At 60.6% G+C, this 56850-nt stretch carries 50 protein-coding genes, 2 tRNA genes, 1 rRNA gene and 5 pseudogenes (1 of these 58 only partly in view); 24 read left to right on the forward strand and 34 right to left on the reverse strand.

The window, feature by feature from the left end; translation table 11 throughout:
* Positions 1-6 precede the first annotated feature (6 nt).
* The 4 genes from rrf (at position 7) to BW33_RS11680 (ending at position 3838) form a co-directional block, all read left to right on the forward strand.
* Positions 7-122: ribosomal RNA gene (rrf, locus tag BW33_RS11665) — 5S ribosomal RNA — on the forward strand.
* 150 nt (positions 123-272) lie between these two features.
* Positions 273-932, forward strand: coding sequence for a paraquat-inducible protein A (locus BW33_RS11670; protein ID WP_047599123.1), 660 nt, complete (start codon positions 273-275; stop codon positions 930-932).
* Positions 919-1542, forward strand: coding sequence for a paraquat-inducible protein A (locus BW33_RS11675; RefSeq protein WP_047599125.1), 624 nt, complete (start codon positions 919-921; stop codon positions 1540-1542). The genes BW33_RS11670 and BW33_RS11675 overlap by 14 nt, the downstream gene beginning before the upstream one ends.
* Positions 1535-3838, forward strand: coding sequence for a PqiB family protein (locus BW33_RS11680; protein WP_047599127.1), 2304 nt, complete (start codon positions 1535-1537; stop codon positions 3836-3838). The genes BW33_RS11675 and BW33_RS11680 overlap by 8 nt, the downstream gene beginning before the upstream one ends.
* Before the next feature lie 184 nt (positions 3839-4022).
* On the opposite strand, the gene mksF is transcribed toward BW33_RS11680, so the two are convergent.
* The 3 genes from mksF to mksB are packed head-to-tail and all read right to left on the reverse strand — an operon-like array spanning position 4023 to position 8831.
* A complete protein-coding gene (gene mksF, locus BW33_RS11685) occupies positions 4023-6863 on the reverse strand; it encodes an Mks condensin complex protein MksF (protein ID WP_047599129.1) in 2841 nt (946 codons plus the stop codon).
* On the reverse strand, positions 6860-7561 hold the full coding sequence (mksE, locus tag BW33_RS11690; protein WP_047599132.1) for an Mks condensin complex protein MksE: 702 nt from the start codon (positions 7559-7561) through the stop codon (positions 6860-6862). Before mksE ends, mksF begins: the two co-directional genes overlap by 4 nt.
* Entirely contained in the window at positions 7551-8831 is a 1281-nt protein-coding gene (gene mksB, locus BW33_RS11695; protein WP_047599135.1) for an Mks condensin complex protein MksB, read from the reverse strand. The genes mksE and mksB overlap by 11 nt, the downstream gene beginning before the upstream one ends.
* A 246-nt stretch (positions 8832-9077) precedes the next feature.
* Here mksB and BW33_RS11700 point away from each other — a divergent pair, with 246 nt between their 5' ends.
* Positions 9078-9824, forward strand: coding sequence for a hypothetical protein (locus tag BW33_RS11700; RefSeq protein ID WP_047599137.1), 747 nt, complete (start codon positions 9078-9080; stop codon positions 9822-9824).
* The gene (rimI, locus tag BW33_RS11705) at positions 9817-10269 is read left to right on the forward strand and encodes a ribosomal protein S18-alanine N-acetyltransferase (RefSeq protein WP_007961522.1); all 453 of its coding nucleotides are present in this window, start codon (positions 9817-9819) and stop codon (positions 10267-10269) included. Before BW33_RS11700 ends, rimI begins: the two co-directional genes overlap by 8 nt.
* A 112-nt stretch (positions 10270-10381) precedes the next feature.
* On the opposite strand, the gene BW33_RS11710 is transcribed toward rimI, so the two are convergent.
* Positions 10382-10786 (reverse strand): hypothetical protein, encoded by a 405-nt coding sequence (locus BW33_RS11710; RefSeq protein ID WP_047599139.1) that lies wholly within the window; start codon positions 10784-10786, stop codon positions 10382-10384.
* Between the two features lie 140 nt (positions 10787-10926).
* Between BW33_RS11710 and can the strand changes: the two genes are divergently transcribed.
* Positions 10927-11571 (forward strand): carbonate dehydratase, encoded by a 645-nt coding sequence (gene can, locus BW33_RS11715; protein ID WP_003228196.1) that lies wholly within the window; start codon positions 10927-10929, stop codon positions 11569-11571.
* A gap of 6 nt (positions 11572-11577) precedes the next feature.
* Here can and BW33_RS11720 read toward each other — a convergent pair whose 3' ends face one another.
* From BW33_RS11720 to acpA, 3 genes are all read right to left on the reverse strand, one after another.
* The gene (locus BW33_RS11720; RefSeq protein WP_047599140.1) at positions 11578-12093 is read right to left on the reverse strand and encodes an SET domain-containing protein-lysine N-methyltransferase; all 516 of its coding nucleotides are present in this window, start codon (positions 12091-12093) and stop codon (positions 11578-11580) included.
* A gap of 177 nt (positions 12094-12270) precedes the next feature.
* Complete coding sequence (locus BW33_RS11725) at positions 12271-13452, reverse strand: hypothetical protein (protein WP_047599142.1); 1182 nt, start codon at positions 13450-13452, stop codon at positions 12271-12273.
* A gap of 120 nt (positions 13453-13572) precedes the next feature.
* On the reverse strand, positions 13573-15267 hold the full coding sequence (acpA, locus tag BW33_RS11730) for an acid phosphatase (protein ID WP_047599144.1): 1695 nt from the start codon (positions 15265-15267) through the stop codon (positions 13573-13575).
* 139 nt (positions 15268-15406) lie between these two features.
* Here acpA and BW33_RS11735 point away from each other — a divergent pair, with 139 nt between their 5' ends.
* Together BW33_RS11735 and BW33_RS11740 are read left to right on the forward strand one after the other, a co-directional pair.
* Complete coding sequence (locus tag BW33_RS11735; protein ID WP_047599145.1) at positions 15407-15697, forward strand: nucleotidyltransferase family protein; 291 nt, start codon at positions 15407-15409, stop codon at positions 15695-15697.
* A 32-nt stretch (positions 15698-15729) separates the two neighbouring features.
* A pseudogene (locus BW33_RS11740) lies at positions 15730-16031 on the forward strand (HepT-like ribonuclease domain-containing protein).
* A 36-nt stretch (positions 16032-16067) separates the two neighbouring features.
* Here BW33_RS11740 and BW33_RS11745 read toward each other — a convergent pair.
* On the reverse strand, positions 16068-17486 hold the full coding sequence (locus tag BW33_RS11745) for a short-chain fatty acid transporter (protein WP_047599146.1): 1419 nt from the start codon (positions 17484-17486) through the stop codon (positions 16068-16070).
* Between the two features lie 349 nt (positions 17487-17835).
* Here BW33_RS11745 and BW33_RS11750 point away from each other — a divergent pair, with 349 nt between their 5' ends.
* Complete coding sequence (locus BW33_RS11750; protein ID WP_047599716.1) at positions 17836-19149, forward strand: MFS transporter; 1314 nt, start codon at positions 17836-17838, stop codon at positions 19147-19149.
* Positions 19150-19155: 6 nt separating this feature from the next.
* Here the strand turns inward: BW33_RS11750 and BW33_RS11755 are convergent, their stop codons facing one another.
* Positions 19156-20526 carry a GntT/GntP/DsdX family permease gene (locus BW33_RS11755; RefSeq protein ID WP_047599148.1) on the reverse strand — a complete coding sequence of 457 codons (1371 nt, stop codon included), beginning with the start codon at positions 20524-20526 and terminating at the stop codon, positions 19156-19158.
* 328 nt (positions 20527-20854) lie between these two features.
* Here BW33_RS11755 and BW33_RS30425 point away from each other — a divergent pair.
* From BW33_RS30425 to BW33_RS11770, 4 genes and pseudogenes are all read left to right on the forward strand, one after another.
* A pseudogene (locus tag BW33_RS30425) lies at positions 20855-21541 on the forward strand (PAS domain-containing protein); the annotation flags it as partial.
* Between the two features lie 102 nt (positions 21542-21643).
* A pseudogene (locus BW33_RS30430) lies at positions 21644-22081 on the forward strand (methyl-accepting chemotaxis protein); the annotation flags it as partial.
* A gap of 177 nt (positions 22082-22258) precedes the next feature.
* Entirely contained in the window at positions 22259-22858 is a 600-nt protein-coding gene (locus tag BW33_RS11765; protein ID WP_047599151.1) for a flavin reductase family protein, read from the forward strand.
* Positions 22859-22932: 74 nt separating this feature from the next.
* Positions 22933-23565: a LysE family translocator gene (locus BW33_RS11770; RefSeq protein ID WP_047599153.1), complete on the forward strand. Its 633-nt coding sequence runs from the start codon at positions 22933-22935 to the stop codon at positions 23563-23565.
* A gap of 17 nt (positions 23566-23582) precedes the next feature.
* Here the strand turns inward: BW33_RS11770 and BW33_RS30185 are convergent.
* The 3 genes and pseudogenes from BW33_RS30185 to ggt form a co-directional block, all read right to left on the reverse strand.
* A pseudogene (locus tag BW33_RS30185) lies at positions 23583-23741 on the reverse strand (transcriptional regulator); the annotation flags it as partial.
* A gap of 126 nt (positions 23742-23867) precedes the next feature.
* Positions 23868-24251, reverse strand: coding sequence for a DUF6124 family protein (locus BW33_RS11780; protein ID WP_047599717.1), 384 nt, complete (start codon positions 24249-24251; stop codon positions 23868-23870).
* A 382-nt stretch (positions 24252-24633) separates the two neighbouring features.
* Positions 24634-26466, reverse strand: coding sequence for a gamma-glutamyltransferase (ggt, locus tag BW33_RS11785; protein ID WP_047599718.1), 1833 nt, complete (start codon positions 26464-26466; stop codon positions 24634-24636).
* A 270-nt stretch (positions 26467-26736) separates the two neighbouring features.
* Between ggt and BW33_RS11790 the strand changes: the two are divergent.
* Positions 26737-27844: pseudogene (locus BW33_RS11790) on the forward strand (DUF2817 domain-containing protein).
* A 164-nt stretch (positions 27845-28008) separates the two neighbouring features.
* Here BW33_RS11790 and BW33_RS11795 read toward each other — a convergent pair.
* Positions 28009-28085: transfer RNA gene (locus BW33_RS11795), tRNA-Met, on the reverse strand.
* A gap of 115 nt (positions 28086-28200) precedes the next feature.
* The gene (locus tag BW33_RS11800) at positions 28201-30258 is read right to left on the reverse strand and encodes a methyl-accepting chemotaxis protein (protein WP_047599156.1); all 2058 of its coding nucleotides are present in this window, start codon (positions 30256-30258) and stop codon (positions 28201-28203) included.
* A 425-nt stretch (positions 30259-30683) separates the two neighbouring features.
* Between BW33_RS11800 and BW33_RS11805 the strand changes: the two genes are divergently transcribed.
* The gene (locus BW33_RS11805) at positions 30684-31901 is read left to right on the forward strand and encodes an MFS transporter (RefSeq protein WP_047599158.1); all 1218 of its coding nucleotides are present in this window, start codon (positions 30684-30686) and stop codon (positions 31899-31901) included.
* Between the two features lie 95 nt (positions 31902-31996).
* On the opposite strand, the gene ychF is transcribed toward BW33_RS11805, so the two are convergent.
* The 8 genes from ychF to BW33_RS11845 all read right to left on the reverse strand — a co-directional run bounded on the left by ychF (position 31997) and on the right by BW33_RS11845 (position 38917).
* Positions 31997-33097: a redox-regulated ATPase YchF gene (gene ychF / locus BW33_RS11810; protein ID WP_047599160.1), complete on the reverse strand. Its 1101-nt coding sequence runs from the start codon at positions 33095-33097 to the stop codon at positions 31997-31999.
* A 22-nt stretch (positions 33098-33119) separates the two neighbouring features.
* Positions 33120-33704, reverse strand: coding sequence for an aminoacyl-tRNA hydrolase (gene pth / locus BW33_RS11815; protein ID WP_003228164.1), 585 nt, complete (start codon positions 33702-33704; stop codon positions 33120-33122).
* Positions 33705-33873: 169 nt separating this feature from the next.
* Complete coding sequence (locus BW33_RS11820; protein ID WP_007967646.1) at positions 33874-34476, reverse strand: 50S ribosomal protein L25/general stress protein Ctc; 603 nt, start codon at positions 34474-34476, stop codon at positions 33874-33876.
* A 141-nt stretch (positions 34477-34617) separates the two neighbouring features.
* Positions 34618-35559 (reverse strand): ribose-phosphate pyrophosphokinase, encoded by a 942-nt coding sequence (locus BW33_RS11825; protein WP_003171603.1) that lies wholly within the window; start codon positions 35557-35559, stop codon positions 34618-34620.
* 45 nt (positions 35560-35604) lie between these two features.
* A tRNA-Gln gene (locus tag BW33_RS11830) sits at positions 35605-35679 on the reverse strand.
* 37 nt (positions 35680-35716) lie between these two features.
* Complete coding sequence (gene ispE, locus BW33_RS11835) at positions 35717-36568, reverse strand: 4-(cytidine 5'-diphospho)-2-C-methyl-D-erythritol kinase (RefSeq protein WP_047599162.1); 852 nt, start codon at positions 36566-36568, stop codon at positions 35717-35719.
* 3 nt (positions 36569-36571) lie between these two features.
* Positions 36572-37189: a lipoprotein insertase outer membrane protein LolB gene (lolB, locus tag BW33_RS11840; protein ID WP_047599164.1), complete on the reverse strand. Its 618-nt coding sequence runs from the start codon at positions 37187-37189 to the stop codon at positions 36572-36574.
* A 3-nt stretch (positions 37190-37192) separates the two neighbouring features.
* Positions 37193-38917: a tetratricopeptide repeat protein gene (locus BW33_RS11845; RefSeq protein WP_047599166.1), complete on the reverse strand. Its 1725-nt coding sequence runs from the start codon at positions 38915-38917 to the stop codon at positions 37193-37195.
* Positions 38918-39233: 316 nt separating this feature from the next.
* On the opposite strand from BW33_RS11845, the gene hemA reads away from it, so the two are divergent.
* The 6 genes from hemA to BW33_RS11875 all read left to right on the forward strand — a co-directional run bounded on the left by hemA (position 39234) and on the right by BW33_RS11875 (position 44593).
* Positions 39234-40520: a glutamyl-tRNA reductase gene (gene hemA / locus BW33_RS11850; RefSeq protein WP_047599168.1), complete on the forward strand. Its 1287-nt coding sequence runs from the start codon at positions 39234-39236 to the stop codon at positions 40518-40520.
* Entirely contained in the window at positions 40517-41599 is a 1083-nt protein-coding gene (prfA, locus tag BW33_RS11855; RefSeq protein WP_027612234.1) for a peptide chain release factor 1, read from the forward strand. The genes hemA and prfA overlap by 4 nt, the downstream gene beginning before the upstream one ends.
* Positions 41600-42430, forward strand: coding sequence for a peptide chain release factor N(5)-glutamine methyltransferase (gene prmC / locus BW33_RS11860; RefSeq protein ID WP_047599169.1), 831 nt, complete (start codon positions 41600-41602; stop codon positions 42428-42430).
* Positions 42424-43179 (forward strand): molybdopterin-synthase adenylyltransferase MoeB, encoded by a 756-nt coding sequence (locus BW33_RS11865; RefSeq protein WP_047599171.1) that lies wholly within the window; start codon positions 42424-42426, stop codon positions 43177-43179. The genes prmC and BW33_RS11865 overlap by 7 nt, the downstream gene beginning before the upstream one ends.
* Entirely contained in the window at positions 43172-43963 is a 792-nt protein-coding gene (gene murI / locus BW33_RS11870; protein WP_047599173.1) for a glutamate racemase, read from the forward strand. Before BW33_RS11865 ends, murI begins: the two co-directional genes overlap by 8 nt.
* Before the next feature lie 111 nt (positions 43964-44074).
* Positions 44075-44593: an acyloxyacyl hydrolase gene (locus BW33_RS11875; RefSeq protein WP_047599175.1), complete on the forward strand. Its 519-nt coding sequence runs from the start codon at positions 44075-44077 to the stop codon at positions 44591-44593.
* Positions 44594-44688: 95 nt separating this feature from the next.
* Here the strand turns inward: BW33_RS11875 and BW33_RS11880 are convergent, their stop codons facing one another.
* The 12 genes from BW33_RS11880 to BW33_RS11935 form a co-directional block, all read right to left on the reverse strand.
* Positions 44689-44994: a YkgJ family cysteine cluster protein gene (locus BW33_RS11880; RefSeq protein WP_047599176.1), complete on the reverse strand. Its 306-nt coding sequence runs from the start codon at positions 44992-44994 to the stop codon at positions 44689-44691.
* Between the two features lie 53 nt (positions 44995-45047).
* A complete protein-coding gene (locus BW33_RS11885) occupies positions 45048-45539 on the reverse strand; it encodes a DUF2878 domain-containing protein (RefSeq protein ID WP_047599178.1) in 492 nt (163 codons plus the stop codon).
* Positions 45532-46797, reverse strand: coding sequence for an SAM-dependent methyltransferase (locus tag BW33_RS11890; RefSeq protein WP_047599180.1), 1266 nt, complete (start codon positions 46795-46797; stop codon positions 45532-45534). The genes BW33_RS11885 and BW33_RS11890 overlap by 8 nt, the downstream gene beginning before the upstream one ends.
* Entirely contained in the window at positions 46784-47599 is an 816-nt protein-coding gene (locus BW33_RS11895; RefSeq protein WP_047599182.1) for a DUF1365 domain-containing protein, read from the reverse strand. The genes BW33_RS11890 and BW33_RS11895 overlap by 14 nt, the downstream gene beginning before the upstream one ends.
* The gene (locus tag BW33_RS11900; RefSeq protein WP_047599183.1) at positions 47596-48843 is read right to left on the reverse strand and encodes an NAD(P)/FAD-dependent oxidoreductase; all 1248 of its coding nucleotides are present in this window, start codon (positions 48841-48843) and stop codon (positions 47596-47598) included. Before BW33_RS11900 ends, BW33_RS11895 begins: the two co-directional genes overlap by 4 nt.
* Positions 48840-49622, reverse strand: a complete 783-nt coding sequence (locus tag BW33_RS11905; RefSeq protein WP_047599185.1) for an SDR family NAD(P)-dependent oxidoreductase — start codon at positions 49620-49622, stop codon at positions 48840-48842. Before BW33_RS11905 ends, BW33_RS11900 begins: the two co-directional genes overlap by 4 nt.
* Complete coding sequence (locus BW33_RS11910) at positions 49619-50041, reverse strand: nuclear transport factor 2 family protein (RefSeq protein ID WP_047599187.1); 423 nt, start codon at positions 50039-50041, stop codon at positions 49619-49621. The genes BW33_RS11905 and BW33_RS11910 overlap by 4 nt, the downstream gene beginning before the upstream one ends.
* Entirely contained in the window at positions 50034-51479 is a 1446-nt protein-coding gene (gene phrB / locus BW33_RS11915) for a deoxyribodipyrimidine photo-lyase (RefSeq protein WP_047599719.1), read from the reverse strand. The genes BW33_RS11910 and phrB overlap by 8 nt, the downstream gene beginning before the upstream one ends.
* An 11-nt stretch (positions 51480-51490) precedes the next feature.
* The gene (locus tag BW33_RS11920) at positions 51491-52432 is read right to left on the reverse strand and encodes a MerR family transcriptional regulator (protein WP_047599189.1); all 942 of its coding nucleotides are present in this window, start codon (positions 52430-52432) and stop codon (positions 51491-51493) included.
* Positions 52432-53394, reverse strand: coding sequence for a YbgA family protein (locus BW33_RS11925; RefSeq protein ID WP_047599190.1), 963 nt, complete (start codon positions 53392-53394; stop codon positions 52432-52434). The genes BW33_RS11920 and BW33_RS11925 overlap by 1 nt, the downstream gene beginning before the upstream one ends.
* A gap of 213 nt (positions 53395-53607) precedes the next feature.
* Positions 53608-53823 (reverse strand): TIGR02450 family Trp-rich protein, encoded by a 216-nt coding sequence (locus BW33_RS11930; protein WP_047599191.1) that lies wholly within the window; start codon positions 53821-53823, stop codon positions 53608-53610.
* The gene (locus tag BW33_RS11935; RefSeq protein ID WP_047599193.1) at positions 53820-54806 is read right to left on the reverse strand and encodes an NAD(P)/FAD-dependent oxidoreductase; all 987 of its coding nucleotides are present in this window, start codon (positions 54804-54806) and stop codon (positions 53820-53822) included. Before BW33_RS11935 ends, BW33_RS11930 begins: the two co-directional genes overlap by 4 nt.
* 197 nt (positions 54807-55003) lie before the next feature.
* Here BW33_RS11935 and BW33_RS11940 point away from each other — a divergent pair, with 197 nt between their 5' ends.
* Both BW33_RS11940 and hemH read left to right on the forward strand, forming a co-directional pair.
* Positions 55004-55906: a TIGR01777 family oxidoreductase gene (locus BW33_RS11940; protein ID WP_047599194.1), complete on the forward strand. Its 903-nt coding sequence runs from the start codon at positions 55004-55006 to the stop codon at positions 55904-55906.
* A 13-nt stretch (positions 55907-55919) separates the two neighbouring features.
* Positions 55920-56850 carry the 5' portion of a ferrochelatase gene (hemH, locus tag BW33_RS11945; RefSeq protein WP_047599195.1) on the forward strand. It continues 95 nt past the right edge of the window, so only the first 931 of its 1026 coding nucleotides appear in the window; the start codon lies at positions 55920-55922; the stop codon falls past the right edge of the window.

Consider the following 56850-nt stretch of genomic DNA (forward strand, 5'->3'; position numbering starts at 1 on the left):
GAATTTCTTGACGACCATAGAGCGTTGGAACCACCTGATCCCATCCCGAACTCAGAAGTGAAACGATGCATCGCCGATGGTAGTGTGGGGTTTCCCCATGTGAGAGTAGGTCATCGTCAAGATTAAATTCCGAAACCCCAATTGCGAAAGCAGTTGGGGTTTTGTTTTGCCCGCAGGAAAGTATATTTGCTTAGCCAGCGAACAATTTTGCACAGTTATTTTCGAATCAGAACACTAGAATAACCCCCATCTTTTTCGGAGCCAGAGCCTTTATGTCAGATCCGGTTGACGCCCAAGGGCTGTCAGATTTACCGCTGGAAGACTTGGTGGCCTGTCATGAGTGCGACCTGCTGATGCGCAAGCCCAAGCTTGCCCATGGCGAGAAAGCACTCTGCCCGCGCTGCGGTTACGAGTTGTACGCCCATCGCCATAATGTGGTGCAGCGCAGCCTTGCCTTGGTGATCGCAGCATTATTGCTGTATATCCCGGCAAACTTTTTACCCATCATGCAACTCGATATCCTCGGACAATCTTCGCAGGATACGGTCTGGAGCGGCGTGCTCGGCTTGTTCAATACGGACATGCAGGGCGTTTCGATCGTTGTATTCCTGTGCAGTATGGCTATTCCGTTGCTGAAGTTGCTGTGCCAGTTATTCGTTTTGCTGACGATTCGATTCAACGTCGGACGCAGTTACGGCTTGCTGCTCTACCGCATTTATCATCACCTCAAAGACTGGGGAATGCTCGAGGTCTACCTCATGGGCGTCCTCGTGGCGATCGTAAAACTGGCGGACATGGCGGCCATCACCGCCGGCCTCGGTCTGGCGTGTTTTATCGGTTTGTTGTTGGTTCAGGTCTGGCTGGAAGTGGTGATGTCACCCCATCAGATCTGGCAGGCGTTATCAGGAGAGGATGCCCATGCGGGCGATTGATGCGGGCATTCTGATCTGTACCGAATGCCATGAATTGAACAGACAGGATACGGACACCGACGTGCAAACCTGCACCCGCTGCGGTGCGCTGGTTCACGCTCGTCGTCCGAACAGCCTGGCCCGAACTTGGGCCCTGCTGATCACGGCTGCGATTATCTACATCCCGGCCAATGTGTTGCCGATCATGACGGTCAGTTCGCTGGGGCAGGGCGACCCCAGCACCATCATGTCCGGCGTGATCCAGTTGGTGCAGCACGGCATGATCCCGATTGCTGCCGTGGTGTTCATCGCCAGTATTCTGGTGCCGACCTTCAAACTGGTCGGCATCGCGCTGCTGCTGTTTTCGGTGCAGCGGCGTCAACCGTTGTCCGCGCGGCAGCGGATCTGGATGTACCGCTTCATCGAGTTCATCGGTCGCTGGTCGATGCTCGACATCTTTGTGATCGCCATTCTGGTGGCGGTCGTCAACTTCGGCCGGCTTGCCAGTGTCGAAGCCAACCTTGGCGCCATCGCCTTCGCCAGTGTGGTGATTCTGACGATGCTTGCCGCAGTAACTTTCGATCCCCGACTTATTTGGGATAACACGGAGTCGGACGACGACCATGACTGATTTGCCTGTAGCGAAAACCCGACCGGCCTCCAACTGGTCTGCCATTTGGGTACTGCCTCTGATTGCCCTGATCATTGGCGGCTGGCTCGGCTGGCGTGCCTATAACGAAACCGGCATCGAGATTCAGGTGCGTTTCGAAAGCGGTGAAGGCATCCAGGCCAACAAGACCGAAGTGGTCTACAAGGGCATGCCGGTGGGTAAAGTGAAGACGCTCAAGCTTGATGATGAGGGCAACTCCAAAGGGGTGATTGCCACCGTCGAAATGAACAAGGACGTCGAGCAATACCTCAAGACCAGCACGCGTTTCTGGCTGGTGAAACCGAGCGTGACGTTGGCCGGCATCACCGGTCTGGAAACCCTGGTTTCAGGTAACTACGTGGCCATCAGTCCCGGTGAAGGTGAGCCGACCCGCAAGTTCAAGGCGCTGGCCGAGGAGCCGCCGCTGTCGGACTCCAAGCCTGGCCTGCACCTGACCATCAAGGCCGATCGTCTCGGTTCGCTGAACCGTGGCAGTCCGGTGTTCTACAAGCAGATCAAAGTCGGTCAGATCAAAAGCTACGTGCTGTCTGAAGACCAGAGCACCGTTGAACTGAAAGTGTTCATCGAGCCGACCTACGCCAAACTGGTGCGCAAACACACACGTTTCTGGAATGCCAGCGGCATCAGCATCGACGCCAACCTGTCCGGGGTGAAAGTACGCAGCGAGTCTCTGGCGAGCATCGTCGCCGGCGGTATTGCCTTCGCCACTCCGGAGAATCGCAAGGACAGTCCGCCTACTGATCCAAGCCTGCCGTTCCGTCTGTATGAGGACTTCGACGCCGCCGCTGCCGGCATCCGGGTCAAAGTCAAACTCAGTGACTTCGAAGGCCTGCAGGCCGGTCGTACGCCGGTGATGTACAAAGGCATTCAAGTCGGCAACATGAAAGCGTTGAAAATCGATCCGGATCTGAACAGCGCCACGGCCGAGCTGACGCTGGATCCTCTGGCGGAAGACTATCTGGTCGAAGGCACGCAGTTCTGGGTGGTCAAACCGTCGATTTCCCTGGCCGGTATCACCGGGCTCGAAGCGTTGGTGAAAGGTAACTACATCGCCGTGCGTCCGGGCGACAAAGGTGCCGCGCCGAAACGCGAATTCGAGGCACGGCCAAAAGCGCCGCCGCTGGATCTGCGTTCGCCGGGGCTGCACCTGGTGCTGTTCACCGACGTTCTCGGTTCGATCGAAGTCGGCAGTCCGATTCTGTACAAACAGGTCAAGGTCGGTTCGGTACAGAGCTATCAGTTCTCCAAGACCAAAAAGCAAATCGTCATCGGCGTGCATATCGAGAAGGAATACGAAAACCTGGTCAACGCGTCGACACGTTTCTGGAATGTCAGCGGCATCACCCTCACCGGTGGTCTGACGGGGGGTATTCAAGTCAAGAGCGAGTCATTGCAGACGTTGATGGCCGGCGGCATTGCCTTCGAAACACCGCAAGCCAAGGCGCCGTTGCAGAAGCGTATTCCGCGCTTCCGTCTGTTCGCCAACCATGATGAGGCCAATCAGAAAGGCACGCTGGTGACGATCAAGGTCGACCGCGCTGATGGTTTGCGCCCGGGGACCCCGATTCGTTTCAAAGGCCTGGATGTCGGCAAGATTGAAGACGTCGATCTGACCGACGATCTGCAAGCCGTCATGATTACCGCGCGGATCACCGAGGTGCCGGAGCGCATTGCGCGGGTCGGCAGTCAGTTCTGGGTGGTCAAGCCGGAGTTGGGGTTGATCAAGACCCAGAATCTGGAAACCCTGGTCACCGGGCAATATGTGGAAGTGCAGCCGGCGGCGAAAAATCTTGGCCCGCAGAAGAACTTCGTTGCGCTGGCCAATCCGCCGGAAGCGAGCAAGCAAGAGGCCGGCTTGAGTCTGGTGTTGAGTGCCGCGCGTCGTGGCTCGCTGAAACCGGGTGTACCCGTGACCTACCGCGAAATCACCGTGGGCAAGGTCACCGGTTACGAACTGGGCCAGACGGCTGACCGGGTGCTGGTGCACATTTTGATCGAGCCGAAATACGCGCCGTTGGTGCGTAGCGGCAGCCGATTCTGGAACACCAGCGGTGTCGGTTTCGACATCGGTTTGTTCAATGGCCTGACGGTGCGCACGGAGTCGCTGGAAACCGCGATTCAGGGTGGCATCGCCTTCGCTACGCCGGACGGTGAGCGCATGGGCAACCCGGCACGGCCTGAGCAGACGTTCCCGCTGTTCGACAAGTACGAGGATGAGTGGCTGACCTGGGCGCCGAAGATTTCGCTCGGTAAGTAATTCTGTGGTGCCTGAAGTGGCGCCATCGCGAGCAGGCTCACTCCTACAAGGGGAACGCGTTCCAAATTGTAGGAGTGAGCCTGCTCGCGATAGAGCACTAAAAGTCAGCACAAATCCAAAGCCATAAAAAAGGGCCGCGATCCCAACAGATCGCGGCCCTTTTTTTGCCTTCAGCTAACGCCGGTCAAACCTCATCCAGCTCCGGCTCATCGGCTTGCACATTGATGGTCGCCTTCACTGCATCGTGCCGACGGATGTACTTCCAGTCCGCCTCATCGATGTAGATCCCCGCCGGGCCGCTGCCGCCTTCCAGGTCGATCGCGACACTGGCGCAGACCTGCGGCTTCACACTCGCCAGAATCGGCACGAAGCCCAGTTGCAGGCTGGTTTCCAGCAGCGCGGCCTGGTTCTTCTCGTCGATGTCCGCCGCCTCGTCGAGGTAGTACGGCAGGCGCACGCGACCAGCGAGGTCGCGATCCATCAAGTGCAGCAACAAGTACATGTTGGTCAGCGCCTTGATGGTCATGGTGGTGCCGTTGGAGGCCGCGCCGTCGATGTCGGTGTGAATCACCGGCTGACCGTTGACCTTGGTGATCTCGAACGCCAGTTCGAACAAGTCCTTGAGGCCGAGCTGGTTGTGGTTCGCCGCCACCAGCCGCGCCAGGTATTCCTTGGCCTCTTCGTTCTTGTTGTCCTGTTCGGCACTCTGGCTCAGATCGAACACCGACAGGGTTTCGCCTTCTTCGTACTGACCGGCGCTGTGGATGATCTGGTCGATGTGCTTGAGCGCTTCCTTGTTCGGCGCCAGGACGATGCGGAAGCTCTGCAGGTTGGACACCTGCCGCTTGTTGATCTCGCGGTTGAACAGCGCCAGTTGGTGCTCGAGGCTGTCGTAGTCGCTGCGGATGTTGCGCAGGGTCCGGGCGATGTCGGTGACCGCCGCACGCCGTGCCTTGCCCAGCGTCAGGGCTTCATCGGTGCGGTGCGCGTAAGCGTTGATCAGCAGTGACAGACGACGCTCCATGTCGTCTTCGCTGTCGAACTTGGCCACGCCTTTGAGGCGCACCTGCGCGTACAGTGCTTCGATCTGCCCGTCGGCGCGCAGCAGGCCCTGCCAGCTGTCCTGATAGTCGTTGAGCAGCGGCAGCAGGTTGTCCATCGAATCGTCGACCGGATCCATGAACGGCGTACCGAACGGCAGGTCCGCCGGCAGCAGCTGACGGCGGCGCAGGGCGTCGTCGAGGGTGCGCTGTTTGGCTTCCATGTCGGCGATCTGCCGGCCAACCAGTTGCAGCTTGGCCGACAGTTGCTGGACGCGTTCGGTGAACGCATCGCTGGAGCGCTTGAGTTCGTCCTGCGCGGCTTCCATCTGTGCCAGTTGCTCGAGCTTGTCGCCTTCTTCGGCGCTCAGGGTCTGGGTGCGACGGAAATCTTCCAGGGCTTTCTGCGCATCCAGCACTTGCTGGTACAGCGCTTCGGTCTGGGTCTTGCTCGCGGCGCGGTCGGCGGCCACGGCTTGCTGGGTCTTGAGCTGCTTGAGCTCTTTTTCCAGACGTTCTTTCTGGTCACGCAGCGCGGCGCGGTCGGCCAGCGCTTGCAGAGCCGGCGGCTCGATGTGCGAGATGTCGATCGACAGCCCCGGCACTTCGAAGCGCTCGCCCTTGAAGCCATCCAGGATCAGCTCGACCGATTTGACCCACTCGCCATCCTCGTCGAGGGTGATGCCGTGCTCGCCCAGCGGCAGGCTGAACAGCGCGCTGTTGAACAGGCGCATCAGGCGCTCGACGTCCTGCTGCGAGAACTCCTCACGCAGACGCGCATAGCTGTTGTTGTCGGCGTGATCGAGTTGCTGCTTCACCGACTTCAGGCGTTTTTCCAGATCGCGCAGACGCTCTTCCAGATCCTCGGCGCTGAACTGCCGGGACTGTGCCAGCGCACCGGCCAGTTCGTCGTGGGCGTCCTTGGCCGCGAGCAGTTGCTGCTCCAGCACTTTGACGTCATCGACCAGCGCGAAGCGGTTCTTCAGCACCGACAACTCACCGAGCCAGCGCTGGATGCCGGAAATTTCCCGCTCCAGACGCATCAGCTCCTGCGTGCCGCCGCGCTGATCGTTTTGCAGATCATCCTGCTCGCGACGGTAGTGTTCGGCCTGAATCGTCAGCTCTTCCTTGCGCGCCGTGGCGTAGTCCGACCAGGTGCCGAGCAACGAGTCGAGCAGCGGCGACAGGCGATGCAGCTTGCCGCGCAGCACGTCGCGCTGTTTCACGCCATTGGCCAAGGCCTCGACCAGCGGGCCGGCGGCGACCAGCGAGTTGTAGTCCTGCTCCATCCGGCGCACATCGCGGAAGGCTTCTTCGCACGCGGCGATGTAGTCGACACTGCCGGAACGCAGGCTGTGCTCGAAGGCATCGAGGAACAGTTGCTTCAACTTGGCCGCAGTGATTTCGCGCATGTGCAGCAGATTGATGAACAGCGCGCGGAAAGTCTTCAGGCTCTGCTCGCTGGTGGAGCGCAGCGGGATCAGGGTCAGGTCCAGCGGGATCGAGGTGTGCCCGCCCACCAGCAAGCGACGCAGTTCGTCCGGCTTGAGTTCGTAGGCCTTCAGGCCTTCTTTCTCAAGGTTGCTGAACAGTTCTTTTTGACGCAGGCAGGTGTCGTTCTTCTGGTAATGCGCCAGGTCAAGCTTGCCGGCGTAGGCGAAGAACTGGTGACCGAAACCACCGCCCGGGCCACGACCGACCACGCCGATCACGTGCGGGCCGTGGGGCAGATTGACTTCGACGAGGATGTAGCTGGTGTCGGAGGCGAAGTAGAAACGCCGCGATTGTTCCAGGCTGTACTTGCCGAAACTCATGTCCGACATGCGCGCCAGGATCGGGAACTGCAAGGCGTTGATCGAGGCGGATTTACCGAGGTTGTTCGCGCCGTAGACCGACAGCGGTTCTTCCAGCGGGAACAGGCCGAGGCTGTAACCGGCGGTGTTCAAAAGGGCAAAGCGGCGGATGCCGTAGCGTTCCTGGCTCATGCGTCGGACTCCTGTTCTTCGGCAATGGCTCTAGCCAGTGCGTCTTCTTCGCTCTCTTCTTCAAATTCGCTCAAGTCGAGCGGATCGTCGGTCTCGAGGAATTTGGCTTCGGCTTCTTCGTCGATCAGCACCGGTGCCGGCAGCGGCAGCACGCTGTGCACGCTGGCCGCCAGATCGCGGTCCTGCTGAACCGACAGGCACACGTCGAGGAAACGGTGCATCGGCGGCAGGAAACGGTACACGCCGTTTTCCTCGCTGGCGAAACCGAGCTGAGTCATGCGGCGCATGATCTTTTCTTCGAGCTCTTCAACGGTCTGCACTTCGGCCTGGATGAACAGGTCGCGGTACTTTTCCAGCAGCGATGGCAGTTCTTCACGGCCGAGGCTGCCGCCGTCGAGCACGGCGATCGGGTCGCGCCCCTGATCGGCCAGGTGCTCGACGAGGATGAAGGTGAACAGCGCCAGGCGCTGAGCGGTCTTGTTCACCGCCGCAGCGGCCATGTCCGGCACGAAGTAGTAGAAACCACGGGTGTCGCAGACCAGTTCGAAGCCCAGTGCCTTGAACAGCGTGCGGTACTGGTCCTGGAAGTTCGACAGTTGCGCGTACAGCTCTGGATCGCGGCGGCTGACGTGGTAGCCCTTGAACAGCTCGCGAAAGATCGGCGCCAGCTGAGACAGTTCGGATAGATCAAGATGCATTGGGGATGCTCGCAGAATCCTCGGCGGCGGTGTCGCCGGCCGAGAGCAGGGCGAAGGAGCGCAGGCTGACCTGGTGCTCGTGAGTGTGGTATTCGCGGCGTTCCAGACGCTCGCGCTTGAAGCGTTTTTCTCGCGACAGGCGCGAGAACCAGTAAAGCAATTCGTCGGTCGCGCCGTCCGGCTCCTGTTCCAGCAACCAGGTCATCAGATCCGGCATCGGCAGGGACTCTTCGCAACGCTCGACCATTTCGCGCACGGTGCGCGGTGCACGCGGGGCATCACCTGACTTCTGGGTCTTGTGTGCCTTGGGGAAACGCGCCGGTTTCGGTTCGAAACGCGCCAGGGCATAAACGTAGGCTTCGACCTGACTCGCGCTGCCGAGGAAGGTGCTTTGCGGCCGGGTGAACAGCGGCATCGCGGCTTGCGGCACGGCATCGATACCTTTGCGGCGAATCGCCGCCAGCGCCAGCGCAGCACCACGGGTCACGGCGTTGTGGCGACGCGCTTCTTCACGCAGCGGCAGCAGCAGTTCGCGGGCGTGACGCAGGGTCAACTGGGCGCTGGTCTGCATTTCGAGGATGCGCGCGTGGGTGCGCAGCAGCATGTCGTCATCGACCAGATGGCCGAGGCGCTGCTGTTCGCTGAGCATTTTCAGCAACACGGTTTCGACCTTGCGCACGCCTTGTTCGAAGGCGCCGTCGGCGTTCACCAGATCGATCATCGGCTCGACGTATTCGTCCCAGGTCGCCAACACTTCGGCGTAACGCTGACGCAGCGGAATCTGTCGGTCGCTGGTCTTGGCACGCTCGGCGACGGCCACCAGGGCCTGTTCGTCGTTGTCGAGTTTCTTCAGCACGTCGCGTACGCGCATGTCGAGCAAACGCAGCTGACGGGCGAGGTCGTTGCCGTCGCGAATGTCGAACGCGTCCTGAATGTAGCCGGCCAGCCGTTCGAGGTGGCGCAGATAGGCTTCGATTTCCAGGCACAGGCCCAGACGGTGTTCACGGCGCAGGTAGGCGAGGAAGTCGTGGATCTGCGCGTTGAGCTCGAAACGGTTCGGGCTTTTCGCCACGGGCACCAGAATGTCGAGGCGAATCCACACGTCGAGCAGGCTGGTGATGTCCTGCGGCGTGCTGTCCAGTTGTTGGGCGGCCAATTGCGTGCGCAGTTCGTTGAGGCTCAGTGTGCCCTGGTCGAAGTGCTCGCACAGTGGCTCCAGAAGTGCCCAGTGTTCAGCGAGGGCGCGCAAGACGCGCTTGGGTTCGATCATCGGAATGGCCGGCTGGTTGGCGATTAAAAGCGGCGATTGTACTGCATCAGGAGGGATGCGATTCACTCTCGGGACGGGCTGTCGCTTTTTCTGCAATAAAGAGCTGCGATAAAGAGCAGGGTTCAAGACTATCGATCAACAACGGGCGATCTTGAGCGAAGGGCGGTAGAATCAGCACACTTTCAGTTATCCACAAGTGGCCGACCTTTGCTTATCGAGTCCCGCCGCCGCGCCTATTTGAACGCCATGCAGGTGGTCAACTGGCTGCCGCGCACCGAATTGCCTTTCGCCGCCCCGTCGCGGCCCGAGCTGCTGGACATGCCCGAGCCTGAGCCAGAGGTGGCGCTGATGCCGGTTGTTCAGGCCGAAGCCCCGGTGCAGAGTGCTCCGCGCCCGGCCGAACGGCCGAAGATCGAAGTGCCACGCCCGTCGCTTGCCAGCACCCGCACCGGTGCCAAACCGGTGGCAGAGGTCGAGGAGGCGCCGGTGGTGGTCAAACCCGCGCCTGTGCCGCCACCGCGTTTCGCCCTGCAATTGCTGCGCGCCGGGGCTTGCCTGCTGCTGGTCGAGTTACCCACAGGCGAAGCGTTCCAGAGCCGCGATCCGGCTTATCTGCTGCTTAAAGACATGCTGCGCGCCGCCGGTCTGCCGGATGCGCCACAGATCGTCGGCGAGCCGGTGCGCTGGCCGTGGCTTAACCGTGGCACCCTGGATCAGGGCCCGGAAGCAGCGCGCGACTTCGTTCAGGGCTTCCTCTCGGTACAAATGGAAGCGGCACCCTGCTCCTGCCTCTGGCTGATCGGCCTGCCGGCAGTACGGTTTGCCGGTGAAGCGGACGCCGAAGCGTTCAATAGTGAATTGCAGATCGAAGGCCTGGGCCTGGCCTGGGCCATCCCCGGTCTGGAATTGTTAATGGAAGAGCCACAGCGCAAAGCCGCTGTGTGGCAAGCCATGCGTCGGCTGATGGCGCGCTGGAAACCATCGAATGAGTGAAGCTGTATCGTTCCGCCCGATGACCGAGGCGGACCTGGACGCGGTATTGAAGATCGAATACGCGGCGTACAGCCATCCCTGGACCCGCGGGATTTTTCTCGACGGACTGGGCAAATACCAGATCTGGCTGATGTTCGAAGGCCAGCAGCAAGTCGGCCACGGGGTGGTGCAGATCATTCTCGACGAGGCGCATCTGCTGAATATCACGGTCAAACCGGAGAATCAGGGGCGTGGGCTGGGGCTGACGCTGCTCGAGCATCTGATGTCGCGGGCGTATGCAGCTGAAGCGCGTGAGTGTTTTCTGGAAGTGCGGGACAGCAATACCGCAGCGTTCAAGCTGTATGAGCGCTATGGCTTCAACGAGATTGGCCGGCGGCGCGATTATTATCCGGCGGTGGGCGGGCGTGAAGATGCGGTGGTGATGGCCTGCACTTTGGTCGACTGAATACCTGTAGGAGCTGTCGAAGGCTGCGATCTTTTGATTTTGCTTTTAAAAACAACATCAAAAGATCGCAGCCTGCGGCAGCTCCTACAGTGAGTCGCTTCACATCAGGAGATCAGCGGTTACCATCCAGCGGATCGCGCCGCGCCAGCTCCGCCTCATCCAGCCCGTTACCCCCGCCAATGTCGTCCTCGTCGACAATGCTCAGATCCCAATCTGCCTGATTGCCTTCGCCAGCCTCTTCGGCATCGCGCGCGCCATCTTCATGAATCAGTGTTTCCGGGCTCATATCGTCGTCGGTCGGCTCATGATCCGCCGTCGATGCGCCGGTAAACCCGGCCTCACGCACTCTTTCGTCGGGCATCAGTTGCTCGCGTTCACGTTGCGGAATCTCGTCGCCGATCTTGGTGCTGGGTTCGTCTTCATCGAAATCCAGCTCGTGCACCGAGCCCATGCGGTCTTCGTTGTCATCGATGGGTTCCGGTTGCACCGCATCGAACGGACGTCGTGAATCAGTCATGGCAAATCCTCATACTGTGGGCCTTACTGAGTGGACTCACCGGGCACCCGAGAATTCCAAAGAAAAACACCTGCGGTTCTTGCGTGACCCCGACGGGCGGTCGTCTGTCATACCAGCGCATCTTTCTTGAGGCCTTAACCATGCACGACTTACAAGACCTGATTGATAACAACGAGCGTTGGGCTGACGCGATCACCAAGGAAGACCCGGATTTCTTCGCCAAGCTGGCGCGCCAACAGACCCCGGAATATCTGTGGATCGGCTGCTCCGACGCACGGGTGCCGGCCAACGAGATCGTCGGCATGCTGCCGGGCGATCTGTTCGTACACCGCAACGTCGCCAACGTGGTGCTGCACACCGACCTCAATTGCCTGTCGGTGATCCAGTACGCGGTTGATGTGCTCAAGGTCAAACACATCCTCGTTACCGGCCACTATGGCTGCGGCGGTGTACGCGCCTCGATGCAGGATCGCCAGTTCGGCCTGATCGATGGCTGGCTGCGCTCGATCCGCGATCTGTACTACGAAAAACGTGAAGAACTGGCCAAGCTGCCGACCGAGGAAGAGCAGGTGGATCGGCTGTGCGAGCTCAACGTCGTCCAGCAAGTGGCCAACGTTGCCCACACCAGCATCATCCAGAACGCCTGGCATCGTGGCCAGAGCCTGTCGATTCACGGCTGCATCTACGGCATCAAGGACGGTCGCTGGAAAAGCCTGAACACCACGATCAGCGGTTTCGAGCAACTGCCGCCGCAATACCGTCTGCGTCCGGTCGGAGCGTTGTAATCCCGATCAGTGCGCGGGTCGCCAGTGCTGCAAAAAGTGCTGGCCCTCGATACTGGGTGGCTCGTCGTAACCGGTGATCCACCCCCGACAGCGCGGCGAGCCACAGGTGCAGGCGAATTGCTGCAACAAACGGTCTTCGGTGGCGGCGAAGTCGATGGTCAGGCGTTCACCCGGTTGAATGTCGCGCAGCGCCCACAGCCACAGTTCACTCATGTCCAGAAACACATTCGGATCGCAGGCATGTTCGAGCAACCCGCAAAAACGCGGGTCGTAGAGATGGATGCCGGCCAGTAGCTGGCGGGTCTGTCGACAGCGATAGGGCAGCAGTTGCCCGGACACCCGACACATCCGGGTGATGCGCAAGAACGCCCGGCGGGCCACCACTGCCGCACGGCCATGGCTGTCCTGAAGGATTTGGAAATCCTCAGTCGAGGGGAAACCCAACCGTACCGGCAACCCGGCAAACGGGTAGATACCCGGTGTGTCGGGGGGGATGGGGTGTTGATGTGCCTGGTTGTTCATAACGATCCCTGTCGGCAAATGCTGCGACTTCCCCGGTCTGACGTCCTGTCAGCGCTGCAACATGTTTGAATCGAATGTTCCGGTGTATCCCTCAAACCGTCTACTGTCAGATTTGACAGGCGTAATCCGCTGCTTCCCGCGTCAGCATTGACTGACACGGGAAGCGTTTTCAGCGGATCAGAGGTGTGGTGCGGGAACGGCGGCGTCCGGCAATTCGCCCTGAAGCTGTTGCAACTGCGCCTTGATCGGCGTGGTCGAGCACTTGGCGGCAGCCTGGGCCGGGGTCAGATTACGGATCGAGGTGTAGAACAACTCGCAGGTTTTGCCCTTTTGCGTCACCTGCCAGGTCTGGGTGCAGCTATCAAGCAGGGTTTTCGCATCGGTGCCCGGTTTACGGCCCATCCCGGCCTGCCAGCAAGCGGCGCTCAAGTCCTGGCCCATGACCTTCAAACCGGCGGCATCGGCTTTTGCTTCATCGCCGTCGTAACTCGCCGGATCGGCGGCGTACCAGATGTAGCTCGGGTGGTTCGAACCCAGTACTGGCACGTTCACCCCCGCACTCGGGCTGATAGTCGCCAGACCCAGTACGGCAACGGTCGGGCCGTATTGCTGCTTGATCCAGTTACGCACCGGCGCACCGAAGGCGACCATCGGCAGCGTGGTGCCGGCGCTGGTCTGGCTGAACTGCTTGACCAGCGTGGTCTGGTAATCCTTGAAGTAGTCGTACACGCCCTCCAGATCACTGCCGGCGTTGGACGGCGCCGCGATTGGCGCGATGTCGATGATGGTCTGATAGGCCGGCGTCTGGTCAGCCGGGATGCCGTTGGCGGTCAGCAGCGTGGCCCAGCGGTCGGTGGTGTTCGAACGCAGATAATCCTGGGCCTGGGTCAGCGAGTAATCCGGCGGAAAGTGCAGCAGTTCGACGCTCTTGCGGTTTTCCAGGGCCATGCCCAATGGCAGGAACAGATACCAGCTGTACGCCCATTTGCCATCGGCATTGAGCTTGCTGGCGCCGGTATAGGCCAGATCACCGGCGTCCAGCAGCGCCGACAGCGGCTTGTCGTAGCCTTCGGGAACGCCGCTGATCTCGGCGTAAATCTGCCCGTTATCATTCTTCACCAACACCTTGGCATTGCTGTAGCCATCGCGCTGCACACTCTGGCTCAGGTAATGGGCGACGGTCTGCTCCAGCGACCAGTTGCGATAGCAGATCACGCTGCAGTTGTTGGGGTAGGCGAAGAGGCGGGTGACGCGCTCGGTGCTGCCCAGCTTCAAATCGACATCGGCGTGGGCGGCCGCGCTCAGTGTGAGCGCGGCGAGGGCCAGTGCGGTGGGGGTAAATCCTGCGAGTTTGAACATGCTCAGATCCTTTTCAGCGTGGGTTCCCCGGGGGTTCGGGGCGCTTCATATTGGATCAGCCGTGTTGCACAGAGAAGCGGTCATTCACGGATTTTTGCGTCAGCTCGCAGGACGGGGTTTTCAGGCCTGAAAATGCAGGCCGTTGGTCAGATCGCCCATCGGTTTCTGGCCACGGGCGATCATTGCCTCATCGCGCTGCTTGAGGCCGTCGAGGGTTTCCAGCTGGAACACTCGGGTGATCAGGCGCAGGATCGACGCCGTGTCGTAGACCGTGTGATCCACCGTGCCTTTACGGGCGAATGGCGACACCACCAGCGCTGGCACCCGCGACCCCGGGCCCCAGCGATCACCCTTGGGCGGCGCCACGTGATCCCACCAGCCGCCGTTTTCATCGACCGTCACGACCACCACCATGTTTTTCCACTGCGGACTTTCGCGCAGCACCTTCAGGGCGCGGACGATGTGCCGGTCGCCGGAAGCCACGTCGGCATATCCGGCGTGCATGTTCAGGTTGCCCTGCGGTTTGTAGAAACTCACTGCCGGCAGCTTGCCGGCTTCAGCATCGGCGAAGAATTTGTTGCTGCTCGACTCGTCACCCAAACCGGCATCGCGCAGGCGTTTGCTGCGCTCTTGCGGGTTTTCCGGGCCTTGCTGCTTGAAGTAGTTGAACGGCTGGTGGTGGTACTGGAAGTTGGGGATTTTCGGAATGCCACCCGAATCCTTGTATTGATCCAGCGTCGCCTGCCAGGCGCCGGCGTACCAGGCCCAGTCGACGTTCTTTTTCGACAGCTTGTCCCCGATGTGTTCGTGGGTCTGCGGCACCAGCACGTTGGGCAGATCCGGCTTGGAGTAGGCCGGACGCTCCGGGTCGCGGATCCACGTCGGCCAGTACGGTGGGGCGAGGGTGTTGACGCCGAAACCATCCGGGGTCAGCGCACTCGGGCCGAACTGCGGCGGACCGGTCATGGCGCTGGCCGGTGACTGCTCCAGCGGCTTGAGGCGCGGATCGGTCGGGTCATTGCTTTGCAGGGCGGCGATCTGTGATTTGGCCACTGAATTGGCCGCGTCCGGGTAGAACGGCGCGGTGGCGCTGATCAGGTACTGGTGATTGAGGAACGAGCCACCGAAAGCGCCCTGGAAGAAGTTGTCGCACAGCACGAATTCCCGGGCCACGTCCCACAGCCGCAGGGAATAACGGCTCTGGGCGTAATGACCCATGGTCAGCCCACCGGAATCGGCCCAAGCGACGAAACCATCGTTCTTGCCGCCGTTGATCTGCATCTGGTTCTGATAGAACACGTGCCACAAATCACGGGTCACCAGACCGAACGGCAAGTCTTCACCATTCGGGCCCTTGAGGGCGAACGGTGCGTTGGGCAGGTTTTCCTGAAACTGCGTGGCGGCGGGGTAGGTCACGCCATCGAGGGTTTGCGGGCCGATCTGCAACACGCCGCCCCAGACGGGCGGCAGCGTCTGCAACAGACTGCCATCGCGATCACGTTGCTGGTAATCGGCAGGCTTGAGCGCCGATAGCGGCTGTTCGACACCGGGGAAGTCACCGAACAGGTTGTTGAAGCTGCGGTTCTCGGCGTAGATCACCACCACGGTTTTCACCTGCTCGCGCAAGGCCTTGTCCAGCTCGGTCGGGCTCAGCGGGCGCTCGGCCGGTTTGCCCGGCTGGTCGCTGGCGTTACCGCAGCCGGCGAGCGTGGCACCCACGCCGAGGACGGCAACACCGCCGAGGAAGCGGCGGCGGCTGGTGTCGGTGGGGGTGTCGGATTCAGGTGCGTCAGTGCCGTCTATCTCGTCTTTCATCTGTCAGCCCGTTCAGCTTAATTGTTTCAGTTTGTTTCGGACGGACGCTAACAAGCGGATGTGACGGTTGGGTTACAAAATGGTGCGACCCCTTGGCACTGCTAGACTGCTGCACTATCGAAACTGGCCTGAGTGAACCATGAAGCCTTCCATTGCTCTTGATCTGCAACGAACTGCCGTTCGTGAGGTTGTCGGAAGATTCCGTGTGGCCAATCCGCGCGTGTTTGGCTCGACGGTGCTGGGCACCGATATGGAAGGCAGTGACCTTGATCTGTTGGTCGATCCATTGCCCGGTGCCACCTTGTTTGATCTCGGCGGGCTTCAGGTTGAGCTTGAAGATTTGCTGGGCGTTACCGTCGACCTGTTGACCCCAGGAGATCTTCCGCTGAAATTTCGTCAGCAGGTCCTTGAACAGGCCCGTCCCTTATGATCGAGAGCCGGCTCGGCGATTACCTTGAGCATATGCGTCAAGCTGCAAGCGACGCGCTGGTCTTCGTCGAAGGTCTGAGCAAGGAAGAGTTCGTCGATGACAAACGGACGCAACAAGCGGTCATCATGAGCCTGGTTATCATTGGCGAGGCGGCGACCAAAATAATGGATCGGTTTCCGGAATTCGCGGCTCAGAACACTCAAATTCCCTGGCGCAGCATGCGCGGGATGCGATTGCTTATGGCTATTTCGACATCAATCTGGATGTCGTCTGGGAAACGGTTCAGGTTGCCTTGCCTGAGCTGTTGAGAGTCCTGCCCTCCGAGCAACATTGATTGCACCTGCCCTAGGGCAGGTGCAACCTCGTCAATCTACGGCATCACCGGCGGCGTATACGCCAATGTCGTCCCCAGCACCCACAGCAAGAACAGCACCAGTGGCGTGTGCACCAGCAATTGCACGAACGAGAAGCCGATCAGATCCCGCGCCTTCAAACCGAGCACGCCCAGCAGCGGCAGCATGTAGAACGGGTTGATCAGGTTCGGCAGCGCCTCGGCGGCGTTGTAGATCTGCACGGCCCAGCCGAGGTGGTACTGCAGATCGTTGGCGACTTGCATCACGTAGGGCGCTTCGATGATCCACTTGCCGCCGCCGGACGGGATGAAGAAGCCGAGAATCGCCGAGTACACGCCCATCAACAGCGCATAGGTGTCGTGGGAGGCGATGCTGACGAAGAAGGTCGAGATGTGATGCGCCAGCGTTTGCGCATCGGCACCTTTGACCGTGGTCAGCAGCGCGGCGATCGAGCCGTACAGCGGGAACTGGATCAGTACGCCGGTGGTGGTCGGCACCGCACGGGCCACCGCATCGAGGAAGCTGCGCGGGCGCCAGTGCAGCAGGGCGCCGAGCATGATGAACAGGAAGTTATAGGTGTTCAGCCCGGAAATCGCGGTGATCGCCGGTTTGCTCGAGAACTCGTGGAACAGCCAGCCGGCGGCCAGCAACACCAGCAGAATGATCAGCAGCGGACTGTGCTCCAGCCATTCGCCGGGTCGGGTGCGTGGTTGCAGTGGTGGCAGGTTGAACGCCGGGTCGATGCCGCAATCCTTGGCGTCGCGCGCGGAGTTCGGGCCGGGCGCGGTAGCGTAAGCAACGATGATCGAAATCACGATCAGCGCCAGCAGCATGGCGCCGGACTGCCAGAGGAAGATGGTCTGCGTGAACGGAATCACCCCGGTGATCGACAGGATCGCCGGCGGCAGGCTGGCCGGGTTGGCCTGCAACTGCGCCGCCGATGATGACAGGCCCAACGCCCAGACCGCACCGAGGCCCAGATACGCCGCAGCGCCGGCTGCGCGGTAATCCATTTTCAGATCGGTGCGGCGGGCGAGGGCGCGCACCAGCAAACCGCCGAACACCAGCGACAGGCCCCAGTTCAACAGCGAGGCGACCATCGAGATCAACGCGACCCAGGCCACGGCGGAGCGGCCGTTTTTCGGGATGCGTGCCAGTTTGTCGATCAGTTTGACGGCGGGTGGCGAGCTGGCGACCACATACCCGCCAATCACCACGAAGGCCATTTGCATGGTAAACGGGATCAGGCTCCAGAACCCGTCACCGAACGCCATCGCGGCATCGGTGGGTTTGGCGCCCATGGCCAGCGTGGCCAACGCGACAATGATCACGGCCAACGCGGCGAACACCCAGGAGTCGGGGAACCAGCGTTCGGCAAAGCTTGAACAGCGCAAGGCAAAGCGTGCGGAGCGGCTATCTTCGATATCAACGGCCACAGGGAGTACCTCGGATTTTTATGGTTATTGTGGGTCAGCAGGAACGGTCGCCCATCTCGAAAACACAGAGATCCCTGTGGGAGCGAGCCTGCTCGCGAAGAGGTCGGCACATTCAACATCGAAGTTGGCTGGGCTGACGCCTTCGCGAGCAGGCTCGCTCCCACACGGGGTTCGCTTCGGTCAGTCGGCGTTGGCCTGGTTCCTCCGGACAGGCTTAAACAGTAAATCAAGCCAAGCCATTTTGTGAGCAGGTTTTGCCCATCCGGGACTATGGTCTAACGGGTTGTCCCCAGGTGGATTTGCGTAGACCATGGGCGCCTTGGTTTTTTGCCTGCCAGAGTTCTTTGCCATGACTGCCCAATCCACAGCCCGACCGGCGCCGTTCAGCCGCTCCGACTACAAGACCCTCGGCCTTGCGGCCCTCGGCGGGGCGCTGGAGATCTACGATTTCATCATTTTCGTGTTCTTCGCCCTGACCCTCAGCCAATTGTTCTTCCCGCCGGAAATGCCCGAATGGCTGCGTCTGCTGCAAAGCTTCGGGATCTTCGTCACCGGTTATCTGGCGCGTCCGCTGGGCGGTATTCTGATGGCGCATTTCGCCGATCGTCTGGGCCGGAAAAAGGTTTTCAGCCTGAGCATCCTGATGATGGCGCTGCCGTGCCTGCTGATCGGGATCATGCCGACTTATGCCCAGATCGGTTATTTCGCGCCGCTGCTGTTGCTGGCGCTGCGCATCCTGCAAGGCGCGGCGGTGGGCGGGGAGGTTCCGAGCGCCTGGGTGTTCGTCGCCGAGCATGCGCCTGCCGGGCATCGCGGTTACGCGCTGGGCTTTTTGCAGGCCGGGCTGACCTTTGGTTACTTGATTGGCGCGTTGACCGCGACTTTCCTCGCGCAAGTGTTTACTCCGGCGGAAATCCTCGATTACGCCTGGCGGTATCCGTTCCTGCTCGGTGGTGTGTTCGGCGTGATCGGTGTGTACCTGCGCCGTTGGTTGAGCGAAACCCCGGTGTTCATGGCCATGGAAGCCCAGCGTGAAGCGCGGGTCGAACTGCCGCTGCGTACGGTGCTGCGCGAACATCGTCTGGCGATGCTGCCGGCGATGCTGCTGACTTGTGTGCTGACGTCGGCGGTGGTGGTATTCGTGGTCATCACCCCGACCATGATGCAGAAAACCTTCGGCATGACCGCCAGCCACACCTTCGCCCTGAGTGCGCTGGGCATCGTCTTTCTCAACATCGGTTGTGTGATTGCCGGATTGCTGGTCGATCGCGTCGGTGCCTGGCGCACGGTCATGCTGTATAGCCTGCTGCTGCCCTTGGGCATTGGTGTGCTTTATAGCTGTCTGATCATGGGCGGCAATTGGGTCGGGCTGGCGTATGCCGTCGCCGGCCTGGGCTGTGGTGTGGTCGGTGCGGTGCCGTCGGTGATGGTCGGATTGTTTCCGGCGCGGATTCGCGTGTCGGGCATCTCCTTCACCTATAACATTGCCTATGCCGCATGGGCCAGCATTACACCGCTGTTGCTGATCGGTCTGATGCCGTGGAGTCCGTGGATCTGCGTGATGTTCTGTGCGGTGATGGGCGCGGTCGGTATCGTCAGTGCGGCGTACTTCGGTGTGCGGATGCCCGGTGTCGGACGCCAATCCGTGGCGCCCTGTTCCTGACGAGTGTCAGGTCAGCCAGTGCCACCAGAGCAACGTCCCGACCAGTCCCACCACCGAGACAATGGTTTGCAGGATCGACCAGACCCAGATGGTCTGTTTGAGTTGCAAGCCAAAGTACTCGCGAACCATCCAGAAGCCTGCATCGTTCACGTGGCAGAAGAACACTGAGCCGGCGCCAATCGCCAGCGCCACCAACGAACTTTGCGTCGCGGCGAGGCCCGCCATCATCGGCGCCAGAATCCCCGCCGTCGTCGTGGTCGCGACGGTCGCCGAACCCGTAGCCTGACGCAGTGCCACGGCAATCAGCCAGGCCAGCAGCAGGTATGGCATGTGCGCGCCTTCGGCGACTTTGCTGATGGTCTGGCTGACGCCGGCGTCCAGCAAGGTCTGCTTCAAACCGCCGCCGGCGCCGATGGTCAGAAGCAATACGGCAATCGGCGCGAGGCTTTTGCGCAGCGTGCCGCCGACCTGTTCGCGCGGCATGCCGTTGGCCCAGCCGAGGCAGATCACCGCCGCCATCACCGCAATGCTCAGCGCCACCAACGGTTCGCCGAGGAACTTCAGGGTCAGGGCGACGCTGCTTTGCGCAGGCATCGCGACTTTCGCCAGGGTGCTGCCGAGCATCAGCAGCACCGGCAACAGAATGATCAGCAGCGACAGGCCGAAGCTCGGCTGGCGCGGCGCTTTCGGCGGGGCGCTGAACAGTGCGCCGAGCTCTGCCGGCTCATCGATGTGCATGCGTTTCGACAGCCAGTTGCCGTAAATCGGCCCCGCCAGAATCACCGCCGGAATCGCGATGCTGAAGCCCAGCAACATGGTCAGCCCAAGGTCGGCATGCAACGCACTGACCGCGATCAGCGGCCCGGGATGCGGCGGCATCAAGGCATGCAGGGTGGTCATTCCGGCCAGTGCCGGAATAGCGATTTTCAACAGTGGCTGTCCCGAACGGCGGGCCATGACGAAGATGATCGGCACCATCATCACCAGCCCCACTTCGAAGAACAGCGGCAGGCCAATCACCATCGCCACCAGCGCCATGACCCACGGCAGGGATTTGCCTTTGCCCAGCCCGAGCAGGGTCGAGGCGATACGGTCGGCAGCGCCGGACTCGGCCATCAGTGCGCCGAGCATCGAGCCCAGGGCAATGATGATCCCGGCCTCACCGAGAATCGCCCCGGCGCCTTTGCTGAACGCCTTGGCCACCTCTTCTGGCGGCAGACCGGCGCCGACACCGGCAATAAAAGTGCCGATCAGAATCGAGAGAAAGGGTGGAAGTTTGGTAGCGCTGATCAACACGATAATCGTCGTAATCGCCAGCAGGCAGCAGAGAATCAGGCGGGTGTCATGCACCATCCAGGCAGCGGTCGATAAATCCAAAACGGCACTCCTTATCGGGCGTATACCTGCAACATGTTGTTGCAATTTTCCCTGAGAATACCTGAAGTGGCCGGGCCAGAGCGGCGGCTTTTGTAACCGGCCTGCGGCGTGATGGTTAGAGCAATGGCCTATTGAGATTATTTTTGACTGACCGGTCTCAAACACTCTTCAGAAAAGTTTTCCAAGGCCGATGGTTAGGCTGCATCCCGCTTTCTACCCTGCCTATCGGTACTTTCCCATGTTCAACAAACGCCTCAAGCAAGAGCTGGCCACTCTTCGTGAAGAACTCTCCAGCCTGCTGCAGGTGAAGGAAAGCCTGGAAAGCGAGATGCTGGTGCTGACCCTGGAACCTGATGGCCGGATTCAGTCGGTCAACCAGAACTTCCTTGGCGAGATGCTCTACAAGAGCCAGGATCTGGTGGGGCGCGCCATTGAAGACATCGTTCCGGCGCATGTGAAGGCCGACGACTTTCATCATCGTTTCAAGGCAGCACTGACCCGGGGCGAGCATTTCGCCGGGGCCGTACGCCTGTTGCGTGGTAATGGCGAAGAGGCGTGGCTGCGTTCCATCGTGCAGCCGGTGCGCTCTTCGGACGGGCGGATCAAGCATTTCTCGATCTTCTCCAGTGACCTGACCCGCACCATCGAAGCCTCGCGCGAACACGAAAACCTGATCGGTGCGCTGGTGCGTTCGACGGCGGTGATCGAGTTCGACCTCAATGGCAACGTGCTCAATGCCAACGAGCGCTTTCTGCATGGCATGGGTTACAGCCTGGCGCAGATCAAAGGCAAACATCACCGGATGTTCTGCACACCCGAGGAGTACAACAGCGCCGAGTACCAGAATTTCTGGCGTCGCCTGAACAGCGGCGAGTTTGTCGCCAACCGCTTCAAACGAGTCGACAGCCATGGTCATACGGTGTGGCTGGAGGCGTCCTACAACCCGGTGGTCGATGCCAACAACAAACTGTACAAAGTGGTGAAGTTCGCCACGGTGATTACCGATCAGGTCAACCGCGAACAAGCGGTTGCCGACGCGGCCAGCATTGCCTACAGCACTTCGCAGCAAACCGACAGCACCGCGCAACGTGGCACCACGGTGGTCACCGAGGCCGTGAATGTGATGCGTGATCTGTCGCGCCACATGCAGGCGGCCGGTGAGGGCATCGAAGCACTGAACGAGCAGTCGCAGGTGATCGGTAGCATCGTCAAAACCATCAGCGGCATTGCCGAACAAACCAACCTGCTGGCGCTCAACGCCGCCATCGAAGCGGCCCGCGCTGGCGAGCAGGGCCGAGGCTTTGCGGTGGTGGCCGACGAAGTGCGACAACTGGCCTCGCGCACCAGCCAGGCGACCGAAGAGATCGTCACCGTGGTGCGGCAGAATCAGGAAATGGCGCGCAACGCCGTGGCCCTGATGACCGATGGCAAGCTGCAGGCCGAGCAGGGCCTGGCGCTGGCGGCGGAGGCGGGCACGGTGATCGTCGAGATCCAGGACGGCGCGCAGAAAGTGGTGGATGCGGTCGGGCAGTTTGCCAACCAACTGACCCACTGATTCATCCGCCAATACCTGTAGGCGCTGTCGAGTGAAACGAGGCTGCGATCTTTTGATGTTGATTTTAAGGATCAAGATCAAAAGATCGCAGCGTTCCGCAGCTGCTACAGTTTTTCACCAGCAGGTCTTTTGGTGCTGGCGCTACAATCTGTTCCTTTTTCCCCGGAGCAGATCCCCATGAGCGCTTCTCACCGCCGCCCGGTTCCCTTGAACAAAGCTTACCGTCTGCTCAATCACGGGCCGACCGTGCTGGTCAGCGCTGCCCATGACGGCCAGCGCAATATCATGGCCGCCGCCTGGGCGATGCCGCTGGATTTCGAACCGCCGAAAGTCGCGGTCGTCCTCGACAAGTCCACCTGGACCCGCCAGTTGCTCGAAGCGTCCGGCACTTTTGTGCTCAACGTGCCGTGCGTCAATCAGGCTGACATCGTGCAAACCGTCGGCAATACCTCGGGTCTGGAAATCCAGCAGAGTCAGGGGCAGGACAAGTTTCAGGCTTACGGCTTGCAAACCTTTGCCGGTGAAACCGTCGAGGCGCCGTTGCTTGAAGGCTGCGTGGCCTGGCTCGAATGCCGCTTGCTGCCCGAGCCGCGCAACCACGAGCAATACGACCTGTTCCTCGCCGAAGTCATCGCCGCTCAGGCTGATGAGCGTGTGTTCAGCGACGGCCGTTGGCATTTCGACGGGCACGACGGTTTGCGCACGCTGCACCACGTGGCCGGCGGGCATTTCCTGACGATTGGCGATGCGGTGGACGGTAAAACCCTGCCGTTGTGATCTGAACCTGATGGAAACCCAGCGCGGGATGTAGCAAGGTGTGGGGCATTGTCGAACCAATCAGGCGCCCGCCCATGGACCTTTCCCCTTCGAGTTATCTCGCCCCGTTGCTGTCGCTGGCGCTGTTGTGGACGGTCGCGGTGGTTACGCCCGGGCCGAACTTCTTCAACATCGCCCAACTGGCCGTCAGTCGCTCACGCCGTCATGGCGTAGTCGCGGCGCTCGGCGTCGCCACCGGGACGGTGTTGTGGGGACTGGCCGGCGGGTTGGGGGTTCAGACCCTGTTCAGCGCGGTGCCGACGCTGTACCTGAGCTTCAAGATCGCCGGCGGCTGCTACCTGATCTACCTCGGCCTCAAGCAGTTCAAACGTAAAGCGCCGATTGCCGCCGGTACGCTGGATGAGTCGCAGCAAACCTTGCTCGGCGCTTACGGGCGAGGCCTCCTGGGCAACATGACCAATCCCAAATCGGCACTGTTCGTCGCCACCATCTTCGCCACCGCGATGCCGGCCCATGTACCACCGCTGCTGCTTGCGCTGGCGGTGTTGACCATGGCCACGCTGTCGTTCAGCTGGTATTGCAGCGTCGCGCTGTTCTTCGCCAGCCGCCGGATCGCAGGTGTTTACGAACGTTCACGGCAATGGCTGGATCGCTTGGCCGGTGGTTGTTATTTGCTGTTTGGGGCGCATTTGGTGGCTAATCGCTGAGCCGTAGTTCCTGGATGGGGAAACTGTTTGGCCTCGTAAGTTTCGATAAGGCTGATCATGCTGTCAAAGTGATCACCTTCAGGAGTACCCGGTACTGGCTCGTTGTCGAAAAGTGCAGACACGTCTTTGAGCGCCGCACGATAGTCTTCTTCGTTATGAATTGGGCGTGCGTTCATGGATTACTTCACTTCAAAGGGGGGCTGCCTCTAGGGCAATAAGGCACGCCAGGTCTATTCTGGACAACGCCAGGAATTAAGAATCCGATGCCTGCCCGGCATCGGATTTTTTATGCATTGCGATAACTACGCGACCGGCTGAACGTTATCCAGCGCCTGATTCACCGCCAGCTCACTGAGCATGACGATTTGCGCGATGCCTAGCGCGGTCTTGCGGTGCGAGGTGTCCAGTACGGCGGCGAAGTTGTTGAGCATTTCGGTGACCGAGCCTAGTGTTTCGCTGGCATTGGCCAATAGGGATTCGGTGTCATACACCGGGTTGGCAAGGTACATGGGTTCGTAACTGCGCGTAGGCGCCATGATGTGGGCGGCGGGTTTGAGGTAATGATCAAGGGCGCGGTCGGCGGCTTCGTGGAGCTTTTTGCTGTCGATGGAGGCGTAAGGAGAGGTTGGGTCTATATCTGTTTCGGGGGGGGGGGGGGTGTTGGCTTTTTCATGGTGCTCTCCGATCAGGATTGGAGATGACCCATTCGGTTTCCGAACGAAAGGGTGGCAGCTGTACGCAGGTTGGAAACCCGGGGAACGGAGAACCCGGTTGACCCGAAGGTCTCCCGCGCACAGCCGCCATAACGGAGTGCACACATTGAAGTGCGCAAGGATACGTTATGAAAGGAGCTTGTGCGCTCGGTTCTACTCGGGGTTTCCAATCCCGGCCGCTGAATTGGCAGCGACGTTCACAGGCTAGAGAGCTGACGTCCGACGGACAACCTGAAAACCTTGTGGGACGGTTCTGCGTTTGCTTGGTCGCTATTAAACATCCTGATTTGAAATACGCAGTGTGTTGCGCAGAAGGCCTGCCTTGCGGCAGGCCTTTTCTTCAACCCTTGCCACCTCAATCCCCCAACGCTTCCCCTTCACGCCGCGGATCCGCGCCACCTTCCAGCGAGGCTTTCCCTTGCGCATCCTTGACCCGCACGATCGCCTGCGTGCCGCTGGTCATGTCGATTTCATTCACCGCATGTCCTTTGTCTTTCAACGCTTGAATCAACGCCGGGCTGAACTGGCCTTGTTCCAGTTCGGTCGGGCCGTTGCGGCTGCCGAAGTTGGGCAGGCTGATGGCGCTTTGCGGGTCGAGGCTCCAGTCGAGCAGGCCGACGGTGGTCTTGGCCACGTATTCGATGATCTGCGAACCGCCCGGCGAGCCGACGCTGGCGAGGAATTCGCCGCTGTTGCGATCGAAGATCAGGGTTGGCGCCATCGACGAGCGTGGGCGTTTGCCGGGTTCGACGCGGTTGGCGACTTTCTGCCCGTTCTCTTCGGGGATGAACGAGAAGTCGGTCATCTGGTTGTTCAGCAGAAAGCCCTGAACCATCAGGTGCGAGCCGAACGCCGCTTCGATGGTGGTGGTCATCGACACCGCGCCACCGAGGTCATCCACCGCCACGACTTGCGAGGTGGAGATGCGCAATGGCGAGCGATCCGGCGCGTAGGCCACCTGCACGCCCGGCGGTGTGCCCGGTTGGGCGCTGCCCATGCTGCGTTCGCCGATCAGGCTGGCGCGGCTGGCCAGATAGCCCGGGTCGACCAAGCCTTTGACCGGCACCGGGATGAAGTCGGTGTCGGCCACGTATTGCGCACGGTCGGCGTAGGCCAGGCGTTCGGCTTCGGCGATCAGGTGCACGGCTTGCGGTGCCGGTTCGATGCCGGCGGGTTTGTCGGTCTTTACCGGTTTGAGCGGCGTCAGCGACAGGCGCGGGTCGCGGCTTTCCAGCGCCTGCAAGGTGCCGAGAATCTGCGCCACGGCGATCCCGCCCGACGACGGCGGCGGCATGCCGCAGACCTGCCAGCGTTTGTAGTCGGTGCACAGCGGTGCGCGTTCCTTGGCCTGATAGCGCTGAAGATCATTCAGCGACAGGCTGCCGGGGTTGGCGTGGCCCTGCACTTTGGCGACGATCTCTTCGGCGATCGGGCCTTTGTACAACGCGTCAGGACCTTCGTTGGCGATGCGCTTGAGCACGGCGGCCAATGCCGGATTCTGCAGACGCGTGCCGACGGCTTTGACGCTGCCGTCGCGGTTGAGGAAGTAGGCGGCCATGTCTGGTGATTTACGGATCACCGGGTCGGATTCCAGCAGCGAATGCAGGCGCGGCGAAATCGCGAAGCCCTGCTCGGCGAGTTTGATCGCCGGCTCAAACAGCGTGGCCCACGGCAGCCGACCGTGTTGTTTGTGTGCCATTTCCAGTGCACGCAACACGCCCGGAGTGCCCACCGAGCGACCGCCGATCTGCGCCTGCGGGAACGGCATCGGTTTACCGTCGGCCTGCAGGAACAGCTTCTCGGTGGCACCGGCCGGCGCGGTTTCGCGACCGTCATAAGTGCGCACCTGTTTGCCGTCCCACAACACGATCATCGCGCCGCCACCGATCCCGGAGGATTGCGGCTCGACCAGGGTCAGCACTGCCTGCATGGCAATCGCCGCATCAATCGCCGAACCACCCTTGCGCAGCATCTCGCGCCCCGCTTCGGCGGCCAGCGGATTGGCGGCAGCGGCCATGTGTTTACTGGCGTGACGGGTTTGCAGATCGGTGCGGTAACCGGAAGCGGCTTCCGGCGCCAGCGGCAAGGTCGAGGAGGGCGGGGCGTTGCAGGCGGTGAGGGTCAGGGCGCTGATGATCAGCGTCAGGGCAGGCAGGCGAAAGCGGCTCAAGGGCAGGGCTGGAAACACGTTGGGCTCTCCGTCCGTGGGGTGAAAGGTCTGACGGACTTTATCGACCGGTCGGTCGCGACGCAAACCGGTGAGCATTTTTGTCTTTCTTTTCCGGGCGGATGTTCGCTAGGGTCAACCTCAATCGAACGACCGCAAACATCCCCCTGTAGGAGTGAGCCTGCTCGCGATGGCGTCATCACATTCAACATCCAAGTTGACTGACCCACCGCTATCGCGGGCAGGCTCATTCCTACAAAGGTCAAGCCATAAAAATCACAAGAGGCCGACATGCACAGCGAGTTTCCCACCGAGTCCAGTTACCGCGATCAACGCGAACAGTTTCTGACCGCCGCCCAAACTGCCGGAGCCACGCTCACCTCCTACGCACATCCGCGTTGCGGCCCTTTTGGCGAACCGCTGTGATGTCGCGGTGCTCGGTGATCCGCAGGCAAAGCGCCGGCTGGTGGCGCTCAGCGGCACTCACGGGGTCGAGGGCTATTACGGTTCGGATTGCCAGATCGAATGGCTAAAGACCTTCGTGCCCGGTTCGCTGCCCAAGGATGTCGCGGTAGTGATGATCCACCTGATCAATCCATGGGGCACCGCGTGGCTGCGCCGGGTCAACGAAGACAACATCGATCTCAACCGCAATCACCTGGATTTCACCGCCCCGTTGCCGGATAACCGCGCCTACGCCACGCTGCACGAGATCTACGCCTGCACCGATTTGCATGGCCCCGAGCGTAAGCGCACCGATGCCTTGCTCGACACGCAGATTGCCGAACACGGCTGGCCGGCGGTGATGTCAATTGTCGAGGGCGGTCAGCACAGCCATCCCGATGGATTGTTTTACGGTGGCCGCGCGCCGAGTTGGTCGAATCGCACGTTGCACCAGATCATCGACGCACATGTGGCTGGCGCTGAAACCGTAATGTGCTTCGACCTGCACACCGGCGCCGGTGAATACGGTCATCCGATGTTGCTGACCATCACCCAGGCGCCTTACCCGGCACTCGCGCAGGCGCAATCGATCTACGGCCCATGGCTTTACACCTTGCACACTGGCGCCGAAACGTTGAGTGAGACCGGTGTCGCGGCGACGGCTACCGGCTACACCTCACAGGCATTGCTCAATGCGTCGCCGGGCATGCAATTGATGCCATTCGTGATCGAATGCGGAACGTATCCGGGGCCGGAGGTGCATCGTTATTTGCGCGATGACCATTGGCTCCATCTGCATGGCGATCCGCTGGATGCGACGGGGCGGGGGATCAAGTTGAAGTTGTTGGAACAGTTCTATCCGGCGGATCCGGACTGGCGAGCGATGGTTGGGTTGCGCACTCGGCAGATCTGGGCGAAGGGGTTGATGGCCCTGTCGGCAGAGCAGCCTGAATAGGTCAGGCCTGGCAGTGTGGTGAGGGGATTTATCCCCGATGGACTGCGTAGCAGTCCCATTCGGTTTTAATGGGGAAAAGGGCGCTGCGCACCCTATCGGGGATAAATCCCCTCGCCACAGGCATAAAAAAACGGCCTACCTTTCGGTAAGCCGTTTTTAGTACTTGGTGGCTACACAGGGACTTGAACCCCGGACCCCAGCATTATGAATGCTATGCTCTAACCAACTGAGCTATGTAGCCAAGTGGCGCGCATTATTCCCCTGAAATAGAAAAGCGTCAAGCGTAAATTTAAAATATTTCTTCTTATTTTCAACCGCTTATCCTCCGACCCCGGAAATCGGGGCTGGGCAGGGCGTCAACGCAGCTGGAATCTCGCGGTATTGGCACTCAACGCATGGCTGCCCTGGCTCAGCGTGTCCGCTGCGAGGTTCACCGCCCGCGCACCTTCAAGCAAACGCATCGCCGCCTGATCGACCTGCTGGATATTGCCGCTGACTTCATCGGCGGTGCTCGCCTGTTCTTCCACGGCGGTGGCGATTTGCGCGAGGGTATCAGTGACACTCTGCACCGCGCTGGCGATTTCGCCGAGACGCTCACCGAGACCGGTCACGGCTTCGGCATCCGATTGCGCCTGGCCGCATGCGGCTTCCATCAGACTGACCGCTTCGTTGACCGTGGCGCGCAGGCTATCGACTGTGCCGGCGATCTGCGCGGTCGATGACTGGGTGCGCTGCGACAGGCTGCGCACTTCATCGGCGACCACGGCAAAGCCGCGTCCCTGTTCGCCGGCGCGTGCCGCCTCGATCGCAGCGTTGAGCGCCAGCAGGTTGGTCTGCTCGGCGACGCCACGAATGGTGTCGACCACCAGTTGAATCTGCTGGCCTTGCTCGCTGACTCGACCGAGTGCGGCGGCGGTGTCGTTCAGGCGCTGATTGAGCTGCTGAATGCTGGCCGTGGTGCGCTGGCTGTCGCGGCTGCTGTCGGCGGCGATGCGCCGGGTGTGCTGGGCGCTGTCGGAGGCCTGTTCGCAACTTTGCGCCACACCCTGTGAAGTGGCGGCCAGTTGCGTGGCGGCAGCGGCAATCTGGCTGATCTGCAGCTGCTGCGCTTCGACTTCGCTGAGTGCACCGCTGGAATGATCGTTGAGACTGCGCACCGCGTGGCTCAGTTGCGAGGTTTCGTGATCGACCCCAAGCATGCTGGTGCGCAGTTGCACGACGGCGACGTTGAGTGCGGTGCTGATCGCCGCCAGTTCATCGCGGCCCACCACCGGCACTTGCAGGCTGAGATTGCCGTCACGCAGGGCTTCGGCCAGAAGAGTAATGCCGCTGGCGCTGCGCCGGATCGAAGCCTGCAGACAGACGAACAGGTACAGCGCCGCCAGCAGCAGGCAACCGAAGATCGCCGCGACCATGATGAACTGGCGAATCGCCGAAGCGTGATAGGCGTCCAGACGCTGATCCAGCGACAGCAGCGATTGCTGGCGCAACGATGCAAGATCGCTCAGCAGGGCGTCGAGGCTGCGTTCGAAGTCTTCAGGTTTGAGCGTAATGCTGCCGCCGAATACGCCGTCATCCAGCACCTTAAGACCAGCGTCCAGGCGCTTCAGACTGTCGTGGTACTGAGCGGCCCAGGTTTGCAGATCGCTCGGCAGACGCGCTTCGAGCAGACCTGCCGTTTTGACAAGCTGTTCGCGGGCGTCGCCGATGCGGCCACGCAGATCGCGCAGCTGCAAGCGACTCTGCAAAGTGAACTGCCCCGAGACCACCGAAGCCTGGCCGACCGCCGCCAGGCGACCCACCCGCTCGATCAGATCCGGTGCGTGCTGCGTAGAGATCTGCGTCAGCAGATAGGTTTCCAGCCATGGCGCCAGCGTCAAGCGGTTGTCCATGACGATTTGCTCGCGCAAGGCTTGCAGGGCGCTGAGGGCGTTGGTGAAACGGTCGTAACCGTCCGGCCACCAGCCGACGCTGCTCAGGCTTTTCGAATCCAGACCGCCGAGCGCGGTTTGCAGGGCTTGATAGCGGGCGAGGGTTTCGCCTTCGGCGCCTTCCTTGTTCAGGGCGTTGCCCAGATCGCTGGTGGCTTGCTGGACGGCCGGTTGTACGGCGTCAAACGCAGCCATGGCGGCGAGGGTGGCCGGGGTCGGCTGGCGATTGGTTTCGGTGGCGCGCCAACGGGCGGCGCGGTCGCGTTGGGCGGCGAGCAGGTTGTCCAGCGCATCGAGGCTGAGCAATTGGCGCACGCCGGCACGCTCGCCGGAAATCAGATTGAGCTTGTCGCGATAGTCCTGGCCGATCATCAACAGGCTGGCGGCCAACGGCAGAATGAACAGCAGAAACAACAGCTGGAATTTACCCGCGAATCCAAACCGCCCCAGCAATTTGATCCCCGGTGACAAGAAAGCCTGCATGCCTCATGACTCCTCTGGACACCACGCACCAATGGCGTGCATCGCGGTCGTGCGACCTTGATGTCGTGCCCTGCTAAAAGGCCTCGAAAGTTCACCCTCGCCCGCTCTGTAGGCCGGCTCTGTAGCGAAACTTCCCATTCTCGGCGACCTTTGTAAGGCCACCGCGTTCGAGGGAAGTAGCAAGGCAAGATTCAGACCATGGCGTTGCGCTATCACCCTTCTCCCTGTAGGAGCTGCCGCAGGCTGCGATCTTTTGATCTTGCCCTTTAAAAACAAAATCAAAAGATCGCAGCCTGCGGCAACTCCTACAGGATCAGGTCGCTCGGTTGGTTAGTTAGCTGGCTAAGGGGATGGCGCTGGCGCACCGAAAAATGGCACATTGACGCACCTGCCTGCGTGCACCCATCTGCTGTACGGAAACTTTCATGGCTATCAGCAACGCTCAGACCGCCGCTGCCTCGGCGTCCGCTCCTCCCCAAAGCAGCCCGTTGGTGATGCGTATCATCGGCGCGGTGGCGCTGGCGCATTTGATCAACGACCTGATTCAGTCGGTGCTGCCGTCGATTTATCCGATGCTCAAAGCCAATTACGGCCTGACGTTTACTCAGGTCGGCCTGATCACGCTGACCTTCCAATTGACCGCGTCGCTGTTGCAGCCGTGGGTCGGTTACCACACTGACCGCCATCCGAAACCGTGGCTGTTGCCGGCGGGTTCGATCTGCACGCTGATTGGCATCGTGATGATGTCAGTGGTCGGCAGTTTCCCGTTGATTCTGCTGGCGGCGGCGCTGATCGGTATCGGTTCGTCGACTTTCCACCCCGAGGCTTCGCGGATCGCCCGGTTGGCTTCGGGCGGACGCTTTGGTCTGGCGCAGTCGACTTTCCAGGTCGGCGGTAACGCCGGTTCTGCGTTCGGCCCACTGCTGGCGGCGGCGATCATCATTCCGTTCGGTCAGGGCAACGTGGCGTGGTTCGGTCTGTTCGCAGTGTTTGCGCTGTTCGTGCTGTACCGCATCAGCCGCTGGTACGCCCATCACCTCAACCTGTTCAAACTCAAGGCCGGCCAGGCGGCGACTCATGGGCTGTCGAAGGGCAGGGTGACGAGTGCGTTGGTGGTGCTCGGGCTGTTGGTGTTCTCCAAGTATTTCTACATGGCCAGCCTCACCAGCTATTTCACCTTCTACCTGATCGAGAAGTTCGACCTGTCGGTGGCCAGCTCGCAACTGCATCTGTTCCTGTTTCTCGGTGCGGTGGCGGCGGGGACGTTCTTCGGCGGGCCGATTGGCGACAAGATCGGGCGTAAGGCGGTGATCTGGTTTTCGATCCTCGGCGTGGCACCGTTCACGTTGCTGATGCCGCACGTCGATCTGTTCTGGACGACCGTCCTCAGCGTGGTGATCGGCTTTATCCTCGCTTCGGCGTTTTCGGCGATTGTGGTGTATGCGCAGGAGCTGGTGCCGGGTAACGTCGGGATGATTGCCGGGGTGTTCTTTGGCTTGATGTTTGGTTTCGGCGGGATTGGTGCGGCGTTGCTGGGGCATCTGGCGGATATACACGGGATCGAGTACGTGTACTTCCTGTGTTCGTTTTTGCCGTTGTTTGGCGTGCTGGCAATCTTCTTGCCGCGCACCAAAAAGGCCTGACCCCACACCCTTTCAATTGTAGGAGTGTGTTTGGCCTTAAATTTCAGGCACAAAAAAGCCGCGTATCAAACGCGGCTTTTTCTTGGGCGTGTCGCTTACACGTTGAAGCGGAAGTGCATCACGTCGCCGTCTTTGACGATGTAGTCCTTGCCTTCCAGGCGCCATTTACCGGCTTCCTTGGTACCGGCTTCGCCCTTGTACTGGATGAAGTCGTTATAGGCGATGACTTCGGCGCGGATGAAGCCTTTTTCGAAGTCGGTGTGGATCACGCCAGCAGCTTGTGGTGCGGTGGCACCGACGCGGACGGTCCAGGCGCGGACTTCTTCGACACCGGCGGTGAAGTAGGTCTGCAGGTGCAGCATTTCGTAACCGGCGCGGATCACGCGGTTCAGACCAGGCTCTTCCAGGCCCAGGGCCTCGAGGAACATGTCTTTCTCTTCGCCGTCGTCGAGCTCGGCGATTTCCGCTTCGATCTTGTTGCAGACCGGAACAACCATGGCGCCTTCTTCTTCGGCGATGGCCTTGACCACGTCCAGGTGCGGGTTGTTCTCGAAACCGTCTTCAGCGACGTTGGCGATGTACATGACCGGTTTGGTGGTCAGCAGGTGGAAGCCCTTGATCACCGACTTTTCGTCAGCGCTCATGTTCTTCATCAGGCTGCGCGCAGGCTTGGCTTCGGTGAAGTGCGCGATCAACTGCTCCAGCAGAGCTTTCTGAACGACTGCGTCCTTGTCACCGCCCTTGGCGTTGCGCGCAACTTTCTGCAGTTGCTTCTCGCAGCTGTCGAGGTCGGCGAAGATCAGTTCCAGGTCGATGATTTCGATGTCGCGCTTCGGGTCGACGCTGTTGGACACGTGAATCACGTTGTCGTCTTCGAAGCAGCGCACCACGTGAGCGATGGCGTCGGTTTCGCGGATGTTGGCCAGGAACTTGTTGCCCAGACCTTCACCTTTCGAGGCGCCGGCCACCAGGCCTGCGATGTCGACGAATTCCATGGTGGTCGGCAGGATGCGCTTCGGATTGACGATGGCCGCCAGGGCTTCCAGGCGCGGATCCGGCATCGGCACGATGCCGCTGTTCGGCTCGATGGTGCAGAAGGGGAAGTTCTCGGCCGCGATACCGGATTTGGTCAGGGCGTTGAACAGGGTGGACTTGCCGACGTTAGGCAGGCCGACGATGCCGCAATTGAATCCCATGGTGTTTCCCCTCGGATTAGAGTCAGGCCTTCTGGCTGTGCAGGTTTTTCATCGCGCGGTTCCATTCACCGGCGAGGATATCCGGCAGCACGCCGAGGGCAAAGTCGATGCTGGCATCGAGTTTTTCCTGTTCGGCGCGTGGCGCACGACCCAGGACGAAATTTGAAACCATACTGGCGACGCCCGGGTGGCCGATGCCAAGCCGCAGGCGGTAGAAAGTATTCTGATTGCCCAGTTGCGCGATGATGTCGCGCAACCCGTTGTGACCGCCATGGCCGCCGCCTTGCTTGAGCTTGGCGACGCCCGGAGGCAGGTCGAGTTCGTCATGCGCCACCAGGATTTCTTCAGGCTTGATGCGAAAGAAACCGGCGAGTGCCGCCACGGCCTGGCCGCTGCGGTTCATGTAGGTGGTGGGAATCAGCAGGCGAACATCCTGACCCTGATGCGAGTAGCGCCCGGTCAGGCCGAAATATTTGCGATCGGCCACAAGGTTGACACCTTGCGCGGCGGCGATGCGCTCAACAAAAAGGGCCCCTGCGTTATGCCGGGTCTGTTCGTATTCAGCGCCTGGATTTCCCAGGCCAACGATCAGTTTGATGGCAGTCACGATAGGGGCCCTTCCTTGGAGTGGTGGTTAACATCGCCGCGATCAGTGAAGGCGGCGAAAGTGGACGAAAATTGCTCATTTACCATGAATGTAAACTCCGCGTTCTCGCCCGCTTTCTCGCTACGTTCCAGTCCGCGATGTTTCACTCACTCCGACGAACAGAGTGAAATTACTCTGCTGCGCCTTCTTCGGTAGCTTCTGGAGCAACACGTGGAGCGTGGACGTTGGCTACTGCCTTGTCATCGCCGTGTGCCAGAGCAACGAACTCGACACCTTTAGGAGCTTTGAGGTCCGACAGGTGAACGATGGTGCCGATTTCAGCGTTAGCCAGGTCGACTTCGATGAACTCAGGCAGGTCTTTTGGCAGGCAGGAAACTTCGATCTCGGCAACAACGTGCGAGATTTCGCCGCCTTTCTTCACTGGAGCAGCTTCGTTGATGAAGTGCACAGGAACGATAGCGGTCAGTTTCTGGCCAGCTACAACGCGTACGAAGTCAGCGTGCATCACGTGGCCTTTGGCCGGGTGACGTTGCAGAGCTTTGATGACGACGTTTTGTTTCTTGCCACCAACGTTCAGCTCGATGATGTGGCTGTAAGCCGCTTCGTTTTCGAGCAGTTTGGCAACTTCTTTGGCCAGCATGCTGATGGATTCAGGGGCTTTGTCGCCACCGTAAACAACAGCTGGAACCAGAGCGGCGAGACGACGCAGGCGGCGGCTCGCACCTTTCCCCAGGTCGGAACGCACTTCAGCATTCAGAGTAAAATCGTTCATTTTGTATCTCCAAAATAGCCATGACCGAGTGGCGTTTGCGACCAGCGCCAAACACGGTATGGGCAAAAAAGCCCCGCCCCGACAGGAATGCCGGGGCGGGGCGCTTTTCGTCAACGAGACATTTCGAGAAGGGCAGGGCCCTTAACGGAACATCGCGCTGATCGATTCTTCATTGCTGATGCGGCGAACCGCTTCGGCAACAACCGGTGCGATATCCAGTTGACGGATACGTGCACAGGCTTGTGCTGCAGCGGACAGCGGGATGGTGTTAGTCACCACCAGCTCGTCCAGCACGGAATTTTCGATATTCTCGATGGCCCGACCCGACAGCACAGGGTGTGTGCAGTAGGCAAAGACCTTGGCTGCGCCATGCTCTTTCAGGGCCTTGGCCGCGTGGCACAGAGTGCCGGCGGTATCGACCATGTCATCGACCAGAATGCAGGTACGCCCTTCGACATCACCGATGATATGCATCACTTCAGAGTGATTGGCTTTCTCACGGCGTTTGTCGATGATCCCGAGATCCACGCCCAGGGATTTGGCAACAGCCCGTGCACGCACGACGCCACCAATGTCCGGGGACACGATCATCAGGTTTTCGAAGCGCTGATCTTCAATGTCATCCACCAGAACCGGGGAGCCGTAGATGTTATCTACCGGAATATCGAAGAAGCCCTGAATCTGGTCAGCATGCAGATCAACCGTGAGAACACGGTCGATGCCGACTACGGTGAGCATGTCAGCAACGACTTTCGCGCTGATAGCCACACGTGCGGAACGCGGACGGCGATCCTGACGGGCATAACCAAAATAAGGAATAACAGCAGTAATACGAGTAGCCGAGGAGCGGCGGAAGGCATCAGCCATCACTACCAGTTCCATCAGGTTATCGTTGGTCGGAGCGCAAGTCGGCTGAATAATGAAAACGTCTTTACCGCGAACGTTTTCATTGATCTCGGCAGTAATTTCGCCGTCGGAGAATTTGCCGACAGAGATGTCACCGAGAGGGATATGCAGCTGACGTACAACACGCCGAGCCAGATCGGGGTTAGCGTTCCCCGTAAAGACCATCATCTTGGACACGCGCAGTACCTAGAGGCTGAGGGTAACCTGGATGAGTATAGAAAATGGCAGGGGCGGCTGGATTCGAACCAACGCATGGCAGGATCAAAACCTGCTGCCTTACCGCTTGGCGACGCCCCTGTATCTGTTGCTTCAAGTGCCTGGCACTTGATTCCTTTTAGAGCAGACTTTGCAGCTTGCGATGCAACATCGAAACGTTGCTTCCTTTTGCTACAAACCCTGTAAGGGTCTCTGTCAGAAGGGCCGAGACTTTATCAGCTTCAGCTTTGCTTGGGAAGCCCCCAAACACACAACTTCCAGTTCCGGTGAGTTTTGCTTCGGTAAATTTACCTAACAAATCCAATGCGTTACGTACTTCTGGATAACGCCTTGCAACCACCGGCAAGCAGTCATTTCGACTGTTTCCCTCGGGAACGGGGCGCACTTTAATGGGCGGCGTGTTACGTGTCAACAAAGGATCGGAAAAAATTTCTGCCGTACTTACAGAGACTTGCGGCACGAGTACCAGATACCACGGTTCTTCGGGGTCGACCGGGGTCAGTTTCTCGCCCACGCCCTCGGCAAAAGCCGCGTGACCACGAACGAAAACCGGCACGTCAGCGCCAAGCGCCAGGCCCAGTGCAGCGAGGCGATCTTCATCCCAGCCCAGTTGCCACAAGTGATTGAGGCCGAGCAGGGTGGTCGCCGCGTTGGAGCTGCCGCCACCGATGCCGCCGCCCATGGGCAACACCTTGTCGATCCAGATGTCGATGCCGAGTGTGCAGCCGGACTGTTGCTGAAGCATTTTCGCCGCGCGCACGATCAGGTTGCTGTCATGGGGCACGCCTGCGAATTCGGTGTGCAGATGAATCACGCCGTCATCGCGCACGGCGAAGGTGATTTCGTCGCCGTAATCGACAAACTGAAACAGCGTCTGCAATTCGTGGTAGCCGTCAGCGCGGCGCCCGAGAATGTGCAGCATCAGATTGAGCTTGGCCGGCGACGGCAGCGTCAGACGTGGAGCGGTCATGCTTTATTGCCCCAATTTACGCGGTTGCCAGGTCTTGATCACCAGCGTCACGTCCAGATCGGTGCCGTGCAGCTTGATCCGCTCGGGCAGCCAGTAACCGTTTTGCTCGGCGTAGCTGAGGTACTCGACCTTCCAGCCGTCCTGTTCCAGATTGGCCAGGCGACTGTCGTTATCGAGGGTCAGACGGCTTTTGCTGCTGGGTGCCGGCAGGCCACGGACCCACCAGGCCAGATTCGACACCGGCAGCTTCCAGCCGAGTTGTTCTTCCAGCAGCGCTTCCGGCGACTCGGAGTCATAACGGCCCTGATTGGCGACTTCCAGCGAGACCTTGCCCGGACGCCCGGTCAGGCGTGCCGCGCCACGACCCAGCGGGCCGGACAGGCGAATGTCGTAGTAGTCCTGGCGTTGCAGCCAGAACAGCGTGCCGCTGCCGGAATCTTTCGGCGCGCGAATGCCGATCTTGCCGTCGATCTGCCAGCCGTCGAGGCCGGTCAGTTGTTGTTTGTTCGCGGCCCACTGAGCCGGACTGCCGTGGCCCTCGACCGATTCGCGAGCGCTGAAACCCGCGCAACCAGCGAGCAGGGCGATGAAGCTGAAAACAATAACGTGGCGCAAAAACATGAGTTAAAGAGTCTCGGATCCGGTCAGGCGCTTGATGGTGCTGCGCAGGATGGTGCTGTCGGGCTGATCTTTGAGGTACTTGCCCCAGACTTGCTTGGCCTCGCGCTGATTGCCCTTGACCCACAGAACTTCGCCCAGGTGCGCGGCGACTTCGTGGTCCGGGAAACGCTCGAGAGCCTGACGCAGATATTTCTCGGCATCGTCCAGATTGCCCATGCGGAAATTCACCCAGCCGAGGCTGTCGAGTACCGCCGGGTCTTCCGGATTGATCTGGTGCGCCTGTTCGATCAGGGCCTTGGCTTCAGCGTAGCGGGTGGTGCGATCGGACAGGGTGTAGCCCAGCGCATTGAGCGCCATGGCGTTGTCCGGGTCGCGCTTGATGATCAGGCGCAGGTCTTTTTCCATCTGCGCCAGATCATTGCGTTTTTCCGCGAGCATTGCGCGGGTGTAGAGCAGATTCAGATCGTCCGGGTATTGCTGCAAGGCTTTATCCAGAGTTTTCCAGGCCTTGTCGTCCTGTTTGTTGGCCGACAGGGTTTCGGATTCGATCAGATACAGCTGGATCGCGTAATCCGGCTGGGCATCGCGCTCGGCCGCCAGTTTGCTCTGGGCTTCAGCGGTCTTGCCGTTGTTCATCAGAATATCGGCCTGACGCAGTTGTGCCGGCAGATAGTCGTTGCCCGGGCCGACCTGAGCGTATTCGATCAGCGCGCCTTGCGGGTCATTGCGTTCTTCAGCGATGCGCCCCAGGTTCAGGTGCGCCGAATCAACATGGCTTTCACGAGCGATCAGGTCTTCCAGATAACCCTTGGCCTCGTCCCAGGCCTTGGCTTCCAGGCACACCAGCGCCAGCGAGTAACGCAGTTCATCGTCTTCGGGGTATTGCTGAACCAGGGTGGAGAACTCGGCCTTGGCGTCGTCCATCCGGTCCTGTTCGACCAGCGTGCGCGCATAGGTCAGGCGCAGGCGTTTGTCGTCCGGGTATTTCTTGATGCTTTTCTGCAACAGCGGCAGGGCTTCGTCGCCACGATTCATGGTTTGCAGCAGGCGAGCGCGCAGCAGGATCGGAGCAATCTCGCCTTCTTCCGGCGGGTTGTCTTCGAGCAGGGTCAGTGCGGCTTTATTGTCGCCGTCCTGTTGCAGCAGCAGGGCCTTGCCGAAAATCAGCTGGCTGTTTTTCGGGTGGCGCTGCAGCAGACGGTCGAAACTTTTCATCAGGCCGTTGCGGGTTTCCTGATCGGTATCGGCCGCCGACAGGGCGAGGAAGTCGAAATGGGTGTCGCCCTTGCCCTGCAGGACTTTCTCCATATAGACCATGGAGTCGTCGTAACGCCCGGCGCGGGCCAGTTGCACGGCGGCGGCGCGTTGCGCTTCGAGGTCGTCCGGAGCGTTTCTCGCCCAGATCAGCGCGGTATCCAGCGCAGGCTGGTCCGCCCCCAGATACTCGGCGATACGGAACGCGCGCTCGGAAACCCCCGGGTCCTGAGTATTGATCGCCTGGGTCACGTAGTTGTCCAGGGCAATGTCGAACCGATTGCGCTGGCCGGCGAGTTCGGCGCTCAGCAGGCTGAAAACGGTTTCCTCGCTGAATGAGCTGTAAACCTTGGGTTTTTCAGGCGTGGACGCGGTGTCTTCGACCGGCGGGGTACCGTCCGGCGAAACGGGTGCCATGGCCTGGCAGCCGCTGAGGAAGACAAAAGCAAGGAGCAACGCGGAAGATCTATTCATATAGGAGAAGGACGACTAACCTGCGGTCGGATCATCATGACACAAGCCTTCGGTCAAACATAACCGCTCAGGCAATTTACGCTGATCCCTGTAGGCGCTGCCGCAGGCTGCGATCTTTTGATCTTGCTTTTGATCGGTAAAAACCAGAATCAAAAGATCACAGCCTGCGGCAGCGCCTACAGGGGTTGTGTGTACATGAACGAGAATGGATCGCAGCACGATGTGGAGACAATAAGGGCGATAGATATCCAATAGTTGTTCTGAATCTGACGAAGTAGGACAATTGCCGGCTTCACGTCACCATCAGCGACCTTGAATGGCCTTCCTTGCACTCGGTATTAACCACAAGACTGCTTCAGTAGACGTCCGCGAGCGCGTGGCCTTTACCCCTGAGCAGTTGGTTGAGGCCTTGCAGCAGCTCTGCCGACTCACCGACAGCCGCGAAGCTGCGATCCTCTCCACCTGCAATCGCAGTGAGCTTTATATAGAACAGGATCAGCTGTCTGCTGATCTGGTTCTGCGCTGGCTGGCCGATTATCACCATTTAAGCCTCGATGAGCTGCGCGCGAGTGCTTATGTGCATGAAGATGATGCGGCAGTTCGTCACATGATGCGCGTCGCCTCCGGGCTCGACTCGCTGGTGCTGGGCGAACCGCAGATTCTCGGCCAGATGAAGTCGGCCTACGCCGTGGCGCGTGAGGCCGGCACCATCGGCCCGCTGCTGGGGCGGCTGTTTCAAGCGACGTTCAATGCCGCCAAGCAAGTGCGCACCGACACAGCCATTGGCGAAAACCCGGTGTCCGTGGCGTTTGCCGCCGTCAGCCTGGCCAAACAGATTTTCAGCGACCTGCAACGCAGTCAGGCCCTGCTGATCGGCGCTGGCGAGACCATCACTCTGGTCGCCCGCCATTTGCATGAGCTGGGGGTCAAGCGCATCGTGGTTGCCAACCGTACGCTGGAGCGCGCGAGCTTGCTGGCCGAACAGTTCGGTGCGCATGCGGTGCTGCTGTCGGACATTCCGGCGGAGCTGGTGCGCAGCGATATCGTGATCAGTTCGACCGCCAGCCAGTTGCCGATCCTCGGCAAGGGCGCGGTGGAAAGCGCGCTGAAACAGCGCAAGCACAAGCCGATCTTCATGGTCGACATCGCCGTACCCCGCGACATCGAGCCGGAAGTCGGTGAACTCGACGACGTGTATCTGTACAGCGTCGACGATCTGCACGAAGTGGTCGCCGAGAACCTCAAGAGTCGTCAAGGCGCAGCCCAGGCGGCGGAAGAGATGGTCTCGGTCGGCGCCGACGATTTCATGGTGCGCCTGCGTGAGCTGGCGGCGGTCGATGTGCTCAAGGCCTATCGGCAACAGAGCGAACGCCTGCGCGACGAGGAGCTGCAAAAAGCCCTGCGTCTGCTGGCCAACGGCGGCAACGCCGAAGACGTGCTCGGGCAACTGGCCCGTGGCCTGACCAACAAACTGCTGCATGCTCCAAGCGTGCAGCTGAAAAAGCTTTCTGCCGAAGGCCGCCTCGATGCGCTGGCCATGGCCCAGGAACTCTTTGCCCTCGAGGGCTCACCGGATAGTTTTTCGGATAAAAAACCGCAATGAAAGCGTCACTGCTCAACAAGCTGGACACCCTCCAGGACCGTTTCGAGGAACTGACCGCGCTGCTCGGCGACGGCGAAGTCATTGCCGATCAGGCCAAATTCCGCGCTTATTCCAAGGAATACGCCGAACTTGAGCCGGTGGTGCAAGGCTATAAAAAGCTGCTCGGCGTACAAAGTGATCTCGAAGGCGCCCAGGCGCTGCTCAAGGACAGCGACCCGGACATGCGTGAAATGGCCGTGGAAGAAGTCCGCGAAGCCAAGGAATTGCTGATCAGGCTGGAAGATGATCTGCAGCGCATGCTGCTGCCCAAGGATCCCAATGACGGGCGTAACGTCTTTCTCGAAATTCGCGCCGGTACCGGTGGCGACGAGGCGGCGATCTTCTCCGGCGATCTGTTCCGCATGTACTCGCGTTACGCCGAACGACGTGGCTGGCGCGTGGAGATCCTTTCGGAAAACGAAGGCGAGCACGGTGGCTATAAAGAGGTCATCGCCCGCATTGAAGGCGACAACGTTTACGGCAAGCTGAAATTCGAGTCCGGCGCGCACCGCGTACAGCGCGTGCCTGCCACCGAATCCCAGGGCCGTATCCACACCTCGGCCTGCACCGTGGCGGTGTTGCCCGAGCCGGACGAACGGGAAGCCATCGAGATCAACCCGGCAGATTTGCGTGTCGACACTTACCGCTCCTCCGGGGCCGGTGGTCAGCACGTCAATACCACCGACTCGGCGATCCGCATCACGCACATACCGACCGGCACCGTCGTCGAGTGTCAGGAAGAACGTTCCCAGCACAAGAACCGCGCCCGGGCGATGGCCTGGCTGTCGGCCAAGCTCAACGACCAGCAGACCGCCGCAGCCGCCAATGCGATTGCCAGCGAACGTAAATTGCTGGTCGGTTCCGGTGATCGTTCCGAGCGCATTCGCACGTACAACTTTGCCCAGGGCCGGGTCACTGACCATCGCGTCAACCTGACCCTGTACTCCCTTGATGAAATTCTCGCCGGTGGCGTTGAAGCGGTGATCGAGCCTTTGCTGGCCGAATACCAGGCCGACCAGCTTGCAGCGATAGGTGAATAAATGACCATCATTGCCAGTCTGTTGCGCGCCGCCGAACTGCCGGACTCGCCGACGGCGCGCCTGGATGCCGAATTGCTCCTGGCCGCGGCACTGGGCAAGCCGCGCAGCTTCCTGCACACCTGGCCTGAGCGCATCGTGCCCAGCGAAGCGGCGCTGCTTTTCGCCGAGTACCTGCAGCGGCGTCGCGGCGGTGAGCCGGTGGCCTATATTCTCGGTCAGCAGGGGTTCTGGAAACTCGACCTGGAAGTGGCGCCGCACACGCTGATCCCGCGCCCGGATACCGAATTGCTGGTCGAGGCCGCGCTGGAGCTACTGGCAGCAACGCCGGCGAAAGTTCTCGATCTGGGCACCGGCAGCGGCGCGATTGCGTTGGCCCTGGCCAGCGAGCGTCCGGCGTGGAACGTCACGGCGGTGGATCGTGTGCTGGAAGCGGTGGCGCTCGCCGAACGCAATCGTCAGCGCCTGAATCTGAACAACGCTACGGTGCTGAGCAGCCACTGGTTCGGCGCCCTGGCAGGGCAGCGATTCAATCTGATCATCAGCAACCCGCCGTACATTGCCACCGCCGACCCGCATCTGGTCGAGGGCGACGTGCGCTTCGAGCCGGCCAGTGCGCTGGTGGCCGGTGTCGACGGGCTCGACGATCTGCGCCTGATCGTCGCCCAGGCCCCGGATCATCTGGAGGCCGGCGGCTGGCTGATGCTCGAACACGGCTATGATCAAGCCGAGGTCGTGCGTGATCTGCTGCTCACTCGCGGTTTTGAACAAGTCCACAGCCGCACCGATCTGGGCGGCCATCAACGGATCAGCCTGGGGCGCCTGCCGTGCTGAATGATCAGGAATTGCTGCGCTACAGCCGGCAGATTCTGCTGCAACACATCGACATCGACGGGCAACTGAAGCTGAAAGACAGCCGCGTGCTGATCGTCGGCCTCGGCGGTCTCGGTGCGCCGGTCGCGCTGTATCTGGCGGCGGCCGGTGTCGGTGAGTTGCATCTGGCGGATTTCGACACGGTCGACCTGACCAATCTGCAACGCCAGATCATTCATGACACCGACAGCGTCGGCATGAGCAAGGTCGACTCGGCGCTCAAGCGCTTGAGCTCGATCAACCCGGAGATTCAACTGGTTCCGCATCGTCAGGCGCTCGACGAAGATTCCCTGGCCGCCGCCGTCGCTGCGGTGGATCTGGTGCTCGACTGTTCCGACAATTTTTCCACCCGCGAAGCAGTCAACGCCGCGTCCGTGGTCGCGCGCAAACCGTTGGTCAGCGGCGCGGCGATTCGTCTGGAAGGGCAGTTGTCGGTGTTCGACCCGCGTCGCCCGGAAAGTCCGTGCTACCACTGCCTGTACGGGCATGGCAGCGAAGCCGAACTGACGTGCAGCGAGGCCGGTGTGGTCGGGCCGCTGGTGGGGCTGGTCGGCAGCCTGCAGGCGCTTGAAGCGTTGAAGGTGCTGGTGGGCTTTGGTGAGCCGCTGGTGGGGCGTTTGCTGTTGATCGATGCGCTGGGTTCGCGCTTTCGTGAACTGCGGGTCAAGCGCGATCCGGGTTGCAGCGTCTGTGGTTCGCAGCATGCGTGAGGCGCCGATCGCGGTGTTCGATTCCGGTGTCGGCGGCTTGTCGGTACTGGCTGAAATCCAGCGTTTGCTGCCCCATGAGTCATTGCTGTATTTCGCCGATTGCGGGCACATTCCCTACGGCGAGAAATCCCCCGAGTTCATCCGCCAGCGCTGCAACGTGATGGCCGGTTTTTTCCGCGAGCAGGGCGCCAAGGCCCTGGTGATCGCCTGCAACACGGCGACGGTGGCCGCTGTCGCCGATCTGCGCCGGGATTTCCCCGATTGGCCGATTGTTGGCATGGAACCAGCGGTCAAACCCGCTGCTGCCGCCACCCGTAGCGGTGTGGTTGGCGTACTCGCCACCACCGGCACGTTGCAGAGTGCCAAGTTCGCCGCGTTGCTCGACCGCTTCGCCGCTGACGTTCGTGTCATTACCCAGCCGTGCCCCGGTCTGGTGGAACTGATTGAAAGCGGTGATCTGCACAGCGCCGAGTTGCGCACGTTGCTCAAACAATACGTCGATCCGCTGCTGGCCAACGGTTGCGACACGATCATTCTCGGCTGCACTCACTATCCGTTTCTCAAGCCGATGCTCAAGACGATGATCCCCGACAGCATCAGTCTGATCGACACCGGCGCGGCGGTGGCGCGGCAACTGCAACGGTTGCTGGCCGAACGTGATCTGCTCGCTGAAGGGGCGAACCGCCCGGTCAGATTCTGGACCAGTGCCGACCCCGAGTTCTTCCGCAAGACCCTGCCCCTGCTGGGCCAAGTTGCCGGCGACGTCGAAAAATTCAGCTTGTAAAAAAAATGTGAAATAACTAAAAAACAGCTGAACTTCTAATCAGGCGCTAGCTTCTATAGCGATGAGTTATCTAGAAAACCAAACGATCGTTCCGGAAAAGGAAGTTTCAACGTGAAGCGACTATTCTGCTTGGCCGCGATTGCGGCCGCACTGATGGGGCAAAGTTTTACCGCACAAGCCGCAGGCGTCGAGTTTGCAGTGGGTGCGACCAGCGATTCGACCATGACTTATCGTCTGGGCATGAATTTCGATTGGGACAAGAGCTGGCTGCAAAGCGACGTTGGTCGCCTGACCGGTTACTGGAGCGGCGCTTACACTTACTGGGAGGGTGACAAGACTTCCAGCAACAACAGCCTGTCGTTCTCGCCGGTATTCGTTTACGAGTTTGCCGGTCAGTCGGTCAAGCCGTACGTTGAAGCGGGCATTGGTGTGGCAGCGTTCTCCAACACCAAATATGAAAGCAACAACATCGGCGGCTCTTTCCAGTTCGAAGACCGTATCGGTTTTGGTCTGCGCTTCAATGGCGGGCATGAAGTGGGGATTCGTGCGACGCACTATTCCAACGCCGGCCTGGCCAGCAGCAACGACGGTGTAGAAAGCTACGCGCTGCACTACACGATGCCGCTGTAAGCAAAATCCAAAGATCGCAGCCTGCGGCAGCGCCTACAGGAGATTGAGTTTTTTCCTGTAGGCGCTGCCGCAGGCTGCGATCTTTTTGCATCTAATCAACGGTAGGCAGTGGCAATGCCTTTGCGTTCTTCAATGCACTCCGGTGCGCCCATCTCGAATTCGCGACAGATCAGCGGGCGTCTTTCGTAGATCGTGCACATCATGCTGTCGCGATCCAGCGCCGCGCACCAGCCGTCGTCCAGACGCAGCATCACTTCACCACCCCACTCATCGGTATCGATAAAGCGTTCGGGCACGCCGGTGTCGGTGATCAGCATCACTTCGAGCTGGCAACAGCACGCAGCGCAGGTCGAACACGTGACCGCTGGCTCGATGATTTGCTGGTGGGGAATGGTTTTCATGGTGCGCAGTGTAAGGCAGCCGCCGGTTGCTGTGTGAAAGGCCTGACAGACGCTCAGTGCGCCAGCCGCCGAGCCATCGCATGCAGCAGCGGAAACAGCAGTGCCCAGAGCAGGCCGATGCCGATCAGGGTCGGCAGTTCACCGTAGGGAAACTGCACCCCGGCCAAACGTCCACCGCCGTAATAGGAGATGGCGCCACCCACCGCGCCGAGCACGCTGGCCAGCCACCATGGCCGGGCGCTCCATTGCAGGCAGTGCCGCAACGTGGTGGCAAGCAAGGCCCAAAGCAACATCAGCCAGAGCGGAATCAGCGGTGCCGGATCCTGAAAGTCGAAAACTCCCGCTGCGCGCAATACGCTGTCCACCGCCGTACCGACAATCACCACGCTGAGGATCAAACGGCCTTCCGCCGCCCAACTGCTGATCCAGCCCAGATGGATCACCAGCACCGCCAGGGCCAGCAGCAACCACAAACTGTTGCCGCCGAGCACGCAGGCCAGCCAGCCGACCTGGAACAGCACGGCATTGGTCAGCCGCTCAAGCATCGAAGCGTCCGAGCAACGGCGCCGGCATTGCGGCCGGTTTGGCCAGCAGCAGTTGCGCGGTGCCGATGGTGCGCTCGAGGAACCCGCCTTCGCAGTAGCACAGGTAAAACTCCCACAACCGCAGGAAGTAATCGTCGTAACCCAGCTCGCTCAAGCGGCCATGGGCGCGGCGAAAGTTTTCGTGCCACAGGCGCAGGGTCCGGGCGTAGTGCAGGCCGAAATCTTCCATGTGCAGCAGGTTCATGTCGGTCTCGCGGCTGACCACTTCGAGCATCTTCTGCACGCAGGGCAGGGCGCCACCGGGGAAGATGTAGCGCTGGATGAAGTCGACGCCGCGCTTGGCCTGCTCGTAACGTTGTTCACGGATAGTGATCGCCTGTAACAGCATCAGGCCGTTGCTCTTGAGCAGGTGCGCGCACTGTTTGAAGTAAGTCGGCAGGTAGCGGTGGCCGACCGCTTCGATCATCTCGATCGACACCAGTTTGTCGTATTCGCCGGTGAGGTCGCGGTAGTCCTTGAGCAGCAGCGTCACCCGATCCTGCAACCCCAGTGCTTCAATGCGCTTGGCGGTAAACGCGTACTGCTCTTTTGACAGCGTCGTGGTGGTGACGCGGCAGCCGAAATGCTGCGCGGCGTAGAGCGCCATGCTGCCCCAGCCGGTGCCGATCTCCAGCAGATGATCCTCGGGTTTGAGCGCGAGCTTCTGGCAGATTCGTTCCAGCTTGTTCAACTGCGCCTGCTCCAGGCTGTCGTCGGGGCTGAGGAACTGCGCCGCCGAATACATCATGGTCGGGTCGAGAAACTGTTCGAACAGATCATTGCCGAGGTCATAGTGCGCCGCGATGTTTTTCTGCGAACCCTTGCGCGTGTTGCGGTTGAGCCAGTGCAGGCCTTGCACCAGTGGCCGGCTGAGGCGGGCCAGACCGCGTTCCATGGCGTCGAGAACGTCGAGGTTGCTGACGAACACTCGCACGACCGCCGTCAGGTCCGGCGAACTCCAGTAACCGTGGATAAACGCCTCGCCGGCGCCAATCGATCCGTTTCCGGCGACCATGCCCCAGACCGCTGCATCCTGGACATGGATTTCGCCGAGCAGGTGGCTGCCCGGCGTACCGAACATCAGGCGTTCGCCGTCCTCGACCACCAGCAATTGCCCGTGTTTGAGTTGACTGAGTTGCCGCAAAACGCCGCGACGCAGCAGCGAACCGGTCAAACCGTTGGTGCTGAGGCGACTGACCGACAGGCTAGAGGATTTCATGGCGGTGCTCCTTGGGCGGCACAGTGGCGATCTGAAAGCTGCCGTCGGCAGCCTGATGAGCAAAAATCGGGGCACGCTTGAGCAACAGGCGCAGGGCTTGCCAATAAATCGCCAGACAGGTTTTCGCGGTCATCCACGGAAAACGTCGCAAATAGCGATGCAGGCTGCGGCGGTCGAGGGGTTCGCGCTGCAGATTGAGCGTGGCGTCGAACAGCTTGTGCTCGCCTTGCCAGTCGGCCATATGCACGCCGAGGGTTTGCGCGGCCGGGCTGAAACTCATGCGGTATTCGAGATCGCGCGGCAAAAACGGCGAGACATGAAAGGCCTTGGCCACGGCAAAGTGCTGGTGAAAGTCTTGCAGGTCGGTCAGTGTCCGGGCCGGCAGCACGTAGTGATAACGTTCGCGCCACGGCGTGTTGGTGACTTCGCAGAGAATCGCCGCCAGTTGTCCATCGGCCTCGTGGCAATAAAAGAAACTCACCGGATTGAACGCCAGACCCCAGCTGCGCGGTTGGGTCAGCAGGCAGATCGAACCTTGCGGTTGGTGGCCGATGGCGACGCCGACTTGCTGGCGCACCGCATCGATCAGGCGCATGCCGCTGCCGGTGAAGGTTTTCAGGTAGTCGGTTTCGCGAAACGAAAACGGCGCAAAGCGGCTGCGACTGGCAAACGGCGACAGGCCGAACACGGCGTCCTGTTCCGCCAGATCGAGGTACAACAAACCGATCCGGTAACGGAATTCGTGGCGTCTGGGCGAAAAGCGCCGATGGCCGATCCAGCCGCTGTACAGGGCACTGTTCATAAGTTTTCGCCGAAGGCGGCGGCTACGCGCAGGGCGCTGACCACACCGTCCTCATGAAAGCCGTTGGCCCAATAGGCGCCGCAGTAGTGGGTGTGCTGCTGACCGTCGAGTTCGGCCCAGCGGTTCTGCGCCGCCACGGCCGCGAGGCTGAATTGCGGGTGGGCGTAGGTGTATCGGGCAAGCACCTTGAACGGGCTGATCCCGGCGCTCTGATTGAGGCTGACGCAGAAGGTGGTGTCGCTCTGAATACCCTGCAGGATGTTCATGTCGTAAGTGACGGCCGCGTGCGTATGGCCCGCGCCGCTCAAGCGATAGTTCCAGCTGGCCCACGCCAGTTTGCGGGTTGGCAGCAGACGGGTATCGGTATGCAGCACAACTTCGTTATCGGCATAGGGCAGGGCGCCGAGGATCGACCGTTCCGCCTGGCTTGGCGTGCCGAGCAATTGCAGGGCCTGGTCGCTGTGGCAGGCGAGCACGACTTTATCGAAGCGCTCGATGCCCGCCGGGCTGTGGATAACTACGCCGTGTTCGTCGCGATCGATGCGCGTCACCGGGCAACTGAGGCGGATCTTGTCCTTGAACGCTGCAGTCAGTGGCGCGACATAGGCACTTGAGCCGCCCTCGATCACCTGCCATTGCGGGCGATCACTGACTGACAGCAGGCCATGATTCTTGAAGAAGCGCACAAAGAATTGCAGCGGGAAATTGAGCATCTCGGCCATCGGCATCGACCAGATCGCCGAGCCCATCGGCACGATGTAATGCAGGATGAAACGCTCGCCATAACCGCCGGCCTTGAGGTAGTCGTCGAGCGTGGTATCGGCAGCAATGCGTTGTTCGGCGAGGTCGCGCTGGGCTTCTTTATTGAAGCGCAGAATGTCGCGCAACATGCCCCAGAATCCCGGTGACAGCAGGTTGCTGCGCTGGGCGAACAGGCTGTTGAGGTTGTTGCCGTTGTATTCCAGGCCGGAGTCCGGGTCGGTGACCGAAAAGCTCATTTGCGTCGGTTTGAACGGCACGCCCAGTTGGCCGAGCAAACGAATGAAGTTCGGATAGGTCCAGTCGTTGAACACGATGAAACCCGTGTCCACGGCGTATTCGCGGCCATCGACGGTCACCTGCACGGTGTGCGTGTGACCGCCGACCCAGTCGCTGGCTTCGAACACCGTGATGTCGTGTCGGCGATTGAGCAGGTGGGCGCAGGTCAGGCCGGCGATCCCGCTGCCGACAATGGCAATCTTCATGTCGGGTCTCGCAGCGGTGGGTTGCTGCGCACCATGCGCTTGCCGATCGCCAGTTGCAGGCGCGCCGGCAGCTTCGACAAAGGCCATAGCGCCGCCATGAACAGCGCCGGAAAGGCGATTTCCAGTGGCCGGTTACCGAGGTGGCTGAAGATGTGCCGCGCGGCTTTATCCACAGGCCAGCTCAACGGCATCGGGAAGTCGTTCTTGGCGGTCAGTGGTGTTTCGACAAATCCCGGGCTGATGATGGTGACATCGATGCCCTCGACGGCCAGGTCGATGCGCAGTGATTCGAACAGATAGCGCAGCCCGGCTTTCGACGCGCCGTAGGCTTCGGCCCGAGGCAGCGGCAGGTAGGTCACGGAGCTGGCCATGCCGATCAGATGCGGCGCGGTGCCTTTGCGCAGCAACGGCAGGGCTGCTTCGATGCAGTAACTGCTGGCGAGCAGGTTGGTGCGCACCACGTGTTCGATGATCGAGGCATCGAACTGGCGGGCGTCGACGTACTCGCAGGTGCCGGCATTGAGAATCACGCTGTCCAGCGAGCCCCAGGCCTGTTCGATCCGCTGGCCGATTTCGCGCACGGTCTGACTGTCGGTCAGGTCGCCCGCGACCACCAGCACTTGCCCCGGATAACGTTGCGAAAGCACTTTGAGCGGTGCCACCTGGCGCGAACTGACAGCCAGATGCGCGCCGCTTTTCAGAATCTCTTCAGCCAGTGCTGCGCCGATGCCACTGCTGGCGCCGGTCAGCCAATAACGCCGTAGAGTTGTACGACTCATCCCATTCTCCTTTTCAACCAGGCGATCACCCGGCCCAATACGGGTAAATGTTCATACAAAAGGGCACCGGCATCGAAGTAATCCCGGTGGCGATAAACCTTGTCGCGCCAGAGCAGGTGCGAACACCCGGCGACGCGAATCAATTGACCACCGGCCAGACGCGGGTGGCGGTAACTCATGACCCAGCGCAGGTAACCTTCACCGTCAGCGATCTGGTCGAAGCCGTGGAAATCGAAGCGTAGCTCGCTGACGTTGGCGTACAGCTCGCTGAAGTAATGTTGCAGTTGCACCAGCCCCTGCACTTCATGCAGCGGGTCGGTGAAGTGAATGTCATCGCTGTACAGCTCGCCCAGGCGCTGCAAGTTGTCTTTGTCCAACCCGGCAAACTGGTGGGCGAAGCGGCGCAGGAATTCACTCATGGGCCTCTCCGAGAGACGAGCGCGACGGCAGGTTTTTGAAGGCGGCCAGCGCGCGTTCGCGTGAAGCCCCGAGATTGACGATCGGCGACGGATAGTTGGCGACGCCGAACAGCCCGCCGACACTCGCCGGGTTGTGCACTTCCTTCTTGTTCAGGCCGGCCAGTTCAGGCAGCCAGTGCTTGATGAACAAGCCTTCGCTGTCGAATTTTTCCGATTGGCTCAATGGATTGAAGATGCGGAAGTACGGCGCCGAATCGGTGCCGGTCGAGGAGCTCCATTGCCAGCCACCGTTGTTCGCCGCCAGATCACCGTCGATCAGGTGACGCATGAAAAAGCGTTCGCCTTCACGCCAGTCGATCAGCAGGTTTTTGGTCAGGAACATCGCCACAATCATCCGCAGACGGTTGTGCATCCAGCCGGTTTCCAGCAGTTGGCGCATGGCCGCATCGATGATCGGCAAACCGGTGCGCGCCTCTTGCCAGGCCGCGAGATCGTCCGGCGCATCACGCCAGGCCAAGGCTTCGGTTTCCGGGCGAAACGCGCGGTGACGCGAAACTCGCGGGTAGCCGACCAGGATGTGTTTGTAGAATTCGCGCCACAGCAGCTCGTTGATCCAGGTCACCGCGCCGACCTTGCCGCTGTCGAACTCGCCCTGATTACTTTGCAGGGCCGCCTGCAGGCATTGGCGTGGCGAGATCACCCCGGCGGCCAGATAGGCCGAGAGTTGACTGGTGCCGGGTTTGGCCGGGAAGTCGCGTTCGCTCTGGTAGTAGTCGATTTGTGCGTCGGCAAAGGTGTCGAGACGGCGCCGGGCTTCCTGTTCACCGGCCGGCCATAGCGCGCGCAAGGATTCGCTCGGCATTGCAAAACCTTCGACGGATGCCGGTACCGGATCGCTGTCGATGTTCAGCTTTGCCTGTTTGCCGGGCGTCTTCACCAGCGCCGGCATCGAGCGATGCAGGCGTTCATAGCAGACCTTGCGGAACTGGCTGAACACCTGAAAGTAGGTTTCGGTTTTGGTCAGTACCGTGCCGGGCTTGAACAGCAGTTGATCAAGATAGCTGTGGAAAGCGATGCCTTTGCTCTTCAGGGCCACGGCCACCGCAGCGTCGCGCTGGCTTTCGTGGATGCCATATTCTTCGTTGACGTGCACGGCCTGGACATTCAATTGCACACAAAGCTCGAGCAGCACCGCCGGGGCCTGATCCCAATGATTGGCGGTGCGCAGCAACAACGGGATGTTCAGCTCGCCGAGGCGGCTGCTCAGCTCACGCAGATTGCGCAGCCAGAAGTCGACCTTGCATGCGGCGTCGTCATGGTCCAGCCATTGCTGCGGGCTCAGCAGATACACGGCAACTGTTGGCCCACGCGCCGCGGCGGCCGCGAGAGCGGTGTTGTCATGTTGGCGCAAGTCGCTGCGCAGCCAGATCAATTGCATCGCGGTTTCCATTAAATCAGCCCACGCTGAACCAGTTCCTGATGCACCGAAAGCGGATCTTCGGCCAGGATCAAATCAGCGGTTTCGCCAGTTCTTACGGACAACTCGGTCTGGTGGATGCATACCGTTGGTCCGACCAGCAGTTTGGGAGCACTGACGCCATTCAGCAGTTTTGGCAGCTGCGCCAGATTCATCGCCTTGCTGGAATACAGCAGCACGCCGCGTGCTTGCAGATGATCGACTGCCAGCGCCAGTTCTCCGGCCGTTAGTGGCCAGTCGAACACTTGCACCGGGCAATCGGCGCTGCTGATCAGCCACGCGCACAACCACAAGTGCGGTTCCAGTGGCAGGTCGGAGTGATTGATCAACAGCAGGGGCGCGGTGTGTAACTGTCGATTGTTATGGTAGATGCGCGCGCCGAATTTGCTGCGCAACCACGAATAAAAGAACACCCGTTCCATCTGCGCACCGAACTGGCCTTGCCAGCGCTGCTCGAGTTCGGCCAGCAGTGGCAGCAGCAATTGCTCGCACAGGGTGCGCGGCGGATACAAGGCCATGGCCTGATTGATGCTGTCGTCGAGGCTGCGTTCGTTGAGGCGGGTGACGGCGTCGAGCAACACCTGGCGCTGGCGCTGCCAGTCGTTTTCCACCGTCTCGGTAAAGGCTTGCGGAGTGTCGAGAAGCGGCTTGACCTGACTGACCGCCACGCCGCGGTTGAGCCAGGTCAGGATGGTCAGGATCCGTTGCACATGTTCGCTGGAATACAGGCGATGACCCTTGGGCGTGCGTTGCGGCACGACCAACCCGTAACGGCGCTCCCAGGCGCGCAGGGTGATGGCGTTGACCCCGGTCTGCCGCGCTACTTCGCGAATCGGCAGCCAGCCCTCGTCGAGGGCTTTCTTGAAGTCGGCGCCGAGGTCTTCCTGGGCGCTGGTGTCGAGTTTATCGTTCATCAAATGGCGTTTCGCAGGCTGAGGTTTTCCGGATGCGGCTGCAGGTAAACCTGCTGCGCAATGTAGGGATCCGGGTGTTGGCGAAAGTGGTGCTTGAGCAAGGTCAACGGCACCACCAGCGGCACGATGCCGTGGCGGTACTGGCCGATCACCTGCTGCATTTCCTGTTTGTCTTCAGGGCTGATTGCCTGTTTCAGGTAGCCGCTGATGTGCTGCAGGACATTGCTGTGGGTGCGGCGGGTGGCGCATTTCTTCAAGGCGCTCATCAACTCGCTGAAATAGTGCGGGCCGAGTTCGACCGGATCGGTCTTGCCCATGTTGCCCAGCAGTTTGCCCAGGGCTTTGTATTGCTCCGGGTTGTGCGCCATCAGCAGGTATTTGTAGCGTGAGTGGAATTCGGTCAGTGCGCGGCGGCTCAAGCCTTGTTCGAGCACCTGCTGCCAGGCGCTGTAGGCGAGCACACGGGTGATGAAGTTTTCCCGCAGCACGGGATCGTTCAGGCGCCCGGCTTCTTCCACCGGCAGGTCAGGGTGCTGCGCGCAGAACGCCTGGGCATAGATGCCACGGCCACCACCGTTCACCGGCGCGCCGTTGGCGTGATAGACCTTGACCCGCTCCAGGCCGCACGAAGGCGACTGTTGCATGAAGATGTAGCCGCAGATGTCATCAAGTTCTCTGGCCATTTTCTGCCCGTAGGCGGCCAGCGGTTCAGTGACATTGATTTGCGAATTGACCGTACCGATGGCTTCAGGAGCATCGGGATCGCCAACCAGGCGGATCGGTTCACGGGGGATGCCCAGGCCGATGGCAACTTCCGGGCATACCGGCACGAATTCGAAATGCTCGGCAAGGGTGCGGCTGCACAGCCGCGATTCTTTGTGCCCACCGTTGAAGCGCACTTCAGCGCCCATCAGGCAGGCGCTGATGGCGATTTTGGGCCGGGAAGCAGAAAGGTCGGACATGCACACCTCGAATCTATTCCTGTACAGACAGTTATATCTGTACAACTTTTCCTCAGCATAGATTCATGCGTGTACAAGTCAAATCATTTGTATAAGTTTTTGCGGATTCCCCAATCCCCGTAGGAGTGAGCCTGCTCGCGATAGCGGTATGTCAGCAGCCTTGATGTTGCCTGATACGACGCAATCGCGAGCAGGCTCACTCCTGCAGGATGTTTATTTCCAGCCTGGTAGCCAGTGATCGTTGTTCTTCAGTGTCTGCCAATCGAGGCGTTCGGCGCGCTTGGTCAACACCGCCTGCAACTCAATCTCCAGCACCGTGCCTTCCTCATCACGGAACAGTTCGGTGACCAGAAAATGTTTTTCGCGGTTTTGCGGGTGGGCTGCTGTCCACTTCGACAGCAGCAGCTTTTGCGGATTGATGCGGTTCATTGCAGGTGTTCGTGCAAGCGCCGTGCAGCTTCCTGACCGCTGAGCCAGGCGCCTTCGACGCGCCCCGACAGGCACCAGTCGCCGCAGGCGTACAAGCCCAGGTCGGCGTCGGCCAGCGTGCCCCATTCGTGGCCGGTCGCAGGGCGTGCGTAGAGCCAGCGGTGGGCGAGGCTGAAGGTCGGAGCGGGCATCGCACTGTGCAGCAGTTCGGCGAATGCACCGTGCAGTTGCTCGATGACGGCTTCCTTGGACAGGTCGATGTGTTGCCGGCTCCAGGCGCTGCTGGCGTGCAGGACCCAGGTATCGCACGTCGTATCGCGCCCCGGCTTACTGCGGTTGCGCGCCAGCCAGTCGATGGGGCTGTCCTGCACGAAGCAACCTTCGATCGGCGTATCCAGTGGCGTATCGAAGGCGAGGGCGACGGCCCAGGTCGGGTCCATTTTTACCCCGGCGGCCGCACCGGCCAGTTTCGGTGCCGCGGCCAGCAACGCGGTGGCTTGCGGCGCTGGCGTCGCAATCACCACGTGACTGAACGGGCCGTGGGTGAAGCCTTCGGCGTCCTGCAGGTGCCAGTGTTGTTCACCGCGAAACACCTCGGTGATGCGGCAGGCAAAGTGCACTTCCAGACCGTTGAGCAAGCCTCGAGTGATGGCGCTCATGCGCGGCGTGCCGACCCAGCGGGTCTGCTCGTCCGGCGACAGGTTCAGTTGCCCGCCCTGAAAGGTGTAGAGCTGCGGCGTCCACTCGGCGACCCAACCCAGACTTTGCCAGCGTTGCACCTCGGTGACGAAACGCCGGTCACGGGCGGTGAAGTATTGCGCGCCCATGTCCAGAGAACCGGCGTCGCTGCGTTTGCTCGACATGCGTCCGCCACTGCCGCGGCTTTTGTCGAAGAGCTGGACGGTGTGTCCGGCCTCTGTCAGCGCCTGGGCGGCGGAGAGTCCGGCGATGCCGGTGCCGATGATTGCGATAGGTACAGTCATAGGGGCCTCGTTTACCTTTCTGTACAGACTACGCCGTGAATGAAACCTGTACAATTTTGTTTTTTGGTATAACTTCTAGCGTTCTCGTTCTGACAGTTTGGCCTATGGTTAAACAATAGAGCCTGCCCGATAGAAAAGATCCCTGCTTATAAAAATAGACTAGTGATCCGGGTAAAACGCCACGCGAGGGAGATGTCATGCACATATTGCTGACCGGCGGTACTGGTTTGATAGGCCGTCAGCTCTGCCGACACTGGTCGGGGCAGGGCCATCAATTGACGGTGTGGAGTCGACGCCCGGAAAAGGTCGCGAAAATCTGTGGCGCGCAGGTGCGTGCGATTGCGCGTCTCGAAGACTTCGGCAACGAGCCGCTGGACGCGGTCGTCAACCTGGCCGGTGCGCCGATCGCTGATCGGCCATGGACCCATCGGCGCAAGGCGTTGCTGTGGAGCAGCCGCATCACCCTCACCGAAACCCTGCTGGCCTGGCTGGAAACACGCGAGCAGAAACCGGCATTGTTGATCTCCGGTTCTGCTGTCGGCTGGTACGGCGACGGCGGTGAACGCGAGCTGACCGAGGATTCGCCGCCAGTGATCGACGATTTTGCCAGTCAGTTGTGCATTGCCTGGGAAGAAACCGCCCAGCGTGCCGAAGGCCAGAGCATTCGCGTGGTGCTGGTGCGTACCGGGCTGGTGCTATCGGCCGAGGGCGGCTTTTTGTCGCGGCTGTTGCTGCCGTTCAAACTCGGGCTGGGCGGGCCGCTGGGCAATGGTCGGCAGTGGATGCCGTGGGTTCACATCGATGATCAAATCGCCCTGATTGATTTTCTTCTGCACCGCGATCAGGCAAGCGGTCCTTATAATGCCTGCGCACCGAAACCGGTGCGCAATCGCGAGTTTGCCAAGACGCTGGGCAGCGTACTGCGCCGCCCGGCGTTCATGCCGATGCCAGCCCTGGCGCTGAAGGTCGGGCTTGGCGAAATGTCATTGCTGTTGCTGGGCGGCCAACGTGCCATGCCGGCACGCTTGCTGGAAGCGGGTTTCACTTTCCAGTTCACGGATTTGCGCGCGGCCCTGGATGATCTCTCCGGCCGCCTTTGAAATAGGACGATGCATGACCGATCACGCCTTGCTTCTGGTCAACCTGGGTTCCCCGGCCTCCACCTCCGTGGCCGATGTACGCAGCTACCTCAATCAATTTCTGATGGACCCGTATGTGATCGACTTGCCTTGGCCGGTGCGGCGGCTGCTGGTGTCGCTGATCCTGATCAAGCGCCCTGAGCAATCGGCCCATGCCTACGCTTCGATCTGGTGGGAGGAGGGCTCGCCGCTGGTGGTGCTCAGCCGCCGTCTGCAGCAGCAGATGACCACCCAGTGGACCCATGGCCCGGTGGAACTGGCCATGCGATACGGCGAGCCGTCGATTGAAACCAAATTGCTGCAACTGGTGGCTGCGGGGCACAAGCGCATCACGCTGGCACCGCTGTATCCACAGTTCGCCGACAGCACCACGACCACGGTGATCGAACAAGCCAGGCGGGTGATTCGCGAGAACAGACTCGATGTAAAACTCTCGGTGCTGCAACCGTTTTACGATCAGCCTGAGTACATCGACGCGCTGGTCGCCAGCGCCACCCCGCATCTGCAGCAGGACTACGATCACTTGCTGCTGAGCTTCCATGGCTTGCCGGAGCGGCACCTGACCAAGCTCGATCCGACCGGCAGTCACTGCTTGAAAAACGCGGATTGCTGCAAGAATGCCTCGCCGGCAGTCCTTGCCACCTGTTACCGCGCCCAGTGCATGCGCACCGCCGCCGAGTTCGCCAGGCGCGCGGGCATTGCCGATGGCAAATGGTCGGTGTCGTTTCAGTCGCGTCTGGGGCGGGCCAAATGGATCGAACCCTACACTGAAGCGCGGCTGGATGAACTGGCACAAAGCGGGGTGAAGAAGATTCTGGTGATGTGCCCGGCGTTTGTCGCCGATTGCATCGAAACACTGGAAGAAATCGGTGATCGCGGCAAGGAACAGTTCCGCGAAGCGGGGG

This window comes from Pseudomonas sp. RIT288 (assembly GCF_000631985.1).
Classification (GTDB): Bacteria; Pseudomonadota; Gammaproteobacteria; order Pseudomonadales; family Pseudomonadaceae; genus Aquipseudomonas.

What these genes read in the sequence shown, in the direction of transcription:
- BW33_RS11670 (WP_047599123.1), top strand. Translation starts at nt 273, where the DNA reads ATGTCAGATCCGGTTGACGCCCAAGGGCTGTCAGATTTACCGCTGGAA.
- BW33_RS11675 (WP_047599125.1), top strand. Translation starts at nt 919, where the DNA reads ATGCGGGCGATTGATGCGGGCATTCTGATCTGTACCGAATGCCATGAA.
- BW33_RS11680 (WP_047599127.1), top strand. Translation starts at nt 1,535, where the DNA reads ATGACTGATTTGCCTGTAGCGAAAACCCGACCGGCCTCCAACTGGTCT.
- mksF (WP_047599129.1), bottom strand. Translation starts at nt 6,863, where the DNA reads ATGAGCCAGGAACGCTACGGCATCCGCCGCTTTGCCCTTTTGAACACC.
- mksE (WP_047599132.1), bottom strand. Translation starts at nt 7,561, where the DNA reads ATGCATCTTGATCTATCCGAACTGTCTCAGCTGGCGCCGATCTTTCGC.
- mksB (WP_047599135.1), bottom strand. Translation starts at nt 8,831, where the DNA reads ATGATCGAACCCAAGCGCGTCTTGCGCGCCCTCGCTGAACACTGGGCA.
- BW33_RS11700 (WP_047599137.1), top strand. Translation starts at nt 9,078, where the DNA reads ATGCAGGTGGTCAACTGGCTGCCGCGCACCGAATTGCCTTTCGCCGCC.
- rimI (WP_007961522.1), top strand. Translation starts at nt 9,817, where the DNA reads ATGAGTGAAGCTGTATCGTTCCGCCCGATGACCGAGGCGGACCTGGAC.
- BW33_RS11710 (WP_047599139.1), bottom strand. Translation starts at nt 10,786, where the DNA reads ATGACTGATTCACGACGTCCGTTCGATGCGGTGCAACCGGAACCCATC.
- can (WP_003228196.1), top strand. Translation starts at nt 10,927, where the DNA reads ATGCACGACTTACAAGACCTGATTGATAACAACGAGCGTTGGGCTGAC.
- BW33_RS11720 (WP_047599140.1), bottom strand. Translation starts at nt 12,093, where the DNA reads ATGAACAACCAGGCACATCAACACCCCATCCCCCCCGACACACCGGGT.
- BW33_RS11725 (WP_047599142.1), bottom strand. Translation starts at nt 13,452, where the DNA reads ATGTTCAAACTCGCAGGATTTACCCCCACCGCACTGGCCCTCGCCGCG.
- acpA (WP_047599144.1), bottom strand. Translation starts at nt 15,267, where the DNA reads ATGAAAGACGAGATAGACGGCACTGACGCACCTGAATCCGACACCCCC.
- BW33_RS11735 (WP_047599145.1), top strand. Translation starts at nt 15,407, where the DNA reads ATGAAGCCTTCCATTGCTCTTGATCTGCAACGAACTGCCGTTCGTGAG.
- BW33_RS11750 (WP_047599716.1), top strand. Translation starts at nt 17,836, where the DNA reads ATGACTGCCCAATCCACAGCCCGACCGGCGCCGTTCAGCCGCTCCGAC.
- BW33_RS11765 (WP_047599151.1), top strand. Translation starts at nt 22,259, where the DNA reads ATGAGCGCTTCTCACCGCCGCCCGGTTCCCTTGAACAAAGCTTACCGT.
- BW33_RS11770 (WP_047599153.1), top strand. Translation starts at nt 22,933, where the DNA reads ATGGACCTTTCCCCTTCGAGTTATCTCGCCCCGTTGCTGTCGCTGGCG.
- BW33_RS11800 (WP_047599156.1), bottom strand. Translation starts at nt 30,258, where the DNA reads ATGCAGGCTTTCTTGTCACCGGGGATCAAATTGCTGGGGCGGTTTGGA.
- BW33_RS11805 (WP_047599158.1), top strand. Translation starts at nt 30,684, where the DNA reads ATGGCTATCAGCAACGCTCAGACCGCCGCTGCCTCGGCGTCCGCTCCT.
- ychF (WP_047599160.1), bottom strand. Translation starts at nt 33,097, where the DNA reads ATGGGATTCAATTGCGGCATCGTCGGCCTGCCTAACGTCGGCAAGTCC.
- BW33_RS11820 (WP_007967646.1), bottom strand. Translation starts at nt 34,476, where the DNA reads ATGAACGATTTTACTCTGAATGCTGAAGTGCGTTCCGACCTGGGGAAA.
- ispE (WP_047599162.1), bottom strand. Translation starts at nt 36,568, where the DNA reads ATGACCGCTCCACGTCTGACGCTGCCGTCGCCGGCCAAGCTCAATCTG.
- lolB (WP_047599164.1), bottom strand. Translation starts at nt 37,189, where the DNA reads ATGTTTTTGCGCCACGTTATTGTTTTCAGCTTCATCGCCCTGCTCGCT.
- BW33_RS11845 (WP_047599166.1), bottom strand. Translation starts at nt 38,917, where the DNA reads ATGAATAGATCTTCCGCGTTGCTCCTTGCTTTTGTCTTCCTCAGCGGC.
- hemA (WP_047599168.1), top strand. Translation starts at nt 39,234, where the DNA reads ATGGCCTTCCTTGCACTCGGTATTAACCACAAGACTGCTTCAGTAGAC.
- prfA (WP_027612234.1), top strand. Translation starts at nt 40,517, where the DNA reads ATGAAAGCGTCACTGCTCAACAAGCTGGACACCCTCCAGGACCGTTTC.
- prmC (WP_047599169.1), top strand. Translation starts at nt 41,600, where the DNA reads ATGACCATCATTGCCAGTCTGTTGCGCGCCGCCGAACTGCCGGACTCG.
- murI (WP_047599173.1), top strand. Translation starts at nt 43,172, where the DNA reads ATGCGTGAGGCGCCGATCGCGGTGTTCGATTCCGGTGTCGGCGGCTTG.
- BW33_RS11880 (WP_047599176.1), bottom strand. Translation starts at nt 44,994, where the DNA reads ATGAAAACCATTCCCCACCAGCAAATCATCGAGCCAGCGGTCACGTGT.
- BW33_RS11885 (WP_047599178.1), bottom strand. Translation starts at nt 45,539, where the DNA reads ATGCTTGAGCGGCTGACCAATGCCGTGCTGTTCCAGGTCGGCTGGCTG.
- BW33_RS11890 (WP_047599180.1), bottom strand. Translation starts at nt 46,797, where the DNA reads ATGAAATCCTCTAGCCTGTCGGTCAGTCGCCTCAGCACCAACGGTTTG.
- BW33_RS11895 (WP_047599182.1), bottom strand. Translation starts at nt 47,599, where the DNA reads ATGAACAGTGCCCTGTACAGCGGCTGGATCGGCCATCGGCGCTTTTCG.
- BW33_RS11900 (WP_047599183.1), bottom strand. Translation starts at nt 48,843, where the DNA reads ATGAAGATTGCCATTGTCGGCAGCGGGATCGCCGGCCTGACCTGCGCC.
- BW33_RS11905 (WP_047599185.1), bottom strand. Translation starts at nt 49,622, where the DNA reads ATGAGTCGTACAACTCTACGGCGTTATTGGCTGACCGGCGCCAGCAGT.
- BW33_RS11910 (WP_047599187.1), bottom strand. Translation starts at nt 50,041, where the DNA reads ATGAGTGAATTCCTGCGCCGCTTCGCCCACCAGTTTGCCGGGTTGGAC.
- phrB (WP_047599719.1), bottom strand. Translation starts at nt 51,479, where the DNA reads ATGCAATTGATCTGGCTGCGCAGCGACTTGCGCCAACATGACAACACC.
- BW33_RS11920 (WP_047599189.1), bottom strand. Translation starts at nt 52,432, where the DNA reads ATGAACGATAAACTCGACACCAGCGCCCAGGAAGACCTCGGCGCCGAC.
- BW33_RS11925 (WP_047599190.1), bottom strand. Translation starts at nt 53,394, where the DNA reads ATGTCCGACCTTTCTGCTTCCCGGCCCAAAATCGCCATCAGCGCCTGC.
- BW33_RS11930 (WP_047599191.1), bottom strand. Translation starts at nt 53,823, where the DNA reads ATGAACCGCATCAATCCGCAAAAGCTGCTGCTGTCGAAGTGGACAGCA.
- BW33_RS11935 (WP_047599193.1), bottom strand. Translation starts at nt 54,806, where the DNA reads ATGACTGTACCTATCGCAATCATCGGCACCGGCATCGCCGGACTCTCC.
- BW33_RS11940 (WP_047599194.1), top strand. Translation starts at nt 55,004, where the DNA reads ATGCACATATTGCTGACCGGCGGTACTGGTTTGATAGGCCGTCAGCTC.